The following is a 55,043-nucleotide window of genomic DNA, read 5'->3' as shown; positions in this document are numbered from 1 at the left end:
GTGCGACCCGCGTGTTGGAAGCGGGAGCCGGCACCGGAAAAGCCACCGTCGCGTTGGCCGAACGCGGCGCTTCGGTGGTTGCGGTCGAGCCGGATTCGGGTATGGCCGAGGTGATCCGACGCCGCACCGAGAACATGGACGTCGATGTTCAGGTCTCCCGGTTCGAGGACTTCGTCGGTGCGCCTTCATCGTTCGATGTCGTCGTGGCCGCTCAGGCGTGGCACTGGGTGGACCCCGATCGAGGAGCCGCGGTGGCGGCTCGTGCGTTGGTCCCCGGGGGATCACTTCGGTTGTGGTGGAACATGCCCGGTCAGCTCGACGGGCCGGTGTGGGAGTCGGTGCGGGCTGCGTACATCGCGACCGAGCCGGACGCCGCGCCGCTGTTGGCGCACTCCCTCGGCGTGCAATCCGAGACCGCGGTACCCCGCGCGGCCGGCTTCGGCCCCTGGTCCACGTCGACGTACGAGTGGGTTCAGCGTTACTCCGCGGACGAATTCTGCGCGATGGCCGCGACACATTCGAGTCACCTGATTCTCACCGACACACGTCGGCAGGAAGTGCTCCGAGCGGTTCATGCGGCTATCGACAGCCACGGCCACCTGGATTATCAGTACGTCACGCAGATGATGACGGCGACTCGAGGCTAGGCCACCGTCGTGGTGCAGACGACGAATTGCCGTGCTTCGTAGGCGAATCCGCCTTCGGGGCAGTCGTTGGGGTCCGCGGTACCGGTCTTGATCTCGGTGACCTTTTCCACGCTCGTCGCGCTGGGGTCTGCGCAATCGACGCGGGCGGGCTCGTCCATTCCGGTACTCGGCACGCTCATGCAGCCGTCGATGACCCAGTCGACGTCGAGGCACAATGCGCCCTGCTCGACACCGTTCAGAGTCTCGTAGTACGTCTGGTTGACGTCGGTGGGGCACTGCTCGTTCTCTGCGGCTTTGGCGATGACCTTGTAGTTGGACTCCATGCTGCCGCATTCGGCGTTGTCGATTTCGGCGGCCGTCATCGTGCCACCGAGCTTGACGCACTGGCCGATCTCGACGTCGATGTCGGTGGAGCCACCAGCGTCGATGCCTTCCTGGCCGGACACGTTGTCGGTGGTGGTGGGGGCTGCGGAGCTGCTGGAGGCAGTGGTGTCTGCGGCAACGGCGGTGCCGGCGTCGGACGACGAACAGCCCGCGGCGAGCATCAGCGTGAGGGCTGCACCCGCGGCGAGAAGGCCTCGAGATAGTGCGTGCATCGTGGCATGACCTTTTGGACTCGTCCAGGCGAAGGAGCATTCCTTCGTCGGCAGCCCCGCGGGCCACCGATGAAAGATTCTCGACCATCCGGGCGGTTTTGCAAAGTCACGAACGGAACACGATGCGCGCCACCCACTTGGTGTTGTGCACACCGGGAAGCGCGGGAACAATAACGCGTGCCGGGTAGCCGTGATCGAGCGAGAGATCGACGCCGTTGACTTTCAATGCCAACAGTGAATCAGGATGGAGAGCTTGATTGCCCTGCAGCACAGCACGACCGAATGGGCCACCCTGTTCTATCGAAATGACTTCCGCGGACCTGGGTGCGGGTACACCTGCCAATGCTGCGAGTTCGGCCAACGGAACGCCCGTCCAACTCTGCGTGGTCGACCACCCTTCGACACAGGCGATGGGAAGTTCGGCGGTGTGCTGAGTCATCGACAGCAGCCTGCCGCGGGAGAGCACCACCGGTTCCATGTTCTCCGAAGTACTTTCGACGGACAGTGTCCAGTCTGCGCCCGTCTGTTCTTCGGTGACTCCGGCCGCCTCGGCAGTGCGATTGATCTGAAAGTCGTTGGGCCCGTCGCCGTACGACCGCCCACGCGGAAGGAGAATTGCCGCCTTGCGTAGGACGCCGCCGACGGTCTGCCCCACCGTCAACACGGCCACGAAACCCATTCCGGCGGCGACCAATCCGATCGCACCGCGTCGGCTCATGGTCTGGTGTGGCCGGCTCGGCGCTTCGTTGCGAGCACGCAAGACGTCCATCAACGATTCCGATCGAAGGGTCCGCCACATCAGCGGCACCTTGAGGCCGAGGTGCACCAGGAATCCGGCGATGAAAACCCAGGCACCGAAGTAGTGAGCGGCGTAGAAGTCGAAGCCGAACACGTAGTCGTATTGGATGTTCAGCACGCCGGTCACGATCTCGAACAGCAGACCTCCGACGAGTGCCAGCAGCGACAGTCGTTCGAGTGCATGTGCCGGCGACCGCACCGGCGGCAGTTCGACGAGCTTGGGCATCACCGACCAGAGCTTGGCGATGACGAGCGGGACGATGATCAGGCCCAGCCCGACGTGCAGGCCCTGCGTCAGCTGGTACAGCCAGGCCGGGTTCGTCGGCCAGTCGAAGAACGGTAAGCGCAACCACCCGACGGCACCTGGTTTGGCCTGGCCGAACTGCGGCCCGTACGCGCTGTAGGACAGTAGGCCTGTCAGAATCACGATCGGCAGCGCAACGAGCAGCACCGCGCCGAACACCGACGTCAACCACGTGCTGCGCAGCGGACTGCGAAAGCGCGCGAGCGGGTTGGGTGCGTCGGCCATGTATGGCATTCGCTGCCCGACCCGTCCCGGATGTGTGGCGGCGAGTTCCCCTTCCTGTTCCATGGCTCGGTAGAAGGCCTCGGCATCCTCGGCCGTCGACACCTTGGGGCGGCTGGACGCCCATCGGCGGAACAGCATTTCGTATCGGTCGCCCAACGCCGAGGGCAGTGCCGGATAGCGTGCCGCGATCTCGGCCGCTCGTTTGTTCAGCAACGCCGCTCGGACAGTGTCCACTGTCGCAGAATCGAATTCGGCGGGCAGTGGCCCACCTGCCACGAGAGCGCGTACCAACTCTTCTTGACGGCGCGCCAGGTCGTCGTTCACCTCGCGTACCCGGACGTCCGTACCCCGGTGATGCGATCGAGTCCCGCCGCATCTGCGATCGCATCCAGTTCTGCGAGTAGCTCGGCCTCGGGTGGATAGTGACCGTCGCGTTCGAGCATCAGGGGCGTGCGATGACCGGCCATCGCAAAGGTCCGTAGTAATTCGAGGACTTCGTCGGGCACGGGCGCAGTGTGGGTGTCGTGATAGATGCCGCCACGGACCGTGCCACCGGCGATGTGGCAGTAGGCAATTCGATCCAGCGGCAGGCGTTCGAGTTCGGTCCACGGGTCGCGGCCTCGATTGAGTGCGTTCGCGTACACGTTGGCGATGTCGAGCACCAGGCTCACGCCGGTCCGCTCGACGAGTTCTGCCAGGAACTCACTCTCGGTCAATTGGTCTTCCGGCCAATCGAAGAGGGTTGCAATGTTTTCCACCGCCAGCGGAACCGGCACACCATCCTGCGTTCGTGCGATGTTTCGCGCGAGCGCCGTCAGTGCTTCGTGGGTGCGTGGTACCGGAAGCAGATGACCGGCCTCGATTCCGTCGGCGCGGACGAAGGCGATGTGCTCGCTCACCAGCGGGGATCCGAGCATGGATGACACTCGTGCCAGTCGGTCGATATGGTGCTGTTCCACCGGCTCGGCACCGCCCAAGGACAACGAGATTCCGTGCGTGACGACGGGAACTCCCAAGGTGACGAGGCGATCGGGTGCCTGCTCACCGATCGATTCGGCGATGACCTCGCAGAACGCCAGCCCCGGGAGTTCCGAGACGATGCCGGATATCTCCGAGCGCCAACCGATCCCGAGCCCGACGGGCACTGTGTCGGTGTTCAACCTCCACAACCTCCGCCGCCGCATCCCCCACCGCCACCGCCGCAACTGCTACTGCCGCCGTCGCCTCCGCTGCCTCCGCTGTCGCCGCCGAAGCCGAACGACGCGGCCCCACCGGCCTGGGCGGTGCCGTAGCTGAGTGCACCGGCCATCGCCGGATCGAGCATCAGCAGGGCCCCTGCTCCGAAAATGGCTGCAGACAATCCGGCACGAGTCGGCCCGTAGGCGGTGAAGGACGGTCGCGCGCGGGGTGAAAGGTAGTCGTTCTCGGCGCGGAGCCGGCGTAGTTCGGTATCGCCCGCAGCTGTCCGACGGCGTCGACGAAGCAGAACCGGCACCGCCGCGAACAGGACGAGCACGATCGCGACGAGAAACCAGACGGGCTTGCCGTTCGCGGTGCCGGCGACGATGCGGGCAATTCCGACTGCGATGACGAAGACAACCGGGAATACCCGTGTGACAGCGGAGCCGCGTGCGCCGTGCAGCAGACCCTCGTCGACGAGAGTGCTCCGCAGTTGCGCGCATGTGCCCGACATGTTCGCCACCAGTCGGGAGCGAACCAGGGGTGCTTTACCGCTACCGAGGCGTTCGAGAACGGTGCGGGTGAACCAGTCCAGCTGTGACCGCTCGATGGCGCTCAGCTCGCGGCGCTTTCTTCCTTGCGAGTCGATGATCTCGGCACCGCGAAGTATGGCCAACGACGCCATCACTGCCTGGGAGTCGCTGGTGAGCACACCTACTTCGGGGGGTGTGAGCACGCGGCCTGCCGACGTCACCGGGGTCGATCGGTGAGCGGCTATCCAGTTCCCCGCCATCGTCAGGAGTATCGCGAGAACGGCCGCGAGCAGGTACCAGCGGAGAAAGTCTGTGCTGGGGATGCCCCAGGTGTCCGAACCGCTCATGGCCACACCCACTTTCCGTCGGATCCAGCATCTGATGCTCAGTATCGGGCCCGTGGGCGAGAAAGCAACCCCGACGACGTCCCCGCGGGGACGGGTGCGTCGGTTTCCCGCCGTTCTTGTCGGTGCCTCGTCGTACTGTCGTCGAACGTACATTCGACGAGTGGGGGCATTCATGGTCGAGACTGCAGACATCGAGACGGAGATATGCGCGCTGGCGGGCCAGATCGCGGCTGCATCTGCGCAGTATCTGATCCTGGTCGGTGAGTTCGATGCTCGACGTGGGTGGGCCGCGTGGGAGACGAGGTCCTGCGCGCACTGGTTGTCCTGGCGCGCCGGAGTCGATCTGCACACTGCCCGTGAGCAGGTGCGGGTGGCCAAGGCGATGCGCGAGCTGCCCCTGATCACCTCTGCGTACCTGAGCGGCACGGTGTCGTACTCGAAGGTGCGCGCGATGACCCGTGTCGCAACTGCCGACAACGAAGCGTCACTGCTGCAGAAGGCGCTCGATGCACCCGCCGCGCACATCGAACGTCTCTGCCGTGGTCTGAAGAAGGCGATGCGGCCGACCAGAGGCAACGGCGTCGACCTCGATCCGTGTGTGGGACGGTGGCGCTGGGACGACGAGGACGGCTCGCTCGTGGTGACGGCGCGCTTTCGGCCCGAGGACGGCAAGCGATTTCTGGCTGCGGTGACCAGGGCCGAGTACGAGCGCACTCGCACGGAGGTGGAATCCGAGGGTGACCGGTCGGCCCCGGCGCCGCCGAACCCCGTTCCTGCGCTCGTCGCGATGGCGGAGATGGTGTGCGCCGCCATCGATTCACCGGTCGTCTCACCTGCCGCGGAGGTGTTGGTCCACCTCGGCGACAGCACCGAAGCAGGGTGCGATCATGCTCATTTCGACGACGGACCTGGTCTGGACGACGAAACTCTCGCTCAGGTGTTGTGTTCGTCGGTCATGCGAGTCGTCGGTCACGGCCGGTTGGGAAAAACTGTGCGGTGGAGTACCACGGCCAAAGCTCCGAGTCGAACCCAGTTGCGTCAGTTGATCATTCGCGATCGATGCTGCTCGGTGCCCGGGTGCAGGCGCACCCGATTTCTGCATGCTCACCACGTCACCTACCGCTCGCGGGGAGGCGCGACCTCGCTCGACAACTTGGTCCTGCTGTGCGGCGAACACCATCGAGCACTGCACGACGGCTACTTCCTCATCGAATCCCTCGGCCACCAACGATTCACGTTCCGGCACCCGTCGGGAGGAGAGATGGTTCACGCGCCGGCGCTGTCCGGAGACGCCGAGGTCCGCCGGCGGCAATATCAGCACATCGAACCCGACGCCATTGTCCCGAACTGGGGCGGGGAAGGCCTCGACCTGAGCTACGCGACCGACGTTCTGATCACCAACTGGCAGCAGGCTGCATGAAAAGGGGCCGTTCAGGGCAAGTTAGTGTGACGAAGAGACTCGGACAAGAAGCGGTGGGATATGAGCGTCGACAGATCGATGGCGGACGAACAGTCCTGGCCGGTGGAACAATGGCCGAGCTGTGAGGATGCGACCAGGCCGGAAAACGACCCGTTCTACGCCGCGCCCGAGGGCTACGAAGCGGCTCTACCGGGGACGATTCTCAAGGTGAGGCCTGTCGAGGTCGCGATGTTCGGCCACGTGCGACAGCGAGTCGACGCATGGCAGCTGCTGTACCGCACCGCCGATCTGGGCGGTGTACCGCAGGCCAGTGTGACGACGGTGCTGCGGCCGCAGAATGCCGAACCGGTGTTGCTCTCGTACCAGTGCGCCATCGACGGCGTTGCGTCCTCGTGCTTCCCGTCCTACGCGCTTCGACGGGGCTCGAAGGCCCTCGGCGCAGTTCCTCAGTTCGAGTTTCTGCTGGTTCTGCATGCCCTGCGCCGCGGATGGACCATCTCGATCCCCGACCACGAGGGACCGGACGGACATTGGGGGTCGCCGCAGGAACCAGGATTCTGCACACTCGACGCGATCCGCGCGGCGCTGTCGTTCGAGTCGTTGGAGCTGCACGAGAGCACGCCCGTGGCATTGTGGGGATATTCGGGCGGAGGGCTGGCGACGTCGTGGGCCGCGGAGATGGCCCCCGAATACGCGCCGGAGCTCGAGCTCGTCGGTGCCGCCCTCGGCTCCCCCGTCGGCGATCCGGGTTCTGCGTTCACCAGGCTCAACGCGACGCTGCACGCGGCTCTGCCGACGCTTGTTGTCGCGGGACTGCGACGCACCTACCCCGATCTCGATCGTGTGGTGCGTCAGTACGTCAGCGAGGACGGAATGCGCATTCTCGATTCCGTCGAATCGATGACGACCGTTCGCGCTGTCAGACGGCTGGCTCGGCACGATCTCGACAACCACATCGACATTCCGCTTGCCGACCTGCTCGCCCTACCCGAGATCGTGCAGGTGTTCCAGGACATCCAGCCCGGTCGCACTGCTCCGTCGGTGCCGTTGCTGGTCGTGCAGGCCGTGCACGACCAGATCATTGCCGTCGACGACGTCGACGGCCAGGTCGATCGGTATCTCGAAGCCGGCGCACACGTGACCTACCTGCGAGATCGGCTGAGCGAGCACCTGTCGCTGCATCCGCTCAGTGCGCCCCTGACCCTCGATTGGCTGGCCGATCGCTTTGCCGGCCTTCCTGTTGCCGAACCGGCGACCAGAACGGTGTGGTCGACAGCGTTCTCGTTCGCGGCTGTACGGGGCTTGATGTCTCTGACCTGGACAACCGTCCGAGCATTGACCGTCGGCGTCAGGGCGTAGCTACTCTCGGTGCGATGCAGCGAACCTGGGTACGGATTCTCACCGGAACGATCGCGACGCTGGGCATCGTCACCGGACTCGTCGCGATGGGGGCGTACTACACCGACACCCGCATCAACGTTCTGATCGCGCTGGCATCGTTCGTTCCCCTGATGCTCGTCGCTGTCGTGGTCGGTGCCGTCGTCGCGCTGATCGGTAGGCAATGGATTCTGGCGGCGGTGTCGGCCGTCGTGTTGGCATCAGCCGCAGTGGCGTACGCACCTCTGTACGTGGCCGACGCGGCATCCCAGGACGAGGCGAGCGGCGATGCCGTCCGGCTGCGGGTGATGCAGGCCAACCTGATGGTGGGCAGCGCCGATCCGTCGGTCGTCGTCGGATCGGCACGCGACAACGCCGTCGACGTCGTGACGATCCAAGAGCTGACCGATGCGTCGGTGCTCGGGCTACGGGATGCCGGCATGGAGCAACTCTTTCCGTACAGCTACCTGCGAGCGTTGCCGACGGGTGGCGGAGGTGCCGGAATCTACAGTCGCACACCGCTGTCCGACAACCGCGAACTCGCCGGCTACGGGCCCGTGAACCTGGCCACCTCCGTCGACGTTCCCGGATCGGAGCCAGTGACGCTGCTGGCCGTCCACCCCGGCCCGGCATACGTCACCCCGGCCGATATCTGGACCGCCGAATTGGACACGCTCCGTAGCGATCTCGAGGCGGTGTCGGCAAGCGGTCCCGTCATCGTCAGTGGTGATTTCAACACCACGTATTCGCACAAGAAGTTCAGGAACCTACTCGATGCCGGATATACCGACGCTGCAGCACAATTGGGGATGGGGCTGATCCCGACCTATCCCACGGACAAGGGCACTCCGGCCGTCGTCGGCATCGACCACATTCTCACCAATTCCGGGCACGCCCGATCACTGGAAAGAATCGACCTCCCGGGATCGGACCACCACGGTCTGATCGGGGAGATCGAGTTCTCCGGAGTCAGCTGACGCGCGCCGACTGCTTGCGAGACTTGCCGCACTGCAACAGAATTCGCACCTTGGCTGGAGTTCCGTCGAGTGAGGTCACGATGTCGTCACGGGTCCGTGCTGCGGCGTCGGAGACCTGCTCGAGGGACGTGACGGCTGGATCGAGCGTCGCGACGATCTCGACCACGCGCTGTCCCCTGTCCGAGACAGAGCGACCGGAGGCCGAGACGATTCCGTCGTGACCTGCCAGCGACTTGGCTGCACTACGGGCCGCGGTGCCCAGGTCGACGCTGAGCCTGCCGTCGACCTGGGCACCGTCCACGTTCGTGACCTCGGCCGACGTGGATCCGAAGGCCACGGTCCCGACCGATCGGCGCGGCAGGTGCGCGAGCAACCACCACAGACCCAGCAGGATCAGCACGACAGCGGCTACGCCGAGAGCCCAGGGCCACCAACCGGCGTCGACGGCGGTGTCGACAAACGCGGCGTCCAGCCGCTCGCGGCCGGGAAGCTCGCCGCGTTCCCACGCGATAGCTCCGCCGCCGAGAGCGATCAGAGCCAGCCCGACGACGGCTGTGCCGGTGCGGTCGAGCGATGCGGTTGCACGTTTCACAGCTGCTGTCCTTTCATGAGGCCTGTCCTGTCGTTCGCACTCGGGTGCGCACCTTGGGTGCCGACGCGAGTGGGCGGAGGGCGTCGTCCACGGACGTCACGACCGCGGACTTCAGAGCCGAGGTGTCGGTACCGGCCACGGTGGAGACGGCGACGGTCACCTTCTTGTTGCCTGCCTTGGCGGACGCGGTGTCGACGCCCACACTGTCCAGGGCGGCAGATCGCGCGACGGCAGCGACGTCGCCCTTACGAAGCCAGACGCCCTGCTCGGTGAGAGCACGGTGGGTGCGACGACGTGGGCGAATTGCCACGAACACGAGAACGAATCCGATGACGACGGCGGCGATACCTGCGGGCAGCATCCACTGCTGAGCGGTGAGCCCGTCGAGGTTCGACGCGGCCGGGCCGACCCACTCGGAGCCGTCGAGAGCGGCCAGCTTCAGCAGCGCCTCGCGGCCGAGTACGACTCCGGCGGCGATGAGAACGAGAGCGAACAGGACGGCCGGAACAGCTGCGGTGGGGTTGGCCACCGGCTTCTTGCTTGCTTGCTCTGTCACTGCACTCTCCCTTCTTCGCTGGTGGGCTCGGCCGGTATGCATTCGACGGTCACGTCGACTCGGTCGACGGTGTAGATACCGAGTTCGGACAGGTCTCTGGCCACGGCGGCGCGAACGTTCGCAGCCACTTTCGCCAACGGTGAGGGCCAGGTGACTCCGACGGAGACCTTTGCTCGCACGCGCTCGCCGGTGATCGTCACATCGGCCTTCGGCAGATCACGCCCACCGAGGAGGTGCAGTCCGGGCTGGCGGTCGGTGACGGAGTCGGTACCGCGGGCCGCCAGAACGGCCAGGCGTTCGACTGCCTTGTGCTTGATCTCCAGGGAACCGCGATCGCCGGGGTCCGCGAGTGACCCCGGGGTTGCTGCCGGTGTCCCGGGGGTCGTGGGGGCTGCTGCTGTGTCAGTCACGACCGCGACCACGCATGATCGAGTTCAGATCCAGTTCACCGTCGATGTAGCGGCCGACGAAGAAACCGAGTCCGCCGAGGACGATGGCGATGAGGAAGCCGGTGAAGCCGCCGGCTGCTGCGGCGATGGCCAGCAAAAGTCCCACGAACAAACCGATGGTTGCAGTGGTCATGGTCTTGATCTCCAGTCAGAGTGTTCGGATGTCGAGGGTTCAGATGTCGAAGTAGTTGCGTCGAGTGACGCGTTTGCGGAGCCGGGCGATGCGTTTCGGCAGTGTGCGCAGTGGCGTCGGTACCGAGGACGAACGGAACGCTGTCGGTGCGCTGGCAGTGTTGATCGGAGTCGACGGAAGTACGGCGAACCGGCGGTCGACTTCCGCGAGCTCTGCCATGTACCGGGCGGGATCACCACCGATGTCGGGGTGGTGTTCTCGGGCCACAGCGCGCCGGGCCGCCTTGTACGCGGCGGCCCGGTCGCGCGCTGAATGCTCGTTCACCTGGTCAGACTCGCACAATTCAGACCCGCACGACATCCTCGACTGTGACGTGCACGGGCCCGTCGACCATTGCCGCGACAGTGCTGCGCACTGCCTCGGCGGTCTCCCGTACGGCGTAGCCGAACTGGAGAATGACGTGTACCTCGGTGCCGTCGTCTGCGATCCGGATGCCGGCGACGCGGCGTCCGGGTAGGTAGGTCGCAGCCTCGCCGAACATGCCGCCGTGCAGCCCGACGACACCGTCGATCGCCTGCACGGCGTCGGCGATGTCCTCGGACTTGTCACGGTCCGTCGGGTTCGGGTCGGTCACTGCACTCGGGTGGAGGCGGTCTCGGTGGTCTCCTCTTCGTCCGAGCCGTCGTCCAGGTAGATGTCGTGAACGACGATGTTGACCTCGGTGACCTCGAGGCCCGTCATGCGCTCGACGGCATTGATGACGTTGCGGCGGATGCCTGCTGCGAGGTCTGCGATCGAGACGCCGTAATCGGCGACGATGTCGATGTCGACCGCTGCCTGACGCTCGCCGACCTCGACCGAGACGCCCTGCGACTGGTTGACGCGGGCACCCGGGATACGCTCGCGCAGGGCACCGATCGCGCGGCTCGCTCCGCCGCCGACGGCATGTACGCCCTGGACCTCACGGGTGGCGATGCCGGCGATCTTCGAGACGACGGTATCGGCAATGGTGGTGCGGCCCTGCGAGCTGACGAGCACGGAATCCGACTTCGTGGTGATGTCGGTCTTGCCTTCGCCTGCTGCGGATACGGTTGCCTTGGTGTCCGTCGTGGAGCTCATGACTGCCTCTCTTCGCTGAGTAGTGGTGCACAGTGTGTGTCAGGAGTTGGTCGTAGCTCGATCACCGAAACGCACGTACAAATAAAGTGACCTACGTCATAGATTACGTCTGGGGGCCCGATGGAGTGGAGAGATGCGTCGGACCGCGTACTCGTCGGCGCAGCCGCGCTCGGCGAGACGGATGCGTTCGAGGAGATCGTGGGCCGATACGGACCGGAGATGTTTCGGTACGCCCGAAACATGCTGTCCGATCAGGGTGCAGCAGAGGAGGTGGTGCAGGACGCGTTCGTCGCAGCGTGGAAGGGGCTCGACAACTTCCGGGGCGATTCGGCTCTGCGCACCTGGCTGTTCTCGTTGGTCTCGCACAAAGTGATAGATCATCGCCGGCGTCGCAGCGTTCCTCCTGCCGAAGACTGGGTATTCGAGCGCAAGAGCACGGGCGCGGGCAGTGATCCCGAGGCGGACATCGAAGCAGACAGCTTCATGGCCGAATTGGGTGTGGCACTGGCGGAGTTGCCCTATCGGCAGCGGGCCTGCTGGTTGCTTCGGGAGGTCGAGGGCCTGACCCATCCGGAGATCGGCGCGATCATGACGTTGTCCGCAGGAGCAGTACGAGGTCAATTGACCAGAGCACGAGCAACATTGAGCGAAAGGTTGGCGACATGGCGAACCCGGTAGAACCGAATGCGGTTCTCGCGCGTGCTGCCACCGAGCTTCGGGAGGCACCGCAGGAACCGAACTGGGTGGACATCAGCTCGTCCATCCTCGCGAAAGTGCGCAATACGACGCGTCGCACCTGGCCGATCGACAGCGCCTTCCCGGCGGGTTCAGCGGCCGATCCACGGGACTCACTGCGGATCAGCGATCACATCGTCAAGACGACGTTGCGCCGTGCTCTCGCGGGCGTACACGGTGCACAGCCCACCGAGATCGACCTCGACCTCGACGATCACGCCTGCACAGGTCTGTTCGTCGCGGTGATCGGCGTGTACGGCGACGATCTGCAGGCGGCAGGCGAAGAACTGGCATCGATCGCCATCGACGTGGTCGCGGACCTGCTCGGCGTCACCCTCGGCAGGGATGCGGTCGAAATCCGCGTCGACGACATCGAGGAGCGCTAGCGGATCGCGATCGGCCGAGGAGCGCTAGCGTAAAAACTCCGTCATGACCGCAGGTCGTGAGCGTAGGAAAGCGTAAGGAACGCGTTTTCGTTCGCTGGTGGGATCCAAGATCGAGCAATGACCGAATTGCTCTGTCTCACGGTGGCCGCGTTCGTCGCGGTCTACCTGTTCGTCGCTCTCCTCGATCCGGAGAGGTTCTGACGGCGCCATGAATCCTGCTCTGCTTGCCGGTCTTCAGATCGGCATCGTGATAGTCGTGTTGGCGGCGGCGTACGTGCCGCTCGGTGACTACATGGCCCGAGTGTTCGGTTCTACCCACGACACTCGCGTCGAGAGTCTGCTCTATCGGGTGGCCCGGGTGAACTCGTCGTCGGAACAGACCTGGGTCGGCTATTCCACCAGCCTGCTCGGGTTCTCGTTCGCCGGAGTCGCATTCCTGTTCGTACTGCAGCGGATTCAGGGTGTGCTCCCGCTGAACGGTGGCCTGTCGGGGGTGAGTCCGGCGATGGCGTTCAACACTGCAGCGTCGTTCGTCACCAACACCAACTGGCAGTCGTACGTTCCCGAGACCACGCTGTCGAATCTGACGCAGCCGCTGGGGCTGGCGGTGCAGAACTTCGTCTCTGCTGCAGTCGGTCTCGCGGTGGCGATCGCCGTCGTGCGCGGCTTCGTTCGGGTGTCGACGGGCGGTGAGCTCGGCAATTTCTGGGTCGACCTCACGCGCGGGACGCTCCGTATTCTGCTGCCGCTCTCCGTGCTCGTCGCGATGATCATGCTGACTCAGGGCACCGTGATGTCGTTCTCGTCCGGCTTCACCTCCACCGGTCTCGATGGGCAGACGGTCACCAATGCGCTTGCGCCCGTTGCCTCGCAGGAGGCGATCAAGGAGATCGGCACCAACGGTGGTGGCATTCTGGCGGCCAACTCGGCGCACCCGTTCGAGAACCCGACACCACTGACCAACATCGTGCAGATCATCTCGTTGCTGCTGATCCCGGTGGCCCTCACTCGTACGTTCGGCACGATGATCGGCAACCGCAAGCAGGGTCTGACGCTGCTGGCGGTGATGGCGACGCTGTGGGCGACGTTGTTGGCGGTGACGTTGTTCGCCGAATCCGGTACCCGTGGAGTGGCAGCAACGGCCGCGGGCGCGATGATGGAAGGCAAGGAAGTTCGCTTCGGCATCCCGGCGTCTGCGCTGTTCGCGGTGTCGACGACCGGAACATCGACCGGCGCAGTCAATTCGGCCCACGACAGTATGTCTGCGCTGGGCGGCGGAGCGGTGTTGCTGAACATGCTGTTCGGCGAGATCGCGCCGGGTGGCGTCGGCACCGGTCTCTACGGATTGCTGGTGCTTGCGGTCATCGCGGTCTTCGTCGGTGGTCTGCTCGTCGGCCGGACCCCGGAATTCCTCGGTAAGAAGCTGGGTCGACGGGCCATCACGATGGCCGCGCTCTCGGTTCTCGTGATGCCGATCCTCGTGCTCGTCGGAACGTCGATCACGGTGATACTCGAATCGACGACGAGCTATCAGGGCAACCCCGGCATCCACGGATTCACCGAGGTGCTCTACGCCTACGCCTCCGCTGCGAACAACAACGGCAGTGCTTTCGGCGGCTTGACGGTGACGAGCGACTGGTTCCAGATCTCCCTCGGTATCGCGATGCTGCTCGGCCGGTTTCTGCCGATCGTCTTCGTATTGGCCCTGGCCGGTTCGCTTGCGACGACCAAACGCAGCGCGCCCAACGCCGGCACCCTGCCGACCGATGGACCGTTGTTCGGCACGCTGCTGATCGGTACCTCGATCCTGGTCGCGGCCCTCACCTTCTTCCCCGCACTTGCTCTCGGACCCATAGCAGAGGCCATGCAATGAACCTGTCACTGAACACCGCTCTACCCGGCGCGTTCCGCAAACTCGATCCGCGTCACCTGGCCCGCAACCCGGTCATGTTCGTCGTCTTCCTCGGCTCGATCGTCACGACGATCCTGTCGATTGCTCAGCCGTCGGTGTTCGCCTGGTTCGTCACCGGCTGGCTGTGGTTCACGGTGCTGTTCGCGAACCTCGCCGAATCCGTCGCCGAAGGTCGCGGCAAGGCGCAGGCCGCCAGCCTGCGAAAGGTCAAGCAGGACACTGTTGCTCGCAGACGGACCGCCGCCGGTGTCGAGGAGGTCGCAGGTGCGGAATTGGCCGTCGGCGACGAGGTGATCGTCTCGGCCGGTGAGGTCATTCCCGGCGACGGCGATGTCATCGAGGGTATTGCAACCGTCGACGAATCTGCCATCACCGGTGAGTCGGCCCCGGTGGTCCGTGAATCCGGAGGTGACCGGTCGGCCGTCACCGGCGGCACGATCGTGCTGTCCGACGAGATCGTCGTGAAAATCACTGCAGCGCAGGGCGAGACGTTCGTGGATCGGATGATCGCACTCGTCGAGGGCGCGGCGCGGCAGAAGACGCCGAACGAGATCGCCCTGAACATCCTGCTCGCGTCGCTGACCATCGTGTTTCTCTTCGCTGTCGTCGCCATCGGTCCGATGTCGAATTACGCTGGACAGCAACAGGATCCAATCCAGCTGATTGCCCTGCTCGTCTGCCTGATCCCCACGACCATCGGGGCACTGCTCTCGGCCATCGGTATCGCGGGCATGGACCGGTTGGTGCAGCGCAACGTACTGGCAATGTCCGGCCGGGCAGTGGAGGCGGCAGGCGACATCGACACCCTGCTGATGGACAAGACCGGGACCATCACTTTCGGTAACCGCCGCGCCACCGGCCTGCATCCGGCGACGGGCATCGACGCCGCCGAATTGGCTCGCGCAGCTCGGCTGTCGTCGCTGGCCGACGGCACCCCCGAGGGACGCAGCATCGTCGAACTGGTCGAGCGCGACTTCGACTCCGTCACGGCAGAAGGCGAATCCGAGCGCGGGGAGTTCGTGGCGTTCACGGCGCAAACTCGGATGAGCGGGTTGGATCTACCGGGCATGGAGATCCGCAAGGGTGCAGCGGATTCGGTCTACAGTTGGATTCGCGACGGCGGCGGGACGGCCGATCTGGACGGCACCGTGCACGACATCGCGCAGAACGGCGGCACTCCGCTGGTGGTCGCGGTACGCGAAACCGGTTCTGCTGCTCGCGCTCTCGGTGTCGTCGAACTCTCGGACGTCGTCAAACCCGGCATTGCCGAACGGTTCGCTCAGCTGCGGGCCATGGGCATCCGAACCGTGATGGTCACCGGTGACAATCCGCTGACCGCCAAAGCCATTGCTGCCGAGGCAGGTGTCGACGACTACCTGGCCGAGGCCACTCCCGAGGACAAGCTCACGCTCATCCGGCAGGAGCAGGAAGGCGGCAGGCTCGTTGCGATGACCGGCGACGGCACCAACGACGCCCCGGCTCTCGCGCAGGCCGACGTCGGCGTGGCGATGAACACCGGCACCTCGGCGGCCAAGGAAGCCGGCAACATGGTGGATCTCGATTCCGATCCGACCAAACTGATCGAAATCGTCGAGATCGGTAAGCAGTTGCTCATCACTCGAGGAGCACTGACGACGTTCTCGTTGGCCAACGATTTGGCGAAGTACTTCGCGATTCTGCCGGCGATGTTCTCCACCGTCTATCCCCAGCTGGGCGGGCTCAACATCATGCACCTGGCGACGCCGGAATCGGCCATCCTGTCTGCGGTCATCTTCAACGCGCTGGTCATCGTCGCGCTGATTCCGTTGGCACTCAAAGGTGTTCGATACACCCCGGCGTCCGCAGCTGCGTTGCTGCGGCGGAACCTACTGGTCTATGGCGTCGGCGGCGTCATCAGTCCGTTCGTCGGTATCTGGCTCATCGACCTGCTCGTTCGACTCATTCCAGGGATTGGCTGACCATGCGTTTCGTACAGGGATTTCTCCGTCAGGTCGTCGCCGGCTTCGCAGTGCTGCTGGCGCTCACCGTGATCCTCGGCATCGCGTACCCGGCTGTGGTCTGGGGCATCGGCCGCATCGGCACCGACTCCGCCGAGGGGTCGCCGCTGCGTGACGCACAGGGGTGCGTCGTCGGCAGCTCGCTGATCGGCGTCGATCCGCAGGTGGCTCCGGGAGAGCCGGATCCGTTCTTCCACACCCGCGTCACGGGCTCGGTATCGGACGACGACGCGTTCGCGCCCGGCGATCCTGCTGCTGCGCTACCGACCAATCAGGGCCCGTCGAGCGAGGTACTCGCGTCGTTCGTCGAACAGCGTCGAGCCGCCATCGCCGCCCGCGAGAACGTCGATCCGTCGGCGGTTCCGGCCGACGCCGTCACCGGCTCCGGATCCGGTATCGATCCCGATATCAGTCCCGCGTACGCGGCCCTCCAGGTCGCCCGGGTGGCCCAGGTCAACGGAGCGCCGGTGAGCGAGGTGGAGGCTCTGGTCGACGGGTACACCCGCGGCCCGCAGTACGGTGTACTCGGTGCCGAAGCGGTGAATGTCCCGGAGTTGAACCTGGCACTGCGGGACGCATACCGGCCGGGTGAGGAGACAGGCTGTGGCGGACAGGGGTGAGCTGCGGATCTACCTCGGTGCCGCGCCCGGCGTCGGCAAGACCTTCGCCATGCTCGGCGAAGCTCGTCGGCTGCAGGATCGCGGACGTGACGTGGTCGCGGCCGTCGTGGAAACGCACGGTCGGGCGCGAACCATCGAGGCACTCGAGGGCATCGAAGTCCTGCCGATGGCCACCGTCCGTTATCGCGGATCCTCGGCGCAAGAACTCGATCTCGACGCGGTCCTGACGCGTCGCCCCGAGGTGGTGCTCGTCGACGAGCTGGCGCACACCAACACTCCGGGCAGCGTCCACGAAAAGCGCTGGCAGGACGTCGAAGTGCTGCTCGACGCGGGCATCGACGTCATCTCGACCCTCAACGTGCAGCACCTCGAATCTCTGAACGACGTGGTGCAGCAGATCACCGGTGTTCCGCAGCGAGAGACGGTTCCCGACAGCGTGGTTCGGGCCGCCGACGAAGTCGAGCTGGTCGACATCACACCCGAGGCGCTGCGGAGCAGGCTGCGGCACGGCAACGTCTACGCTGCCGACAAGGTGGACGCCGCGCTGAGCAACTACTTCCGCGGCGGCAACCTGACGGCTCTGCGTGAGCTCGCACTGCTGTGGATCGCCGACCAGGTCGACGCCGCATTGGTGAAGTACCGCAAGGACAATCGCATCACCGACACCTGGGAGGCGCGCGAGCGGGTGGTGGTCGCGGTGACGGGCGGCCCCGAGTCGGAAACCCTGCTGCGGCGGGCGAGTCGGATCGCCTCGAAGTCCAGTGCCGAACTGATGGTCCTGCACATCGTTCGCGGAGACGGCCTCATGGGCGTGTCCGCACCGCAGATGGGTTCCGTGCGCAAGCTCGCCGCCGGCCTCGGTGCGAGTGTGCACAGCGTCGTCGGGGACGACGTGCCCACCACTCTGCTCGATTTCGCGCGCGGAGTGAACGCCACCCAGTTGGTGATCGGTACCTCGAGACGGTCACGCGCCGCCCGCATTCTCGACGAGGGTATCGGCGCGGCCGTCGTGCAGAACTCGGGAAAGATCGACGTGCACATGGTCACTCACGCCGAGCAGGCCCGTCGGCGGAGTCTGCAGGTCGATTCGGGGCGTCGACGGGTGATCGCCTGGCTGGCCGCGGTTCTCGTGCCTTGCTTGGCCGCTGCAGTGCTGAGCACGGTCGGTCCGGACTTCGATTCCAGCGGTGAGAGCGCCCTGTTCTTCATGGTGGTGCTGTGTGTGGCTCTGTTGGGAGGTGTTGCACCGGCGGCACTCTCGGCGCTGATCGCAGGATTTCTGCTGAACTATTTCTTCACCACACCCAGATACAGCCTGACGATCGCCGAGCCGGACAACTTCGTCGTGACAGTCGTACTGCTGCTGGTCGCTGTCGCGGTCGCGGCCCTGGTGGATGCGGCTGCTCGGCGGACGCGTCAGGCACGCCGGGCGACGCAGGAGGCCGAACTGTTGACCCTGTTCGCTGGGTCCGTCCTGCGCGGTGCCGATCTGGGCGCGCTGCTCGAGCGCGCACGGGAGACGTATCGCCAGTCCGGCGTCGCATTGTGGGACAACCAGTCCCGGTCCATCGTGGGCAGCTCGGGCGAGCACCCGCCGACCGATCGCAACGGGGCCGACACCGAAATCGACGCGGGCGATTTCACGCTGCTGCTCGTCGGCGAACGCACCCGCGCCCACGATCGCCGCGTCCTCGCAGCCGTGGCCAACCAAGCCGCGGGCATGGTGCGCCAAGCCCGTTTGGCCGAGGAAGCCAGCCGCGCCAACGCACTGGCCGAGGCCGACGCGTTGCGTCGAGCATTGCTCTCGGCCGTCAGCCACGATCTGCGGACGCCGCTGTCGGCGGTCAAGGCAGCCTCGTCGTCGCTGCGCAGCACCGACGTTCAGTTCTCGCCCGAGGACACCGACGAACTGCTCGCCACCATCGACGAGTCGGCCGACCAGTTGACGGCATTGGTGACCAATCTGCTCGACTCCTCGCGGCTGCAAGCCGGTGTGGTGCAACCCAGTCTGCGTCCCGTCTTCGTCGACGACGTACTGGCAGGCGCGCTGGTGGGGGCCGACGAGCGGGTGCGGGTCGAGGTGGGCGACGTCGAAGTGCTTGCCGATCCGGGTCTGCTCGAACGAGTGCTCGCGAACCTGGTGGCGAACAGTGCCCGCTACGCGCCCACCGGCGAGATCACCGTGCGCGCCGCAGTGCACGGGGACATGGCCGCCATCTCCGTCGTCGACCACGGCCCCGGCATCACCGTCGGGGCCGAAGCGACGATGTTCGACGCGTTCCAACGCCTCGGCGACCGTGACAACTCGGTGGGGGTCGGACTCGGCCTGTCGGTGGTGCGAGGATTCGTGCGGGCCATGGGCGGTACCGTCACGGCGTCGGACACCGTCGGCGGAGGGCTGACGATGACGGTCGAGTTGAAGGCGGCGAGCAGGTGAAGGTACGGGCGCTCGTCGTCGACGACGAACCACAGATAGTGCGGGCGCTGCGGATCAATCTGAACGTCCGCGGATTCGAGGTCGTCAGCGCGGCTACGGGTGGGGAAGCACTGCGGGTGGCCGCGAACTTCCACCCGGACATCGTGATCCTGGACCTCGGTCTGCCCGACATCGACGGTATCGACGTCATAGCAGGTCTGCGCGGATGGACCGATGTGCCGATTCTGGTGCTCTCGGCGCGCACCGACTCGGCCGACACCGTCGAGGCACTCGATGCCGGGGCGGACGACTTCGTGACCAAGCCGTTCGGCATGGACGAGCTGCTGGCGCGACTGCGCGCGGCCCTGCGCCGCGGTCCGCAATCGGTGGCGGATCCCATCGTCGAGACCGCGGACTTCACGGTCGACCTCGCTGCCAAAACCGTTGTTCGACAGGGTGAGAACGTGCACCTGACGCGCACCGAATGGGGCGTCCTCGAACTGCTCGTCCGCAACGAGGGGAAACTGGTGTCGCAGAAGGAGATTTTGCGTACCGTGTGGGGACCCGGGCACGAACGCGAAACACATTATCTGCGAATCTATCTCGGCCAACTACGCCAGAAGTTGGAACGAGACCCAGCGGCACCGGTGCATCTGATCACCGAAACCGGCATGGGCTATCGATTCGTGAGCTGAGCGCTACCCGCGCCCGCACCTATCCACCCAGTACCTCACCTTCGCGGCGTGGGTCCGCTCCGCCGATCCAGCCACCGTCGGTGCGTTGCAGCGCGCTCAGCCCGCTCGACTGGTCGGCAACCGAGACCTGGTGGCCCTTCTCGCGCAGCGTCACCACGACCGGATCGTTCTCTCCGGTCACGTTGGGATGTTCGCCGCCGTAGTTGGTGGACGGGGTGTTGGCCGCTCCGAAGTCGACCATCGACACCGCCTGCTGCGGGTCCATTCCCCAATCGAGAAGTCCTACCAGTGTTTTGACGACGAACTGGATGATCACCGACCCGCCGGGTGAGCCCGCGACGAGAACGAGATCTCCGCGTGTGCCGTCGTCGCTGCGATCGAACACCAGGGTCGGGGCCATCGAACTGCGCGGGCGCTTGCCGGGCTCGACACGGTTGGCCATGGGAGTTCCGTCCTCGGCCACCGGCGCGGCGGAGAAGTCGGTGAGCTGATTGTTGAGCAGGAAGCCGTCGACCATGTGGAACGAGCCGAAGGCCGACTCGACAGTTGTCGTCATCGAGGCCGCGTTGCCCTCGCCGTCGACGATCGAGATGTGGCTGGTGCCGTGCTCGGGATCGGTGGACGAGGCGAATTGCACGGGCCCGAAGTCGCCCGGTTTCGCGGTACCCATCGACTTGCCCTCGTCGATCAGTCCTGCTCTGCTGCCGAGGTACTCGGGGTCGAGCAGGGCGTCGGGCGAGCCGCCGGGTAGGGGTACGAAATCCGGATCGGCGACGTACTTGTCGCGATCGGCGTACGCCAGACGCTCGGCCTCGGAGATCAGATGCACGGCCTCGGCGGTCGGCTTGCCGCCGTTGGCGTCCATGTCCGTCGGGGCATACTGCGCCAGATCGAAGTTCGACAGAATGCCCATCGTCGACGCCACCGCGATGCCGCCGGAGGACGGCCCCGGCATTCCGCAGATGTCGTGATCGCGGTACGGCGTGCACACTGCGGTGCGGGTCTTCGGCTCGTAGCCGGCGAGGTCGTCCACCGTGATCTGCCCCGGGGTACGGCCGGCGGTGGTATCTGCTGTCGCGTCGACGATGGCCTGGGCGATGTCGCCGGTGTAGAATGCATCGGCACCGTCGGTTGCGATGGCGGACAACGTCTTCGACATCGCCGGATTGTTCAGCACCGTGCCGGCGGGCTTACCGGTTCCGTCGGGCTGCAAGAAATAGTCCTTGGACGCCGGGTCGAGTGCGAGCTTCGGTGCCGAGTCCGCGATGGACGAGGCCATGCGCGGGCTGATCTCGATTCCGTTGTCGGCGAGCTCGATCGCGGGTCGGAACAGATCCCCCCACGGCTTGTCACCGTGATCCTCGTGCGCCTGCTCGAGCATGCGCACAACGCCCGGCACGCCGATCGATCGGCCACTGGACCGCGCATCGGGTTGCGGCACAGTGCGGTTGACGTCGTCGATGTACCGCAGGTAGTCGCCGGTGGCACTCATCGGCGCGGTCTCGCGGCCGTCGTAGCTCTGCACCTCACCCGACGCGGCGTCGTAGTACATCAGAAAAGCGCCGCCGCCGATTCCCGACGACTGGGGTTCGACGAGCCCGAGCACGGTCTGCGCCACGATGAGTGCGTCGGCCGCGGTGCCGCCGTCGCGTAGTACCTCGCACGCGGCTGCGGTGGAGACCGGGTTGGCGGTGGAGACCGAGTACGACGGCGTCTCCACCGGAGTCATGTTCGACCGATATCCGGTCGCCACTTCCGGCTTGGTGGAGATGTCACCCGAGCCGGTGCTCGGGGACTTTCCTACCGGGGTGCCGCCACTGGCGCCGAGTACGCAACTGTCCGCAGCGGCGGTGTCGGTACCGGCGTCGTCACTACTGCTGCACGCGACGAGCGGCACCAGTAGGAGAGCACAGGCGAGGGCGGTGTAGCGAACAGGGCGCATTCCGGTTGCAGACACCGCTCGACGCTAACACCGTGGTCACCGTTGCTGCGCGGATTCGAGAAGCCAATGCGCGATGGGGGCGGGCCTGCCGTACAGATAGCCCTGCGCGTAACGGCAGTCGAGTTGCTCGATGATCGCGGCCTGTTCCTCGGTCTCGACCCCCTCGGCGACGGTCGCCACGGGAAGCGCGGACGCCATGGCCGTGATGGCGCGAATCAGCTGGACGTCGGAATCGGAGACGCCGATCTCGTGGACGAAGGACTTGTCGATCTTGAGCAGCGCAATCGGCATCTTGCGCAACCGGTTCAGCGAGGAGTAGCCGATACCGAAATCGTCGAGCACGATGAGTACGCCCATGGCGGCGAGCCGATCGAGCACGGTCTTCGCTGCGCCGATGTCGTCGATCAGAACACTTTCGGTGATCTCGAGCGCCAGGTCCGCACCGGTGACGCCGAAGGTATCGAGCACCCGTTGGACGATGCCCGGCAACGAGTCGTCGCGCAACTGCATCGGCGAGACGTTGACCGACATGGTGACGTCCTGCCCGTTCGCGCGCAGTGTCACCAGATCGGAGATCGCGGTGCGCAGTACCCACTCACCGATCTCCTCGATGAGATTGGTCGATTCGGCGATCGGGATGAACTCGTTCGGCGTCCGTACTCGGCCCTGCCAGTTCCAGCGCACGAGCGCCTCGTAGACAACGGTCTTGCGGGACTTCGTCGCGACGATCGGTTGGTAGTAGACCTCGAGCTCCCCGCGCCGGATCGCGCCGCGAAGTGCGGTGGCGGTCTCGATCGCCGATGTTGCTCGCGCACGCAAGGACTCGTCGAAGAACGCGTAGCGAGACGCCCCGAGAGATTTCGCGTGATACATCGCGGTGTCGGCCTCGCGGATGGCGTCGTGCAGTCGTTCGGCGTCGGCGATGCCCACCGAGGCCGAGACGTAGGCGGTGGCAGCACTGAGCGGGAACGGCTCGCTTAGTCGCTCGATGATGCGGCGCGCCAACAGTTCCGAACCGGAACGGTCGCGGCGGGTGAGCACCACGAACTCGTCGCCGGCATACCGAACGACGGTGTCGGCGGCACCGACGGCCGCGCGGATGCGACGTGCCGCGGCGACGATCAACTCGTCTCCGACGCGGTGGCCGTACGAATCGTTGACCATCTTGAAGTTGTCGAGGTCGACGAACAGAGTGCAGGTGCGTCCGGGTCGCTGGGCGCGTTCGTGTCGGGCGTACTCCGCGTCGAGCGTCGTGCGGTTCGGCAGTCCGGTGAGCAGGTCGTGTGCCGCGAGGTAGCGGGCATGCTCCTCGCCGGTCTGCACTCGGGCCAGGGCGCGTTCGCCGCGGAGGAAAGCACCGACCAGGATCGAGGCGAGCAACAGCGAGCGGACGATCAGGTCGCCTGTGGAGACCGCCGAACCGAGCAGCGGCACGGTCGCGCAGACCACCAACAACAACACCACGAAGACAACCCGACGGCTGCTGTGGGCGGGCGCGGGGGTCTGCCGGTGCGACACCGTGCGCATCGACGGGTCGAGCGCTGCCATCGCCAGCGACAGGTACGCGAACAGGTAGATGCCGTCGAGCAACCCCGAGGACGGAGCGTCGTCGGTCGTCGCCGCGAAGGCGTAGGACACGTCGCCGACGAACGTCGCCACCAGGGCGAGCAGCGCCCAGAACAGCGCGGCGGAGCGGGGTTTCGAGGAGAAGAGCAGATATGTCGTCAACGTGATCAGCGCCGCGTCGATCGCCGGATAAATCCCGTTCACCACCGTCGACACGGACGAACGCGGCAGGTCGAGGGCCGGAGAGATCAGCAGCAACCACGACAGGAACAGCGTGCCGAGGAAGATCAGGCCTGCATCGACGAGTGGGGTGATGTCGTCGATCGATCGGCGGTCTCGGATCCACCGAGACAGGGCGTATCCCACCAGGGCGTACCCGGTGAGAGTGAACAGATCCGGAAGCAGCGAGAACGATCGATCCAGCGCGTTCGGGTCGCTGCGAAACGAGACTCCGAACATGAACAGCACCGAGGCTCCGAACAGAGCCCACCAGCATCGGGCGTCGGTCGGGCGGTAGCGACGAATTGCCGCACTGATCGCCACGACCGATCCCACGGCGACGACGGCCAGAACGCCGGCACGTACGTCGGCGCTGCCCTGGACGAACACCGTCACCGCGATGACGGCCACCGCAGCCAGGAACGCGGTCCGCACCGACGGCACGGCGAAGGGCGCAGAGGCCTTCGCATTCATCGAAGGACCCCACTTCCCCTCGCGTGCGGACTCGCACCGTCCCGACTGACGCCTTCACCGGTGAATATACGTCTTTGCCAGCAAAAACGGTGATCAGGGTCACTATTTGCCCCCAAACGAACTTCGATTCCACCGACCCTCGGCACAGAGAGTCGTCAACCGAGGGTTGACGACGGACTGGCGTCAACCTAGAGTTGACGTATGACCGAATCGACGAAGATCACCAATCCAGTCCGACTCGACGACCTGATCGCCGCCATCGAGAAGGTGCACACCGACGCGCTCGATCAACTCTCCGACGCGGTGATCGCCGCCGATGCGCTCGGCGACATCGCCGACCATCTGATCGGCCACTTCGTCGATCGTGCGCGTCGGTCCGGTGCGTCCTGGACTGCCATCGGCGCGTCCATGGGCGTCAGCAAGCAGGCGGTACAGAAGCGCTTCGTGGCCAAGGGTGGCGACGACCCGGCCGAACTCGACGCCAGTCAGGGCTTCTCACGCTTCACTCCACGCGCACGAAATGTGGTGGTGGGGGCGCAGAACGAGGCCCGGGCGACGAGCAACGATCACATCACCACCGGCCATCTGATCCTCGGCCTGCTCGGTGAGCCCGAGGGCTTCGCCGCGAAGCTGCTGGGTGCCCAGGGGCTCACCGACGAGCAGATCCGTACCGCGGTGACGGCGACGCTGCCCGAACCGGCCGATCCCCTGCCGGCGCTGATCCCCTACGACGCCGGTGCCCAGAAGGCACTGGAATTGACCTTCCGTGAGGCGCTTCGGTTGGGGCACAACTACATCGGCACCGAGCACATCCTGTTGGCGTTGCTCGAGAACGAGGATGCCACCCTAGCCGAACTCGGGGTTCGCAAAGACGCCATCGAGAGCGGACTGGCAACCGCACTGGGAAGCTGACCTCCGACGTCAGGAGGCCATTGCGTCGGCCTGCTGTACGGCGAACCGAACGTCCTCCTCGATGAGGTCACCGTTGATCGCGGCACCGGCCTTCACGCCTGCCGCCGAGGCCGCGACGACGGTGTCCATCGGTGCCGCCACGTTGCCGGCCACCCACACCCCCGGCACGGACGTCGCCCCGACCGGGTCGGCCTCGATGTAGGTGCCCAAGACGTAACCGTTCATCATCATCTCGGTCGTCTCGAGTCCCAATGACTCGAGAACGTCTGCGCGGGAAGTGAAGTTGGGGCCGACGACCACAGCGTCGAGCGCGACGGCGACGCCGTTCGCCAACGTGACGCCGACGATGGCGTCGTTCTCGACGTCGACTCGCGTGATCTCTTCTTCGACCACGACGATCCCGCGGGCGCGCATCCGCGTCAGCTCTTCGGGGCTCAATTCCGTTGCGGTGTGGGTGAATACGGTGACATTCTCGGACAGTTGACGCCACATCTGGGCCTGATGTCCGGACATGACGCTGCCGATGATGCCGATCGCCCGGTCTCGGACTTCCCATCCGTGGCAGTACGGGCAGTGCAGTACGTCGCGGCCCCAGCGCTCGGCGAGCCCGGGGATGCCGGGAAGAATGTCGGTGAGACCGGTGGTGACCAGGAGGCGACGGCCTCGAACGACGGTCCCGTCGGCGAGGGACACCTCGAACCCGGAGTCGGTCCGCGTAGCCGAGGTCGCGCTGCCGTCGACGATGCGGACGCCGTAGTGCTCGGCCTCGATGCGGCCGAGACGAACGAGCTCGAGCGGAGATTCGCCGTCGCGCGTCAGGTAGTTGTGCGAATGGGCGGCCGGAGCGTTGCGCGGATCGCCGGCGTCGACGATCGCCACGGATCGGCGGGAGCGTCCGAGGGCCACGGCTGCGCTGAGCCCCGCGACTCCGCCGCCGACGATGATCGCATCGACGCGGACATTCTCGGTGGGCGCTGGGTATGCGTTGTCTGAAGTCATGTCTGCAGTGTGCGGACAGGACTCTAGGGTTGGCAAGAAAAATTGCCAGAACGGCAACTTGTCGAAGACGAAAGTACCGCTGCCCCTCGCCGAGCGCACAAAACGAGGTAGCTGCCCTGTTTGTCCCCGCGTCGGCCGGACCGACGGTTGCCATCGGTGGCAGTAAGCGCGGATCTACCGCTTGAACAGGCCGTTCGGGTGCGGTCTACTGATCGGCAGGAACAAATTGGGGGCGCAATGGGGCATTTCGAAATCGGGGATACGGTCGTCGCAGTCAGAAATCTGGGACGCGTGCGTTGGCGAAGCGGCATTCCCAAGGGAACCGTGGGGATCGTCGTAGGCATCGACTGGCTCGGCGACGCCCGAGTGGACTTCACCGCCGACCCGTCGATGCGAGGGCGCGGAGAAGCGGTGGAGCACATCGTGGCCGACGGTGACGTCCGGACGGTGCGGTCAGCGCCTCGCCGCTTGTTCGGCTAGCTGCCGTCGGTTCGCTCGTCGTCGGTGGCTGGGCCGGTTTCGATGGCCCCACCCTCGCTGGACCAGTCGTTGGTGTCTGCGTCCGCAGCCGGGTCGGACTGCACGTCCTTGTCGGCGTCGGGGGCAGGGTTCTCGTCGTGTTTCGGATCAGTCATGTGTGCGGTGTACCCGTGCGGTGCCGGACGAACCGTCGGCACCGCACGGATGGCGAACTGCCGGTCCTACAGTCCGAAGGGCAGCGTTCCCGGTGCCAGCTCGAAGCCGCTGCTACCAGCAGAAATGGAGCCGAAGCCGGCCAGGATCGCGTTGATGAAGTTGGTGATCATGCGATGTTCCTTTCCTTCGATGTGTAGACGTACTCGTGGGACAACCCGGTCGAGGTTACCGGCCGCGGTAGCGTCGAGCCTGTGAGGAACCCTGGGATCTACGTCGGGATTGCTGTTGCCGTGAGTCTGCTTGCGGCGTGTTCTTCGCCCAGTGCACCCGACGCCGACGTCCCGGACGCCCCGGCCTCGGCCCCACTGAACTATGTGGCGCTGGGTGATTCGGCGGCGTCGGGGCCACGTATCCCGGAGCAGGTGGGCGTACCGGGTTGTGAGCAGTCCGACTCGAACTACCCGCACGTCGTCGCGGCTCAGCTCGAGGTCGCGTCGTTCGTCGACGTCACGTGCGGCGGGGCCGTGACCGAGAACCTCGTCTCGACGCCGCAGAGCACCTCCAGCGGGGATCAGCCCGTCCAACTCGACGCGGTGACGCCCGAGACCGATCTGGTGACGGTGACGATCGGTGGCAACGACATCGGGCTCGTCTCGACCGCGGTGGGCTGCCTGACGTTCGCGAATTCCTCGACAGGCAACGTCTGCAAGGACCGGCTCACCGCCGGCGGCGTCGACACCGTCGCCGCCGCCATCGCGGACAAGGCTCCGGGCTGGGGCGCGATGCTCGACGCGGTGGCCGAGCGTGCGCCCGACGCGCGGATCCTCGTCGTCGGATACGGAACGTATCTCCCCGACCGCGGCTGCTTCCCCACTCAGCCGGTTCTCCCCGAGGACGCCGACTACATCCAGAGCAGCATCACCGCCATGAACCAGGCGCTGAAGACACAGGCCGAGGAGCACGGGGCCGAGTTCGTCGACACCGAGGCACTCAGCGTCGGCCACGATGTCTGTGCGGCAGTCGATCAGCGGTATTTCGAGGGCGTCATCCCGGAGAACCCCGCTGCGCCACTGCACCCGACGGCAGCCGGCATGGCCGCCATCGGTGACGAGATTGCCTCGATCGTGCGAAGCGAATAGGTGTCCACGGGAAGGTAACTGGCTCTACCCGGGCGTTCGACTATCGGGAAGTGTCGACCGTATGGTCTCGTGGTCCGCAGTATTCGGCGTGTTCGCCGTCGCCCTCGTGTTGGTTCTGACACCGGGTCCCAACATGATCTACCTCGTCTCGCGCAGCATTTCGCAAGGCAGGCGGGCGGGGATGGTGTCCCTCGTAGGTGTGGCTGTCGGCTTTCTGGTCTACCTGACGGCCACCAATCTCGGCCTGGCAGCGGTGTTCACGGCCGTGCCCGCGTTGTACATCGCGGTCAAGCTCGCCGGCGCGGTCTACCTCGGTTGGCTTGCCGTGCAGGCGCTACGCGGAACGGCCTCCGCCTTCGAGGCGACTGCACTGCAACAGGATTCGAACCGTCGACTGTTCACGATGGGTCTGGTGACCAACCTGCTGAACCCGAAGATCGCGATCATGTACATCTCCGTGATTCCGCAATTCGTCGATCCTGCGGCCGGCCGCCTTCTGCTGCAGGGCTTCACACTCGGCGGCGTACAGATCGCCGTAGCGGTGGTGATCAATCTGGTGATCGTGGTTCTGGCGGGATCGATCGCCCGATTCCTCGCCGTCCGGCCCACCTGGCTGAAGATGCAGCGCTACCTCATGGGCACCGTGCTCGGGCTACTGGCGGTCCGTGTCGCCACCGACGGCAGCAGGCCCGTTCCCGCGTGAGCTGTACACGCGCCAACCGCCGAATTCGGTGATGTCGGTGCCCTTCTCGGCCGCATCGTGGGCGCAGCAGAACCCGGTGACCCAGCGTCCGTCCGACAACTCGACCGGACCGAGGCCCATCGGCGCGGGCAACCCGGCGAGGAAGGTGCCGAGCGCGGCAGCGGACATCCGGTACAGCTCTCCGGCAATGGGTGCGCCGTGCCCTTCCCGCCGCACCAGACCGGGCTTGGGCGGTGTGGTGTGCAGATCCACGAGTCGGTAGTCCGCAGATGTGGTCACCTCGCCGCTGAACCGTGCGCCCCGATCGGTCAGCTGGCTGTGCACCGGGAACCCGCGTAGGTGTGCCCCTACGGCCAGCACCTCGATGCCGTCGTCGATCAGCGAGGGTGACGGCGTTTCGCTCAGCCGAGCAGCGAGGTCGACGGCGATCTGATCCTCGAACGCAGGCACGACGAACATGACGCCGAACGGGTTGCCCTCGTGCGTCGGGGTGCCAGGAACGGCCACCGCAGCCATGTCGAGCAGGTTGCAGAAGTTCGTGAACGTGCCGAGGCGTCGGTTGATACCGATCGGATCCGCCTGCACTGCAGCGATGCTCGGGTGTTCGGTGGTGGTGGGCAGCAGCAGACCGTCGACGTCTCGTAGCATTTCGCGGGCAGCCGTCTTCGCCTGGGTGAGTGTGCCCAGATCGTCCACGTAACGGTGCGCGGACGGGTCGGCTGCAGAGCGGACGATGGCAGCGACCGTGGGATCTGCACCGTCCGGCGCGGTGTCGAGAAATCCTCCGACGGCCGAATAGCGCTGCGCCACAATGGCTCCGTCGTACAGCAGTGTCGCCGCATCGAGCAGCCCCGAGATATCGACCTCGATGTGGGTGAAGCCCTTCTCGGCCAGGCCTGCGACCGTCTCCTCGAATGCCCGACGGTACGCCGGGCTCAGCGACACCAGATCCGCGGCACGCGGAACGGCGACCCGGGGTTCCGGTGACGCGGCCAGTCGTACGTCGGCGGGCCAGGCCCGGCTGCGTGGATCGGTGGTGGTCGGACCGGTCATGACTTTGATTGCTGCCGTGGCACTGTCGAGATCGTGGGCGAGCACGGTGACGCAGTCGTAGTCGGCGCAGGCGGGAACGACGCCGGTGTTCGGCACGATTCCCAGTGTCGCCTTGATGCCGACGAGTCCGTGGAACGCGGCGGGGACTCGCCCGGATCCGGCTGTGTCGGTGCCGATTCCGATGTCCGCGATCCCCAGTGCCACCGCCGCCGCCGAGCCGGAACTGGATCCGCCCGAGACCAGCGTGGGGTCCCAGGCGCAGCGCACTGCTCCGTAGGGGCTTCGGGTGCCGACCAGTCCGGTAGCGAATTGGTCCAGGTTGGTCTTGCCGAGTATCAGAGCGCCCTGGCTCGTCAGTCGCTCGATGGCGACGGCGGAGATTGCTGGTGTGTAGGCGAATTCGGGGCACGCCGCAGTAGTGGGCAGACCGGCGACGTCGATATTGTCCTTGACGGCAACCAGCACGCCGGCGAGCGGCAGATCTGCACCGGCCGTGAGCGCCTCGTCCAGCGACACGGCCTCGGCCAGCACGTCGTCCTCGTCGCGCAGGGTGATCCACACCTCGGGTCGGTCGACCTCTGCGATTCGCTTGTAGGCCTGCAGAACTCGTTCTCGTACCTCAGGCAGCATCGATCTTGCCTCTCTTGTCGAATTCTCCGGCTGCCGACCACGCGTCCCGCTCGGCCCCGAAGGCCACGGCCTGAGTCGCGCGGAACTCGGCGATGGAGTCGGCGTTGGTCTCGAGGAAGTTCTCGTGCTCGGCGAGCGAGAACTCACCGTCGGTGATCTCGACTCCACCGCCTCGGCCTGCTGCCAGATCGGCGCGCAGGTCCATCAGCTCCTCGGGTTCGACCGAGTACCAGGAGATTCGGTCGAAGAATCGCAGCAGCCACGGGGTTCCTTCCTCGAACGGGCCTCCGCTGTACGTGGCACTGTGGTTCCACACCTGCGTGGTTCGGCCGACGAACTGGTATCCGCCGGGACCTTCCATCCCGTAGATGCACAGGTATGCCCCGCCGATGCCGACGGCATTCTCCGGCGTCCACGTGCGTGCCGGGTTGTACTTCGTCGTCACCAGGCGGTGGCGCGGATCCAGCGGAGTCGCCACCGGGGCACCGAGGTACACGTCACCGAGCCCGAGCACCATGTAGTCCGCCGCGAAAACGGTATCGAAAACGTCTGCGACGGAATCGAGTCCATTCATCCGCCGGATGAACTCGATGTTCCAGGGACACCACGGGGCGTCGGCACGCACGCCGTGCATGTACCGCTGGATCGCTTCCCTGGTCGACGGGTCGTCCCACGAGAGCGGGAGCCGAACCTGGCGGCTGGGGACCACGAGTTCCGAGGCCGCGGGCAGATCATCCTCGACCTCGGCGAGCAGTCCCATCAGCGAATCGATCGACAGCACATCGGGATTCACCTTGACCTGCAGTGAGCGGATGCCGGGGGTCAGATCCAGCAGGCCTCGGGGCGCGATGGCCTCGACACGCTGATGCAGCGCGTGTACCCGTGCTCGCAGGGTGAGATCGAGTTTCATGTCGCCGTATTCGACCAGGACGTTGTCGTCCCCAGATCGCCGGTAGGTGACGCACGTATCGGCGTCGCGCCGAGCGATGACGCCGTCATCCCCGTCGCCGCCGGCGGAGAAGACTGCGGGTAGTGATGCGCGCCGAGCGAGGCCGAGCGATCCCAGCGGCGCGGTGGCTGCAGCCCGGACCGGCACGAATCGGATGGTGTCACCGGGCCGAAGCTGGCCGAGCTTCCAGCGTTCGGCCGCGACAACGGTGACAGGACAGACGAATCCGCCGAGACTCGGGCCGTCGGGGCCGAGCAGGATCGGGGTGTCGCCGGTGAAGTCCAATGCCCCGACGCTGTAGGCGTTGTCGTGGATGTTCGACGGGTGCAATCCGGCCTCGCCGCCGTCGGCGCGAGCCCACTGCGGCTTGGGTCCGATCAGCCGAACTCCGGTGCGATCGGAGTTGAAGTGGACCTCGTAGCGGGTGGCGTAGAGGGTGTCGATGTCGTCGCGGGTGAAGAACTCGGGTGCTCCGTGTGGGCCTTCGGTGACGGCGATGTCCCAGTTGGACGTCAGCACCGGCAGGTGTTCCATCGGGATCGGTCCCAGGACGGCGGAGTTGTCGGAGCGGCCGGCCAGTCCGATGATGTCTCCCTCGCCCAGGATGCCGCCGCGATGTCCGCCGAACTTACCGAGCGTGAATGTCGCTGCGCTGCCGAGGTAGTCGTCGACGTCGAGGCCGCCCTGGATCAGGACATACACCCGCAGACCGTGTCCGGTGGTGGTGCCCACGTCCAGTGTTGCTCCGGCAGGTACCAGAACCGGTCGCCACTGCGGGGCCGGTCGGCCGTCGATGCGCACCGGCACTGCGGCACCGGTGACGCAGACGTAGGTGTCGGCGTCGAACGTCAATGCCGGTCCGGCCATGGTCGATTCGAGGCCGGGCGCGCCCTCGGGATTGCCGAGCGCGGTGTTGCCGAGCCGGAACGACAGATCGTCCATCGGTCCCGACGGCGGCACGCCCACCTTCCAATATCCGACGCGTCCCGGCCAGTCCTGCACGGTCGTGATCATGCCGGGCCGCTGCACGGTCATCTTGGCGGCCTTACTGTTCACAGCGGTCATGATCGCGTCACGATCATCTGCACTGCGGTGGGCTCGAACCCGTTGCAGGGGTTGTTGATCTGCGGGCAGTTCGAGACCAACACCAGGGTGTCGATCTCTGCGCGCAGCGAGAGCGTCTTGCCGGGGGCCGACAGACCGTCGACGATGCCGAGGGTGCCGTCGGCGTCGACAGGGACGTTCATGAAGAAGTTGATGTTGGGGGCCAGATCTCGCTTGCCGAGTCCCCACTTGGAACCCTCGATGAGGAAATTCTCGACGCACGCGTGCTGGTGTTGGGTGTGATGGCCGTAGCGCAGGGTGTTCGATTCCTTGGAGCACGCACCGCCGACGGTGTCGTGGTTGCCGACCTCATCGTCGATGATCGTCATCAGCGGTGTCGAATCATCGCTGCGGAGAACGGTTCCGGTGGTCAGGAACAGGTTCTGTTGCGCGGTGACGGTCGCGGCCGCGGAGTATCGCAGTGAGTGATCGTGTGCGGCATACAGCAGGGTGTCCACGGCCTGATTGCCGTAGAGGTCGACGATGGTCAGGACGTCGCCGGCCTCGACGATTGCCGACCAGGGGCCGAACGCGGGAGCGATCTCGTCTCTCACTGTCACCGTGTTCACTGTGCTGGTAGTCATTGCGCTGCCTTCCATGCGTTCTCGGTGTTCTGCACTGCTCGCTGGTATTCCGGCTCGGTGTTGTCGAGTGTGAGCAGCTCCTCCGGTGCGCGCCAGGCCAGTACGTCGAGTGTCGTCGTGTCGTACTCGGGACTGGGGTTCAGTGGGTGAGCGGTGTTGGCGAGCAACACGATCACCGGCAGGTGGATGAGCAGATCCACCGAGCGGCCCGGTCCGGCAGAGCCGGTGCTGACGAGGCTCCCGTCCGCGTCGACGGTGACGCCGTGGAAGAACGACAGCGATGGTCCGACGTCACGCGGCTCGAGTCCGTGCTTGGCCGCGGCAAGGGTGAACAGCTCGCGTCCGGCCGGAGCGGACGAATGCGGTCCGCTCACTCCGTATTTGGCGATGTTCGTCGCCGTGGACGTAGTACCGCACAGCGCGTCGTGGTGACCGGAGGTGTCGGCGACGATGGTCGCGAGCACGCGGCCCTGGTCCGAGAGCAGGGGGTGGCCCGCGCTCAGGTACGCCTGCCACGGAACCTTGACGGTGTCGGCGGTGTTGAGGCGCTCCCACGGTGCGTCGACGCGATAGAGCAGCAGGTTGGCGCAGGCGGCACCGTCGACGTCGACGAGCCGCAAGCGGGTTCCGCGAGCCAGAACCTTCGTGGTGTAGCTGCCGCCGGGCACCGATTCTGCCCACGTCAGTTGCGACACGCCCTCCGGTGCTGTGGGGGCCGGTGCGAGGGTCGCCTGGGACCGCGCGTGTTCCTTGGCCGAATGGGTGGTTGCTGTGCTCATAGTGGTTCAGGCTCCGATCGTGACGGGCTTCGGGTGGGCTTTGCCGCGGGGCAGGCAGGCGATGCCCACGACGATCACTGCGAGGACGGTCAGGGGTGCGGCCCAGCGCAGCAGCGGGAATTCGTCGGTGGGGTCGAAGATTTCGGCTCGTGGCCACGAGAGGTTGACCACCATGAGCCCGCCGTAGAGAACTGCGGCGATGTTGACCGGCAGGCCGAGGCGGCCGAGGGTGAAGAGCTTCTCGCCGTCGCTGTCCTTCTGCACTCCGCCGTGCGGCCAGCCCTTGAGTCGCTGCATCAGCAGCGGGACGGTCACCATCATGTAGGCGAGGTAGATGAGCACGATGCAGACGCTCGACAGGGTCGTGAAGATCGCGGAGTTGCCGACGTTCACGGCGAGGATGGCTACGCAGGCCAGGCCGATCAGCACCGAGGGTGCGATGGGAGTTCCGGTGCGCGAGTTGACCTTGGCCAGTGCAGCGGATGCGGGCAGTCGTCCGTCACGGGCCATGGAGAACATCAACCGGGAGGCTGCGGTCTGGATGGCGAGGGTGCAGATGAACACGGCGATGGCGACGTCGACGAGCAGGACCTTGCCCCATGGGGACGTCAGGATCGAGTCGATGACGTACGGAAGGCCCTGCGTCGCAAGCTCACCGTCGGTGAGGCTCGGTGCGGCCATCAGTGCGCCGACGATCATCAGGCCACCGCCGAGAGCCGAAGCGGACAGGGCGAGGCGGATGGTGCGCGGTGCGACGCGTCGGGGATTGCGAGTTTCCTCGGCGAGCTCGCCCGCCGACCCGAAGCCGACCATGACGTAGGCGGCCATCAGGCCCGAGACGATCCAGGCACCGATGTAGCCGGGATCTGCTCCGGCGCTGCCGGTATCGAACACCACCTGCGGGCCGCGCTCGGCGTGAGTGAAGAAGACCAGCACGAGGGCGATGACACCGACGATCTCGCAGGTGACTCCGATGCTGTTGATGCGCGACATCCAGTTCACGCCGATGCAGTTGATGGTGGTCGTGAGTACCAGCAGAATCGAGCCCAGCACAACGGCATTGGCGGCACCGCTCGGCGAGGTGAGCGCCGTGTCCTCGCCGATCAGTTGGAATCCGCCCCAGATACTGGGGAGCACCACCTGCAACGCGATCGCGGCGGCGGAGGCGGTGACGATCTGCGCGATGATCATGAACCACCCGGCGAACCAGCCGACCAGTTCACCGCCCATGCGCCGGGACCAGTGGTAGATGGCCCCCGAGATGGGATAGCGCGCGGCGAGTTCGGCGAAGTTCAAGGCGACCATGAACTGGCCGAGGAACACAAGCGGCCAGGTCAGGAAGAAGGCCGGGCCACCGAAGCTGAAGCCGAGGCCGAAGAGCTGGAAGATGGTGGTCAGGATCGAGACGAACGAGAAGCCGGCGGCGAACGACGCGTACTTGCCGAGGCTACGGTGCAGCTGCTGGTCGTACCCGAGGGCAGCAAGATCCGAATGGTCCGTCGTACGAACCGGTTCCGATCCCGCGCCGGGGGCCGGCAATGTTGTCGAGCTCATGTTCACTCCTACGGGCGAGGTGGGTGGTGAGTGACCGCCCGCTGCATCGCCGAGGCGGGTTTCTGTCAGTTGATAGTTTTCGGCACCGCCGTTCCCGGGCGGTGTCCGTCGTGAAACAAGCTCGTTTCGTCTATTTCGATCAGATGACAGAAATCTCACCGTCACGTGGACCTGACAAGATGCAGTCATGACCGGCGCAGGCAGACCACGGCTGAGCACAAAGAAGCGGGCAGGGGACACCGCTCGCGAGGAAATACTCGACGCCTCGGCTGAGCTGTTCACCACTCGCGGATTCACCAACACCTCGACCCGCGTCATCGCCGACGCTGTCGGACTGCGTCAGGCCTCGCTCTATCACCACTTCGCCACCAAGGACGACATCCTCGACGCACTTCTCAGCGGCACCGTCGACGCGCCGTTGGCCGTTGCGCAGCGAATCCGCGATTCCGGAGCCGAGGCCCCGACCCAGATGTACGCCCTCGCCTACTTCGACGCCGGGCAGCTGGCCGCGTCCACCTGGAATCTGGGTGCGCTCTATCTGCTGCCCGAGTTGCGCAGTGAGCGTTTCGAGGCCTTTCGCGATCACCGCTACACACTGATGAGCCTGTATGCGGCCATCGCGTCGGACACGCTGGTTGAACTCGGCTCCGAGCGCCGACCGGGCACGGAAGACCTGCCGTTTCGTCTGGTGGAGACCGTGGTGAACGCGCGTGCTGACCGCGAGAACGGACGGCGCGACCCGACGGTGGATGCGGCGGGGATTGCCGAGGCCGCCCTGCGGGTGCTCGGCTGGACCGCGGATGTCAGCGCGTTGCACGAGAGTGCGGAAGCCCTGCTCGAGGCGGTCGTCGGAATAGTCGAGGATTCTCGCTCCTTGCATTCGACATGACATCGATAGCAATAGTCGGAGCAGGTGCAGGTCTCGGAGCAGCAGTGGCGCGTAAGTTCGGCGCGGAGGGCTTCTCGGTCGGCCTGATATCCCGCAACCGGTCCCGTGTCGACGCACTCGCTGATCAGCTCGCTGCCGACGGTGTATCCGCCAAGGGATTCGTCGCCGATGTGCGCGATCCGGCCTCCATCGCCGCAGCGCTCGAGCAGGTCACAGAAACCCTCGGCCCCATCGAGGTGCTGCAGTACAGCCCGCTTCCGCAGAAGGACTTCATGCGGCCCGTGCTCGAGACCACCCCGGCCGACATGGTCGGTCCGGTCGAGTTCTCCATCTACGGACCCATCGCCGCCGTTCATCAGGTGCTGCCGGGAATGCGCTTCCTCGGCGAGAACAAAGGCACCATCCTGTTCGTCAACGGCGGTTCCGCAGTCAAGCCCGGTCGTACGGTCACCGGCACGTCCATCGCGTTCGCCGGCCAGGCCGCGTACGCGCAGCTGCTCAACGAGGAGTTGGCCGACGAAGGAATTCAGGTGTCGCAGTTAATCATCGGCGGTGCCATCGACGGCAAGGATCCGAAGAAGAGCCCCGAGGCTCTCGCCGAGCAGCTGTGGAGCCTGCACACCGAGCGCGACAGGTTCCGGGTTCAGGTCGCCACGGACTGACTAGGCTTGCCGGCATGACATTGTTGCCCGACTGGGCTCAGAGCCTGGACCTTGCACCCCACCCGGAGGGTGGATGGTTCAAGGAGACCTGGCGCAGCGAGGTCACGATTCCACAGGCAGCTCTGCCCGACGGTTATCCCGGTCCCCGCGCGGCAGGGACGGCAATTCTGTTCCTGCTCATGCCCGGTCAGCAGTCGGCCTGGCACACCGTCCGCGGCACCGAGATGTGGCTCTATCACCGGGGCAGTCCGGTGCAACTCGACCTGGGCAGTGATGGAACCCAGCCGGGTGAGGTGACCTCGCTGCTGGTTGCACCCGAATCTCCGCAGCAGATCGTGCCACCGTCGGTGTGGCAGCGGGCGCGTCCGATGGGCGACGAGCCGAGCTTGGTCAGCTGCACCGTCACCCCGGGATTCGATTTCGAGGACTTCCGGCTCGAGGACTCCCATGGGTAGGAAGCGTGAGTCCGCTGGAGGGCTGAAGCCCGGCCTGTTCGAAATCGACTCGGGCACCTGCGAACTGGTCCGCGACACCTTCTCGGACGACGGGTGGGTCGTCAACGTCAACGATGTTCCCAGTTCGCACATCGACATGAACGACCCCACCGTGCTCGAATTCGAGTACATGCGGTGGATTTCGGGACTGGTACGTGCACAGTGGGATTCGAGCTTCGCGCTGCGGGCGCTGCATCTCGGGGGTGGAGCCTGCACGCTGGCCCGCTCCTTCACCGCCGAATTTCCCGGTGCGCGTCAGGTGGTCGTGGAGCTCGACGGCAAGCTCTCGGAATTGGTCCGCGAGTGGTTCGACCTGCCTCGGGCACCGCTGCTGCGTATCCGCGTCGGCGAGGCACGGGCCGTCACCGAGACGCTGAGCGAGAACAGCCGAGACCTGATCGTGCGAGATGTGTTCTCCGGAGCCACAACTCCGACCCCGCTGCTCACCGCCGAGTTCACCGAGCATGTTCGACGCGTTCTCTCGCCCGGCGGCATGTATGTCGTCAACTGCGGTGATCGACGCGATCTCTCGCTCGCGAAGCAGGAGGCGTCGACCATCGGAAGTATATTTCCGCACACGGCGATCGTCGCCGATCCGGCGATGCTCAAGGGCAGGCGCTACGGCAACATCATCATCGCCGGCAGTGACGTCCCGATCGGAGACTCCCCGGCTCTGGCGCGGGAGCTTCTCGGCGGAGCAGTTCCGGCGCATGTGTGGTTGACCGACGAGGTCACGACTTTCGCGCGTGATGCAAAGATGTTGCGGGATTGAAGTACTGGGTTCCAAGACCCGCTCACAGCACGTCCTGCGCGAGTGTCATCAGGCGACGGTGCGCATCGGCTCCGGCGCGGCCTATTTCGTCCTGCGGTGCGCTGATCAGGACGTCGTTCTCGACGATCGTTCGACCGCCCACCATCAAGCGAGCAAGCGGTGGCGTCTGCCCGTAGGCGAACGCGACCACAGGGTCGTCCACGGCCGAGTAGAAACCATCGGTGCGCCAGATGGCGATGTCGGCCAGCTTGCCGACCTCGAGCGAACCGATCTCGCTCTGCCGTCCCAGTACCTTTGCACCGCCCAGGGTTCCGATCTCGAGTGCCTGACGCGCGGTCAGTGCTGTCGGACCGTACTTGGCTCGCTGCATGTACATCGCCTGGCGGACCTCGCCGGCAAGCGGCACCATCTCGGCCGAAGCGGAACCGTCCACACCGAGGCCGACGGGTGCGCCGGCCGCGAGCAGGTCCGAGATTCGCGCGATGCCTGCGCCCAGACGTGCATTGGAACTCGGGCAGTGCGCAATGCCGGTGCCGGTGGCCGCCATCTTCGCGATGTCGGAGTCGTGCAGGTGTACCGCATGGGCGAACCACACGTCGTCGCCGAGCCAGCCGACCTGCTCCATGTATTCGACCGGGGTGCAGTTCATCTGAGCGATGCAATGCTCCTCCTCGTCCAGAGTCTCGGCCAGATGGGTGTGCAGCCGAACACCTTTTGCGCGGGCGAGTTGTACGGACTCGACGAGCAGTTGCTTGCTGATCGAGAACGGGGAGCACGGCGCGACGGCGATGCGGAGCATAGAGCCGAAGGAGGCGTCGTGATAGGTGTCGATGGCCTCGGCGGTAGCGGTGAGGATGTCGTCGAGCGTTTCGACCACCTCGTCGGGCGGCAGACCGCCGTCGGAGACACCCCGGTCCATCGAGCCGCGGCACGGCTGAAATCGGACGCCGATGCGCTGAGCCGCGTCGATCTCGGCGGCGAACAGGTCGCCCCGGCCCTTGGGGAAGATGTAGTGATGATCGGTGCTCGTCGTGCATCCCGATTTCGCCAGCCAACCGAGGCCGGCAGCAGCTGCGCCACCGACGACCTCGGCATCCATCTTCGACCATGGCTTGTACAGCGCCACAAGCCATTCGAAGAGCGTGTTGTCCTTGGCGAGACCTTGAGAGGCCCACTGATAGAGGTGGTGATGGGTATTCACCAGTCCAGGCGTGACGAGGCAGCCGGACGCGTCGATGTTCTCTGCCCCGGCGAGGACCGGTGCCGAGCCGGATCCCACGGCGGTGATCTTCGTTCCTTCGATCACGAGATAGCCGGAGGGAATCTCGTCGCCGACAATGGGGGCGATATACGCATTGGAGATCACGGTGGTCACGTGTCGTCGGCCTTTCGAGTTGCTGCGACATCGTAAGCCCGCCGGAGCGTCGGCGCAGCGGAGCGGGTCTAGGGTGACGGTATGGCTCTCATTGCACAGTTGGATCTGACGTTCAAGCCCGAATCCCTCGCCGAAGCACGGGCGCTGCTGCGGACCGTTCTCGCGGACACCCGCGCGTTCGAGGGGTGCCTCGGCGTCGAGGTGTGGGTCGACGAAGAGAACGAAGCGCACGTCGTCGCGCACGAGACCTGGGAATCGGCGGAGGCCGACGCGAAGTACCGCGAGTTCCGCGCCGGACCGGGCAAGATCGTCGAATTGCCGCCGCTGCTCGCCGCAGCACCGTCGTTGACGAAATTCACTGTCGATTCCTCGGTGTAGCGGATTCGTCGATCCGGCCACCGGCCACGGTGGCCGGTTGCGGTCGACCGGTGAGGAACCCTTGCACCATGTCGGCACCGAGATCGGCCGCCACCCGCAATTCCGCGTCGGTCTCGACACCCTCCATGATCACGCCGGCACCGATCTGTCGGGCGAAGTCGATGATCGCCGTGGCCGCGGCGCGACGGAACGAGTCCCGGTCGATTCCGTGCACGAGTGCGTAGTCGATCTTGAGGGTGTCGGGCCTGAGTTCGACGATGTGGCGCATACCGGCGAATCCGGCTCCGACGTCGTCGATGGAGATTTGGACCCCCGCGTCGCGCAGACTCTCGATGGCGCGGGTCACCGCACGGTAGTCGTCGACGCGTTCGTGCTCGGTGATCTCGAGGTGGAAGGTTCGGGTTGCCAGATGCGGACGCAACCGGTCGAGTAGGTCGGTGGTGCGGATGATGTCGGCCGACGCGTTGAGTGACACGAACGGCCCCGGTGGCAGCAGGTGAACATCCGCCAGTGCCTGTTCCAGCGCTGCGCGTTCGAGCCGTGGACCGACGCCGGCCTCGGCTGCGTCGCGGTACCACGACAGGGGCGATCCGTGGCCGAACGGGAACCGCGACAGTGCCTCGTAGCTGACGGTCGAACCGGTGACCGTGTCGCAGATGGGCTGAAAAAAGATGTCGGGACCGCCGGATTCGATGAGCGCATCGATTCTGTGCCTGGCCTGTTCGCGGGCATCCGCTGCGGACAGTCCCGTCTCCGGAAACTTTCCCGAGGTCCGTGCTTTGAAGCGATACATCTCGATGTCGGCGAGAGCGATCAACCGTCGGACCAGTACATGTAGGCCGGTGTCGGCGGGTGGCGTCTCCACGGCCGAGCCCACACTGGTGGTGAACGGCGGGCCGTCGAACGATTCCTCCAGCGATGCGCGAATCCTGTTGTCCGATTCGGCAATGGACTCTCTGGTTCCGACGCTGACGACCACGAACTCGTCGCCGCCGAGTCGTGCGACCGCGGACTTGTCCCCCACCGCATAGGACAGGCGACGGGCGACCTCGACGAGCACTGCGTCACCGGAGGGATGGCCGAACCTGTCGTTGATGTGCTTGAACCGATCGATGTCGAGGACGGTCACTCCGACCGCTTGCTGTGCACGATCCTCGGCTGGGGACAGGCGCAACGAGTCGACGGTATCGAGTAGCCCACGTCGGTTCCACAGGCCGGTCAACGGATCTCGCAATGCCCTCGCCGCGCTCGTTCGCAGCTGACCGATGTACGACTTGATCATGAAGGGGGCGGCGTAGAGGGATCCGATGGTGACCATCCGAGAAGTGGTGGACCATGGATCGGCGCCCTCCGAGACAGCCAGAGCGGCGAGGCCCGCGAGGGTCAGTGCGCCGATTGCCAAGTGAATCAACATGACACGGTGCGAGCTCGCGACGACGATGAACGCTGCGACGATCGAGAACATCGCGCAGCCCGGCATCGCATCGAAGTGCGTTTGGAAGGCGAACAGAACGGTCACGATACCGACGTCGGCGTAGAGGATGTAGACGATCGCCATTCTCGGGGACGCCCACGGCCGGAGGTACCAGGCAATCGCCACCGGCACCGTGGTGACGGACGCCAGGAGCACGGCGATCGACATGGGGTCGGAGAACTGACCGGCGGGGACCATCAGGGCCCCGGCGAGGCCGAATGTGAGCGTCATTCCGCTGATGAACAGCCGCACCCATCGTTCCTCCGCGGTGGGTGCGAAGTCTCCCGGTTCGGAAATGGTGACGCCCTCCGTAGAACCAGCCACTAACCTGCGTGAACGCTAGCACCCACACCTGGTGCCGTAGTGGGGATGCAGCCGTTCAGACCATGTCGTGCTTGGTGAGCCAGCGCAACGTCGGCCAGCCGAGAAACACCGGTAACCAGCAGGTCAGTACGCGATAGAGCAGCACGGACGGGACTGCGATGGAGGCGGGGAGACCGAACGCGGCAAGCCCACCGATGAGGGCTGCTTCCACGGCCCCCACACCGCCCGGCGTCGGGGCGGCCGAGGCCAATGTTCCACCGATCATCGTCACCACTGTCACCGTCACGAACGTCGTTCCGCCGCCGAACGCCTCGACACTCGCCCACAGGGCGAGCGCAGCACCCAAAGTGGTTGCGGCGCAACCCAAGATGATGATCGAGAACCGTTTCGGGTCGCGGGCGAGTTCGCCGAGCTCGGTGAGCACTTCGGCAACCTGGGGCCGGACGGCCACTTTCAGCCACAGTCGCAGCTTGGGCACGAACATGAAGGTCCCGACGACTCCGAATGCGACGCCGGCGATGAGGTACAGCACGGTGTTGCCCGGCACCATGTTGGACAGCCCCGACGACGTTCCGGCGACGACGCTGAAGAAGATCAACAGGCTGACATGGGTGATCACCTGAACCGACTGTTGCAGTGCCACAGCGGCCGTCGCGCGGACGGTACCCAATCCACCCTTCTGCAGAAAGCGAACGCTCAGGGCCAGGCCACCGACGCCCGCAGGTGTCGTGGTCGCGGCAAAAGTATTCGCTACCTGCATGATCGTCAGATTCCTGAAGCTGACCTTGCCGAATGCGCAGGCCCACAAGGCGGCGCCCGCACCGATGTAGGTCAGTGCGGAAACGGCTAGACCGAGCAGTGCCCACCACCAGTCGACCGAGCCCAATTCGACGACGAACGCGGGAACTGCACTGATGAACGGGTATGCGACGTAGACCAATCCGATCAGCAACACGAGCGAGATGATCTGGTTGCGGCTGAATCGAGTCACCTGCTCGGCCTCGATCCTCGCGGCACCGGTCTGATCGAGGACTTCGAGCCGGACGGACTTCATCGTCTTTCCTGCATCGGCAACCGACTGACGCACCCGAAGGGGGATGGCGGACTTGGTCAATCGACCGGACGCCGCGATCACGACGTCGATTCCCAGTACCTCGACGGCCGTAGCCACGGCGCGATGGGAGCCGAAAAGGTCTGCGGTGGTGAGTAAAAGCTGTGCGACGTCGGATTGCATCTGGGCGTCCGACGCGCCGAGTTCTGCGTGCCCGAACCCGCAGAACAGTGCCGCGCCGTTGTGGAGCCGCAGTTCACCCCGATGCAGGTCACCGTGCGAGATCTGGTTCTCGTGCAACGTGTTCAGAGCCGACCAGAGAGCTCTGAGCGCGGCATCGTCGAGCTCGGCCTCGATGGGGTCGCCGATGGGCTGGCTGTGCGCGTACAACGTCCAGCCGCGGTCGAGTGCTGCTACCGCCAACGGGTCGCTGCCTGCGGCGTTCATACTCTTGATGGCCAGGCCCATCAACGCGCGATGCTCGACGGCGCGGCGCATGGACGCGTGCAACGGCGCTGTCTCGCTGCCGCGGCGGGTGATCCATCGCCAGAACTGGCGCAGCGCACCGCCACTGCGTTGGTTCTGTCCGTAGAGCTCGACCACCACATCGGCGTCCGGGGTGTGTGCGTTCAACACCAACGGGCCCGGGCCCGCAGGGCGCACGACGGTGAAGCTGCGGACGTCGACGCCCCGGCTGCGGAACAGGCGCACGGCCGCGTCGAGTGGAACCTCCAGTGCCGGGGTGCCGACCAGCAGCACGATGATCGCACCGACGAGCCAACCGACGGCCAGCCCGAGCAGCGAACGGGCCGGGACCACCGTGGACACCACCAGGTGTATCGGTACGAAGGCGAGCAGCAGTGCCCACCATGCTCGACGCCACCGCGCGGGCAGGCCCGGGCCCGACACCGTGAGTGCCGCGGCGAGCATGGCGATCCAGCGCGAATCGTCGAGGAATTGTGACAGGAAGGTGTCGAGTCGCTCGGGCACGTCCAGGTCCCACGTCGGAGTCGAGATTCCGGTACCGGTGATGGACAGAGCCAGCGCGGCGATCAGAGCTGCTGCCGCGTACCCGGCCAACAGTTTCCATTTGCGTCCGGCGATCAGCCCGATCAACACTCCGAACGGGAGGGCGAGGATCGCGACGCCGTAGACGATGTAGACAGCGTTGGACTGATCGGGGCTGAGCACGCCGACGATGTTGGACACCGATTGTTCGAGTGCGTCCCACTGATTTCGGGTGATGAGCGAGCCGGCGATGACCAAGCTCAAGAACACCGAGGCGGCAACGACCCGAATGATGTCACTGGTTCTTCTCACCAGCGGCTGCAGCAGGTTTCCCGCTACGGGAACGTCCCGCCCATCCACGCGCATGGGCTCAACTTACCGTGCGGTACGTCGGCGGAGTTCGTTGCGCACGGCGGGCCATTCGGATTCGATGATCGAGAACACGACGGTGTCGCGCAGTGAACCGTCGGCCATGCGTTGGTGATTGCGCAGAATGCCGTCCTGCTTGGCTCCGAGTTTCGCGATGGCCGTCCGCGATTGGAGGTTCATCCAGTGGGTGCGGAATTCCACCGCGATACAACCGAGCTCCTCGAAAGCGTGCGTCAGCAACAGGAGTTTGCTCGACGCGTTGGTACCGGTTCCGTGGGCGGAGCGCGCATTCCAGGTGTACCCGATCTCGACGCGACGGTTGTTCGCATCGACGTTGCAGAAGGTCGTCGCGCCGAGAATCTGCCCGGTATCGTTGCGCCGCAAAGTGAATGGAAGCATGGTTCCCGCGTCGAGCAGTCCGAGCCGGCGATCGATCTCTGCGGCCATGTCTTCCGGTTTCGGAACGCTCGTGTACCAGAGATTCCAGAGCTCGCCGTCGCGGGCGGCATCGCACAGCCCCTCGAGGTGATCGCGGCTCAGCGGCTCGAGGGTCACGAGGTCGTCAGTGAGGGTCACCGGTTGCAGAAAGGACATTGGCCGACGATACGTCCCGGCGTGGTGTTCGCAACAGCGAGAAGATCACCGCCGCGGTCACGACGAGAGCTACGACGACGATCGACACGACCTCGGTGTAGGCGTGCGCGTAGGCGTCGGCAAACCCGGGGCGTCCGGCTGCCGCGGCATCGGCGTCCGCTCGGTCGGGTAGCTCGCCGCGGACCAGGACGGTCAACAACCAGGCATATCCGGCCACCATCAGGGCCTCGCTGCCGATGCGAAACAGGTTCAGCACGCCCGCCGCGGTACCGCTGCTGTGCGGCGGCACCGCAGCCAGTGCCTCGCCGTCCACCAAGCCGATCGGGAGTCCGAATCCGAGCCCCAACGCGATCATCGGGACCACGACGGCACCGAGCGGGACACCTGGTTGCAGCGCCAACATGCCCAGATTGCCGAGGACGAGGCAGCCGAGGCTGACCAGCACGACCCGAGTGGGGGTGATGGCGTCGAACATGCGGCTCAGGCGGGCAACGGTCAGCGGAGCGAGTAGAACGGGGACGGTCATGGCCAGCATGAACACTCCGGCAAGCCCCGGCGTCAGCGACGCGACAGCGCTCAGCGCAGCGGGCAGATACGTGAGCAGCGTGACGAATCCAATGGCCCCGGCCACCGGAACGAGGCACAGGGCCAGGAATCTCCGGTTGCGCAGTAGCGAGAAATCGAGCAGGCGGTGCGCCGTCGATTCGGTTCGCAGCGCCGGCAGAGCGACAGTTCCGATGGCCGCCGCAGCCAGGACGACCGCCTGGGCGGCGAACACGCCCCGCCACTCGAACGCCGCGACGAGCAGCCCGGAGATGGTGGGCCCGAGTGCCAGACCGAGACCGTTCACGGTGCCGAACAGTGCGAACGCGGTTGCTCTGGCCGCGCCGTGGAAGTGAAGCGAGAGAATGGAAGTGGAGCCCACCAGAACCGCTGCGGCTCCGATGCCCGCGAACACCCGCGCGACATCGAGTAGGTACAACGACGGCGCGACGGCGCTGACCGCACTCGCGACGGCCGTCAACACCACCCCGATGCGGAACGACGTGCGGTGACCGATTCGATCCGACACCGCGCCCCAGACGACGGTGAACAGCGCGAACGCGATGTTGAAGCCGTTGACGACCCACTGCAGAGGCGTCGGATCGGTGCCGAGGTCGCCGGCGATGACCGGAAGGGCGAGTGCAGTACCCGAGATGGACATGGGTACGACGAATTGAGCCGCGAGTACGACCGGTAGCACTGCCTTCATGTGTCCCCCTGAACCGTAGGTACGATGGTTCTCGTACTAGACCAGGTTTCAAGGTACGGCGCAAGTCGTACCTTGTAGGAGGAGCGCATGGCGGACAAGGACGGGCATCCCGAGCCCGAGGAAATGCAGCTGGGTGCGGTGATGTCCGCGTTGGCCGATCCGTTGCGTCGCCAGGTGGTCACCGAACTCGTCGGCGACGACGACGGAGCCGAGCGGACGTGTATGTCGTTCGAGCTCGGTGTCACCAAATCGACTCTGACGCACCATTTTCGAGTGCTACGCGAGGCAGGCCTGGTGTTCCAGGTCGATCGCGGAAACAGTCGCAAAGTGACGCTGCGTCGCCACGAGCTCGAAGAGCGATTCCCCGGTCTGCTCGATCTGATCGCCAACGAAAACCGGTAGCCCCGCACCCTCTCCGCGTCCTACGGTGGGCGGCATGCACTTCGCGATGATCGGCACGACGGCGCCGAGTCACATCTACCCCTCGCTCGCCGTCGTCGCCGAGTTGGTCCGACGCGGGCATCGCGTCACCTATGCCGTCGGCGAGTCGTTGCGGCACCTGGTCGAACCCGCTGGAGTGGAGGTGGTGGCGTTCCCCTCGATACTTCCCGACGGGGAGGGCTCCTGGCCGGACGACCCGGCGTCGGCGATGCAGGTGTTCCTCGACGAAGCGATCGCGTCCTTTCCCGTGCTCACCGCGTTCTACGACGACGATCAGCCGGATGTGATCCTCTACGACATCGGCGGCCTGACCGCCCCGATTCTCGGCGTCCGGTACGGCGTGACGGCCGTGCAGCTCTCCCCCACGTACGTCGCCTGGGACGGCTACGTCGAGGATCTCGGTGACGGGATGACCTCAATCCGCGAGTCGACAACCGGCGTTGCGTATTGCGATACCTATGCGACCTGGTTGCGAGAGAACGACATCGACGCAGACCCGTGGGATTGGATCACGTACCCGGAACACTGCCTGTCGTTGATCCCGAAAGTGATGCAGCCGAACGCCGATCGAGTCCCCAGCTCGGTGCAGTTCGTCGGCCCATGTCTCGATCCGGTGCGACTGCACGACCGATCGTGGTCCGCGTCCGAGGGGCCCGTTCTCTACGTATCGTTCGGCACCGGGTACAACGAACGCCCCGACTTCTACCGGCTGTGCATCGAGACGTTCGCGAACACGGACTGGCACGTGGTGATCTCCATCGGCCGTCGCGTCGACCCCGCCGTACTTGGGGATCTATCCGCGAATGTCGAGGTCCACGAACATGTTCCGCAGCTCGCGGTGCTCGACGCCGCCACCGTGTTCGTCACCCACGCCGGAATGGGCGGGTGCACCGAAGCCCTGTGGTTCGGCGTACCGACAGTTGCCCTACCGCAGGCAGTCGACCAATTCGGCAACGCGGCGATGCTCGCCGAACTCGGCGCAGGAGTGCACATCGACTTCGACGGGATGACGGCGACAGGACTACGCGACGCCGTCGAACAAGCCCGGGGACTCGCGCCGCGCGCACGTGAGATCAGCGCAGAGGTGCGCGCGCACGGCGGCGTCGACCAGGCCGCGAATGCGATCGAGGCATTCGGTGTCGATGCCGGCGGCGCGGCTACGTAGCCAGCGTCGCCAACTCCTCGAACGTCTCGGCATACGTGTCTCGGACCTGATCCCAGGAAGCCGTCATGTCCACACTCTCCGGACCGGCGATCGGCAGCGCATAGCCGTACTGCGAGCGCGGCACCGGGCTACCGGGCAGAACGAGTACCTGCGTGAACGCTGCAGAGTCAGGATTGAACGTCAGAGTGTGCGAGGCGACGTTGCGGCCCCAATCCTCCGACGGCCACGACAGGAAGATCACGTGTCGAGGGTTCTCGGCGGGGTCGGTGTACGAGACGTAGCTGCCGTAATGATCTTCTCCCGGAGACATGATCTTGTACGCGCCGTTGTCGGTGTAGATCAACAACGCCTCGGCGAACGGCTTCTGATCGAACAGTGCGGTGTACCTCAGCGCCTGAACGAACACGGGTCGGCCCAACGGAATCGAGATTGCATCCTGCTGTGTAGTCACGAGAATCAAAGGTACCGATTCAGTCCTCCAGAACGCTGACGCTCACGCCGTAGGGCAGGAAACGAACCCGTCGACGCGGGTCGGTGTTGTCCTTGTGTGCACGGAGAGCATCGAGTTCGGTGGCGTAGAGCTGATCGACCTGCGCCGAGCCGGCATCGTCGACGCTGTAGATCGCCCAGACGCCATCACCCTTCTGCCCTGTGGTTTCCGGCTCCGGCGGGGCTTTGGGTGCTCCCGTGTTGGCGAACAGTGAGCCGACGACCTCGCGCAGGCCCTCGGTTGCTTCACGCGCGAACTTGTCGAAGTCGTCGGATCCGAATCCGAAGGGTCCCTGGTTGGCCATGGCGCTACCTCCTGAGTGAAACTCCAGTATGCGCGCTTTCTCCGAACGGACGAGAAGCTACTGCTGCAGTCGGGCCCCGATGGTGTTGTGCAGAGCCCGCAGTGAGTTCTGGCCGAGCGAGACCGTCTGCGATTCGATGTGCCGCAACAGATGGGTGTCGTTCAGAACCTTCTCGCTCGACTGGATCAGCACGGTGCCGGCGCCGGTGAAATCGAACTGACGCTCTTCGCCGCTGTTGGCCCCGAGGAATCCGCGCGCGGCGCCGAGGAAGTTCTGCATCCAGGCGGCGTCGAAATGGTGCGACGGCGACGGGCAATCCGCCCAACCGACAAGCGCTTCCGGATCAATGCGTAGTGGCGGCTCGGCGAACATGACCGTGCCGTTGGACGAGGCGAGGAACTTGCCGGTACCGAGCAGGGTCAGGAAGCCGGGCACGATGGACTGCTTGAGGTCCAGAGTCGGCTCGAACGCCAGCAGATTCGCGGCTCGGATCGTCAGGTTGCCGTCGTCGAGGTCGTAGCTGTTGATGTTGAAGCCGCGATCGCCGAGGATCAGCTTGCCCTGGCCCTGCGCCAGCACCCAGTCGTTCGAGTACAGCGGAGACGAGAACCGCGCCGCCACGATGGCGGGCATCGACGTCTGCCCGAGCGGTTCGAAGCGAACATTGCCGTAGTACGCGATCATCGCGCCTTTGGAGGTGAACCACGGCTGACCTGCGAGTTCGACGCAGAACGCGTAATCGTTGCCGGGCACGTTGTCGTTGACCGGCAGGGTGTACGGGGTGTGAATCTCCAAACTCATTGCCGCTCCCTAGAACTTCTGCTCGGACGCCTGCACCCACACGGTGCCCATACCGGTCATCTTCAACTGAATCGCCTCGCCGCTGCCCTTGCCGACGGCGTCACGCCAACCGACGTTGGCGGAGATGTCGACATTGATGTTGCCGATGTGACACACGTACGCCTGCGGATCGACCACGACCATGGGGTTGTTGGGCCCGACCTGCAGCGGAGTCGCGCCGCCGTGCGAGAGAACCGCGACGCTGCCCTGGCCGGTGAGTTGCGTCGTGAACAAACCCTGCCCGGTCATGGCGCCGCGTACTGCTCCGCGAACCCCGCCCTGAGAGGTGAGGGCAACGATGGAACTCTGCAGGTAGCCGTCGTGCACCAGGAGCCGGTCGGCCTCCACGGTGAGCATGGACGAGCCGTCGAGATGGATCACTTCGACGTACAGCCCGGCGTGGCCGTAGAAGACCTCGCCTTGACCCTCGGCGGCCATCATCGCCACGTGCTCGCCTGCCATCATGCGGCCGGCCATCCCCGCGACGCCGCTCATGCCGGGCATGGCACCCGCGCCGCCGCCCATGGAATGCGGGACGAACCGGACGTCGCCGGTGTAATAGAGCATCGATCCGCGTCGAGCGAGCACGCTCTGATTCGGTGCCAGAAGGGATTTCACGACTTTGCTGTTGACGAGTTCGAGCGGCACGTCAGCGCTCCTCGGGTTGAATGTAGACGACGCCCTGGCCGTCGAAGCGGAGGGAGAACGCCTCGCCGCTGCCGCCGCCGATGGCGGAGCGCCACGTGACGTCGGTGACGAAGCTCTGGTTGAGCTGTCCGCGATGGGCGACGAAGGCGTCGGGGTCGACGACGAGCGGATACTGCGGATCGACGGCGAGCGCGATGATCGGCCCACCCTTCGACAGCAGCGCCACCGTCCCGGAGCCGCTGACGACTGTGGTGAACAGTCCCTGCCCCGATGTCGCACCACGAAGGCCGGAGAACTTCACGTCCGTCTTCAATTGACCTGTGAGAGCAAGCAATTGAGACGATTCGACGTGCAGGTTGTCGCCTTGCACCTCGACCAGAGTGATGTCCTGGGCGTCGACCGCGAAGTACACGGTGCCTTTGCCGGACACGTCCATCAGCGACAACGACTCGCCGGTCACTTTCTGTTTGAGCGCGGCGCGAAAACCGCCGCCACCGCCCATGCCTGCGCTCTTGAAGGCGACATCGCCTTCGTAGGCAACCATCGAACCCGACATCGCGCGCAGAGAGTCACCGGTCAGGTCTGCGACCAAGACACGGTGCCCGTTCATCCTCAGCTGAGCCACGGGGGAACTATGCCACCGCTCGCACCCCCGCGGCTACTGCTGGAGAAAATCTAGACGAGCGGCTTCAGAGCCTTGCCCGCCAATTCGACGGCACCGGGCTGGTGTCCGTTGGTGATCAGGTTGATGATGACGCCGTCGATGCCTTGATCGAGGACGCGCTTCTGCACCTGCTCGGCGACATCGTCGGGCGTTCCGCAGAAGTGGCGGTCGGTGGCCTTCGCTGCGTCCTCCTCGGAGAGATTCGTCAGATCGAGGCCCTGCTTCAGCACGAACTCCCGCTGCAACTCCTTGGCCTTGTCACCGTCCTCGTCGATGATGACGAAGGCGAGGAAGCTCGTCTCGAGATCCTTCGGATCGCGGTCGACTTCCTCGCAACGGGCCTGAACGGCTGCCATCTTGCGGGGCAGTTCGTTTGCGTCGCAGATGATGTTGAGGTGATCGGCGAACTGTGCGGCCAGGCCGAAGGTCTTCTTCTCGCCGCCACCGCCCAACATGATCGGCAGATCATCGCGGATGCGGGGCTCGTTCATCGCGTTCTCGACCTGGTACCACAGGCCGTCGAACGTGGGACGCTGGCCGCGGAGCATAGGTTCGATGATCTGCAGGGCCTCGTCGAGGCGCTCGAATCGGTCGGTGAACGTACCGAATTCGAGTCCGAAGCTCTGGTGCTCGAGTTCGTACCAGCCGGCACCGATACCGAGAATGGCCCGGCCGCCGCTGACGACGTCGAGGGTGGTGACGGTCTTGGCCAGGATCGCCGGGTTGCGATACGTGTTGCCGGTGACCAAGGCGGAGAGCTGGATGGTGTCGGTGGCCGTCGCGAGCGCCGACAGGGCGGAGTAGGCCTCGAGCATCGGCTCGTCGGGCTTTCCGATTCCGGGGAGTTGGTAGAAGTGATCCATCACGAACGCAGTGTCGAACCCGGCCGCTTCGGCCTCGCGCGCCTGCGCGATGACCTGGGGAAAGAGTTCCGCGACCGAACCGTCGTAGCTGAAGTTGGGCATCTGGTAACCGAGGCGAATAGTCACGGCTGCCACGCTACTCGGATATCGGCCCACAGCACGTGGGAGAGCGCGATAATTCGTCCATGACCACCATCGATCTGGCCCGAGCGCCGTTCTCCGGATTTGCCGTCGACGACCTGCCGGCAGCTCGCGCGTTCTACGCGGACACCCTCGGTCTCGAGGTGACCGAGAACGAGATGGGGATGCTCGAACTTCACCTGGGAGCGGCGACGGTACTCATCTATCCTCGTCCCGGTCACGTGCCGGCGCAGTACACCATCCTCAATTTCCCGGTGACCGACATCGAGGCCGCAGTCGATGCATTGATCGCCAAAGGGGTGGTGTTCCAACAGTATCCGGACATGGGCACCGACGAGAAGGGGATCTTCCGGCACGGCGGACCGCTCATCGCCTGGTTCACCGATCCGGCGGGCAACGTGTTGTCGGTGCTGCAGGACTGAACTCGACCGCTCAGGCAGCCGGGGTCCCCTCCGCCAAGGCCGTTGTCGCGGAACGTCGTACGCCCTGAGGGTCGACCCACTCGACGACGGCGACATCACCGGGGTGACGTCCGATGAGGGCCTGGGCCAGATCCGACGACGAACCGACACCGGCACCGTCGAAGGCGACGATCACATCGTCGCCGGACAGTCCGATTGCCGAGGCCGGAGAATCGGTAGCCACCGTCACCACCTCGGCACCCATCGCCGGCTTGTTGTCGAACACGGACACATCTCGCACCGACACCCCGAAGTACGGGGTCGGGCCCACATGAACCGTCCCGCCGGACTGCCCCGCGACGACCTGGTCGAGCACGGCAGCGGCCTCCGTGATGGGAACCGCATACGCCTCGGGTGCCTGCGGGGGCCTGCTCTCGGAGCCGGTGCGCGCCTCGTCCGAGAGCCCCGCTGTATTGACGCCCACCACACGACCCCAGGCATCGAACAGTGGGCCACCCGAATCACCCGCTCGCACATCGGCATCGACTCGAATCATCCGATCCAGAGTGTTCCGCGAACCGTCCACCGAACTACGGGTACGCACCTGCTGATCCAGAGCCGTCACCGCACCCGGGGCAGGCACCAGAACGCCTGCGCCAGCAGCATTCCCGACGGCAGTGACCGCATCCCCCACCTCGGGAGGTGAGTCCGGAGCGAACTCGACCACCGGCAGGTCGGCCGCGGAAAGCAACTGCATGACCGCCAGGTCACGAGATTTGTCGTAACCGAGCACGGTGGCGTCGTAGATCAGTCCGTTGCCCATGTGCACCGCGCTGATCTCGGTCGCGTTTTCGACGACGTGGAAGTTGGTGAGCACCAGGCCGTCCGGGGCAACGACGAAGCCGGTACCTGCGACGCCGGAGTAGCCGGCGGTGGCGGAGATCGTGACGACGGTGGGGTTCACTCGCGCCGAGAGGTCCTCGAGAGTGAGCGGGGGCGGCTCGACGACGGGGACAGGCGTGACCTCGGGGGCCTGCAGCTGGACGTCGGTGCCGACAATTCCGGGACTCAGCGGCGTGGCGAGGAACCAGACACCGGCGGCGACCAGCGTCAGTACCCACGCTCGCCCACCCGACTGCATGAAAATCGATTATGGTCCGATGCCGAGCGCCGTGCCAGTCAGTCTGCGATCACGGCTCGGGGAACGTCGGCGCGCAGTGTGAAGTCGGTGACGAATTCGCCGTCCTCGGGGCCGTATCGATTCTTGATGTCGTAGCTCTCGACGTCGAACGCGTCGAGGGACGGCGAATGGGTGGTGACGGCCATCGAGCCGCCGTCGATATCGAACTGGAGCAGACGTTGGAAGCCGGTGCTGCGTTCGCCGTCGACCTCGAAGTACTGATAATCGGCCAGCAGTTGCACGACGGTGCGGTCGGTCTCTCCCACGTGCTCGTCGACGACCGCGACCTGGCCGTCGACGTGCCCGGACAGGACGAGGAAGACGGTCTCGTATGGGACGACCAGTCGATTCCAGATCTGCTGGCCGGAGCTGGACCCGATGTCGCCGAACCCCATCAGTTTCTTCTCGCCGAGTTCGTCGAGGTAGTAGTGCGTGCCGATGACGACATTGCGATCGGGGTTCTCGTCGAGAACTCGTTCGGCCCACTGCATGACCTTCTCCGGCGGGTTGTAGCCGATGTACAGCATCAAGAACTTGGCTCCGGCAATGTCGACCAGGTCGTAGTGCGCCGAATTGTCCTCGTCGGTGAACGAACCGCCCCAATAGGGTTGATCCCGATAACGCTGAGGGCCGAAGTACTCGTTGTAGAGCGCGTGGTTCTTCTCGTGCTCTCCGGGAACCAATTTGCCCGCGACGTTCCAGATGTTGTCGTGGTTACCGGGCAGAACGCCGTGGGCGATGCCGGCATCCTCGAGGATCTGCATCGATTCGCTGGCGGCCTCGAACTCCGTGCGCGCCTGAGTATCCGGACGCCCCGGGCTGATCCAGCTCTGAATCAGGTCGCCGGTGTGCATGCTGTAGTCGATCTTCAGCTCGTCGGCGTTGTCGGCGGTCCACTGCGTCATCTCCGAGTACACGCCGGGATCGTCACGGGCGATGTACTGCGTGTCGGTGATGTGCTGGAGCGCGAAATCGTACGTGCTCGGATCGGCGAAGCTGCTGTCGGGGCGCGCGTTGGTTTCGGCGAAAGAACGATCTGCACGCGGGTTGTCGATGACCAGTACTTCGACAGTGCCTCTCTCGGTGGAGATCTCGGCACTCAATTCCACCTGACCGCCGGGCGCAACCGGGTCGGCCGTGGCAATGGCCGGGCCCCACGTGTTGCCCGACTGGTCCCATACATGCAACGCCAGATCGTTGGTGTTCACCGATCTGCCGGACCACGTCAGCGTCGCCGTGTCCGTACCCGGCGCGAACGTCGCGGTGTAGCGGAGATAGGGATATTCGTCCCACCCCGAGGTTCGCATCTCCGTCGTCGACGACTCGACACCGACCTCGTGAGTCGGCGGATTCGGCGCGTCTGCGACACCCGCGACCATGGACGTGGTGATCGCCGCGGGCACCGTCGTCAAACCGATCCCCGGTACCGCAGCCGCTTGGCGAGGCGTCGGCTGGTCGCGGCGCTCGGCAGCCGCATCGGCACCGGTGAGGGCGAGCAGCACACAGGTCAGCGCCAAGGAGCCGAATGCCGATGGGCGCTTCATGCCATCGAGGTTACCGATACCAGCGCCGGAGCCGCGGAAACCGCAGGGCTGCCCGGCTACAGTCGGCTCATGTCCGCGCAGCATCGCCCTCGGGTTCTGATCGGTATCTCCGGCTGGACGTACGCGCCGTGGCGAGGGGATTTCTACCCGAGCGGTCTCGCGCATCGCAAGGAACTCGGGTACGCGTCCGAGCACCTGACGTCGATCGAGATCAACGGCACGTTCTATGCGATGCAGAAGCCGTCGAGCTTCACCAAGTGGCACGACGAGACTCCGGATGACTTCGTGTTCTCCATCAAGGGTGGGCGGTACGTCACGCACATCAAGCGGCTCGTCGGCGTCGAGTCGGCATTGGCGAACTTCTTCGCCACCGGGGTCCTCACCCTCGGTGACAAGCTGGGGCCATTCTTGTGGCAGCTCCCACCCAATCTCGAGTTCGACGCGCAGAAGATGACGGACTTCTG

At 65.4% G+C, this 55,043-nt stretch carries 58 protein-coding genes (2 of these 58 cut by a window edge); 25 read left to right on the top strand and 33 right to left on the bottom strand.

All coding sequences use genetic code 11. The features are described from left to right. Positions 1 to 647 carry the 3' portion of a class I SAM-dependent methyltransferase gene (locus tag J2X62_RS08185; RefSeq protein ID WP_310179634.1) on the top strand. It extends 115 nt beyond the left edge of the window, so the window shows 647 of its 762 coding nt (coding positions 116–762); the start codon falls outside the window, past its left edge; its stop codon occupies positions 645 to 647. On the opposite strand, the gene J2X62_RS08180 is transcribed toward J2X62_RS08185, so the two are convergent. The 4 genes from J2X62_RS08180 to J2X62_RS08165 all read right to left on the bottom strand — a co-directional run bounded on the left by J2X62_RS08180 (position 644) and on the right by J2X62_RS08165 (position 4,629). After that, a complete protein-coding gene (locus J2X62_RS08180; protein WP_032367706.1) occupies positions 644 to 1,243 on the bottom strand; it encodes a hypothetical protein in 600 nt (199 codons plus the stop codon). The two genes, J2X62_RS08185 and J2X62_RS08180, sit on opposite strands and share 4 nt — an antisense overlap. A gap of 106 nt (positions 1,244 to 1,349) precedes the next feature. Next, entirely contained in the window at positions 1,350 to 2,579 is a 1,230-nt protein-coding gene (locus tag J2X62_RS08175; protein WP_052056662.1) for a molybdopterin-dependent oxidoreductase, read from the bottom strand. A 311-nt stretch (positions 2,580 to 2,890) separates the two neighbouring features. Then, entirely contained in the window at positions 2,891 to 3,754 is an 864-nt protein-coding gene (locus tag J2X62_RS08170) for a DUF692 domain-containing protein (protein ID WP_310179630.1), read from the bottom strand. Next, entirely contained in the window at positions 3,727 to 4,629 is a 903-nt protein-coding gene (locus J2X62_RS08165) for a TIGR04222 domain-containing membrane protein (RefSeq protein ID WP_057474542.1), read from the bottom strand. Before J2X62_RS08165 ends, J2X62_RS08170 begins: the two co-directional genes overlap by 28 nt. A 172-nt stretch (positions 4,630 to 4,801) precedes the next feature. Between J2X62_RS08165 and J2X62_RS08160 the strand changes: the two genes are divergently transcribed. Genes J2X62_RS08160 through J2X62_RS08150 form a run of 3 tightly spaced genes read left to right on the top strand, consistent with a single transcriptional unit; the run spans position 4,802 to position 8,403 of the window. Then, entirely contained in the window at positions 4,802 to 6,049 is a 1,248-nt protein-coding gene (locus tag J2X62_RS08160; protein ID WP_310179628.1) for an HNH endonuclease signature motif containing protein, read from the top strand. 60 nt (positions 6,050 to 6,109) lie between these two features. Further along, entirely contained in the window at positions 6,110 to 7,408 is a 1,299-nt protein-coding gene (locus J2X62_RS08155; RefSeq protein ID WP_310179626.1) for a lipase family protein, read from the top strand. 14 nt (positions 7,409 to 7,422) lie between these two features. Then, positions 7,423 to 8,403: an endonuclease/exonuclease/phosphatase family protein gene (locus J2X62_RS08150; protein WP_051364960.1), complete on the top strand. Its 981-nt coding sequence runs from the start codon at positions 7,423 to 7,425 to the stop codon at positions 8,401 to 8,403. Here J2X62_RS08150 and J2X62_RS08145 read toward each other — a convergent pair. The 7 genes from J2X62_RS08145 to J2X62_RS08115 are packed head-to-tail and all read right to left on the bottom strand — an operon-like array spanning position 8,396 to position 11,252. Next, entirely contained in the window at positions 8,396 to 8,995 is a 600-nt protein-coding gene (locus J2X62_RS08145) for a hypothetical protein (RefSeq protein ID WP_310179624.1), read from the bottom strand. The genes J2X62_RS08150 and J2X62_RS08145 overlap by 8 nt on opposite strands. Positions 8,996 to 9,008: 13 nt before the next feature. Further along, positions 9,009 to 9,551, bottom strand: coding sequence for a DUF6286 domain-containing protein (locus J2X62_RS08140; RefSeq protein ID WP_310179622.1), 543 nt, complete (start codon positions 9,549 to 9,551; stop codon positions 9,009 to 9,011). After that, on the bottom strand, positions 9,548 to 9,961 hold the full coding sequence (locus tag J2X62_RS08135) for an Asp23/Gls24 family envelope stress response protein (RefSeq protein WP_032370065.1): 414 nt from the start codon (positions 9,959 to 9,961) through the stop codon (positions 9,548 to 9,550). Before J2X62_RS08135 ends, J2X62_RS08140 begins: the two co-directional genes overlap by 4 nt. Next, a complete protein-coding gene (locus J2X62_RS08130; RefSeq protein ID WP_027495126.1) occupies positions 9,954 to 10,133 on the bottom strand; it encodes a hypothetical protein in 180 nt (59 codons plus the stop codon). Before J2X62_RS08130 ends, J2X62_RS08135 begins: the two co-directional genes overlap by 8 nt. A 39-nt stretch (positions 10,134 to 10,172) precedes the next feature. Next, complete coding sequence (locus tag J2X62_RS08125) at positions 10,173 to 10,457, bottom strand: hypothetical protein (protein WP_162182897.1); 285 nt, start codon at positions 10,455 to 10,457, stop codon at positions 10,173 to 10,175. 19 nt (positions 10,458 to 10,476) lie between these two features. Further along, positions 10,477 to 10,767 carry an Asp23/Gls24 family envelope stress response protein gene (locus J2X62_RS08120; protein ID WP_032369996.1) on the bottom strand — a complete coding sequence of 97 codons (291 nt, stop codon included), beginning with the start codon at positions 10,765 to 10,767 and terminating at the stop codon, positions 10,477 to 10,479. Next, positions 10,764 to 11,252: an Asp23/Gls24 family envelope stress response protein gene (locus tag J2X62_RS08115; protein WP_027495128.1), complete on the bottom strand. Its 489-nt coding sequence runs from the start codon at positions 11,250 to 11,252 to the stop codon at positions 10,764 to 10,766. The genes J2X62_RS08120 and J2X62_RS08115 overlap by 4 nt, the downstream gene beginning before the upstream one ends. Before the next feature lie 120 nt (positions 11,253 to 11,372). Between J2X62_RS08115 and J2X62_RS08110 the strand changes: the two genes are divergently transcribed. The 8 genes from J2X62_RS08110 to J2X62_RS08080 all read left to right on the top strand — a co-directional run bounded on the left by J2X62_RS08110 (position 11,373) and on the right by J2X62_RS08080 (position 20,013). Next, positions 11,373 to 11,930 carry a sigma-70 family RNA polymerase sigma factor gene (locus tag J2X62_RS08110; RefSeq protein WP_310179607.1) on the top strand — a complete coding sequence of 186 codons (558 nt, stop codon included), beginning with the start codon at positions 11,373 to 11,375 and terminating at the stop codon, positions 11,928 to 11,930. Then, positions 11,915 to 12,373, top strand: a complete 459-nt coding sequence (locus J2X62_RS08105; protein ID WP_045841590.1) for a hypothetical protein — start codon at positions 11,915 to 11,917, stop codon at positions 12,371 to 12,373. Before J2X62_RS08110 ends, J2X62_RS08105 begins: the two co-directional genes overlap by 16 nt. Before the next feature lie 117 nt (positions 12,374 to 12,490). Then, a complete protein-coding gene (locus J2X62_RS25435) occupies positions 12,491 to 12,574 on the top strand; it encodes a potassium-transporting ATPase subunit F (protein ID WP_072691966.1) in 84 nt (27 codons plus the stop codon). 7 nt (positions 12,575 to 12,581) lie between these two features. Further along, complete coding sequence (gene kdpA / locus J2X62_RS08100) at positions 12,582 to 14,246, top strand: potassium-transporting ATPase subunit KdpA (protein WP_310179603.1); 1,665 nt, start codon at positions 12,582 to 12,584, stop codon at positions 14,244 to 14,246. Beyond that, on the top strand, positions 14,243 to 16,243 hold the full coding sequence (kdpB, locus tag J2X62_RS08095; protein ID WP_310179601.1) for a potassium-transporting ATPase subunit KdpB: 2,001 nt from the start codon (positions 14,243 to 14,245) through the stop codon (positions 16,241 to 16,243). Before kdpA ends, kdpB begins: the two co-directional genes overlap by 4 nt. A 2-nt stretch (positions 16,244 to 16,245) precedes the next feature. After that, complete coding sequence (locus J2X62_RS08090) at positions 16,246 to 16,902, top strand: potassium-transporting ATPase subunit C (protein WP_310179599.1); 657 nt, start codon at positions 16,246 to 16,248, stop codon at positions 16,900 to 16,902. After that, entirely contained in the window at positions 16,886 to 19,339 is a 2,454-nt protein-coding gene (locus J2X62_RS08085; RefSeq protein WP_310179597.1) for a sensor histidine kinase KdpD, read from the top strand. The genes J2X62_RS08090 and J2X62_RS08085 overlap by 17 nt, the downstream gene beginning before the upstream one ends. After that, a complete protein-coding gene (locus J2X62_RS08080; protein WP_032367717.1) occupies positions 19,336 to 20,013 on the top strand; it encodes a response regulator in 678 nt (225 codons plus the stop codon). The genes J2X62_RS08085 and J2X62_RS08080 overlap by 4 nt, the downstream gene beginning before the upstream one ends. 19 nt (positions 20,014 to 20,032) lie before the next feature. Here the strand turns inward: J2X62_RS08080 and J2X62_RS08075 are convergent, their stop codons facing one another. Both J2X62_RS08075 and J2X62_RS08070 read right to left on the bottom strand, forming a co-directional pair. After that, positions 20,033 to 21,955 carry a gamma-glutamyltransferase family protein gene (locus tag J2X62_RS08075; protein ID WP_310180361.1) on the bottom strand — a complete coding sequence of 641 codons (1,923 nt, stop codon included), beginning with the start codon at positions 21,953 to 21,955 and terminating at the stop codon, positions 20,033 to 20,035. A 36-nt stretch (positions 21,956 to 21,991) separates the two neighbouring features. Further along, positions 21,992 to 24,214, bottom strand: a complete 2,223-nt coding sequence (locus tag J2X62_RS08070; RefSeq protein ID WP_310179595.1) for a bifunctional diguanylate cyclase/phosphodiesterase — start codon at positions 24,212 to 24,214, stop codon at positions 21,992 to 21,994. A gap of 201 nt (positions 24,215 to 24,415) precedes the next feature. Here J2X62_RS08070 and J2X62_RS08065 point away from each other — a divergent pair, with 201 nt between their 5' ends. Continuing rightward, complete coding sequence (locus J2X62_RS08065; protein WP_310179592.1) at positions 24,416 to 25,126, top strand: Clp protease N-terminal domain-containing protein; 711 nt, start codon at positions 24,416 to 24,418, stop codon at positions 25,124 to 25,126. A 9-nt stretch (positions 25,127 to 25,135) separates the two neighbouring features. On the opposite strand, the gene J2X62_RS08060 is transcribed toward J2X62_RS08065, so the two are convergent. Next, positions 25,136 to 26,125, bottom strand: coding sequence for an NAD(P)/FAD-dependent oxidoreductase (locus tag J2X62_RS08060; RefSeq protein WP_310179590.1), 990 nt, complete (start codon positions 26,123 to 26,125; stop codon positions 25,136 to 25,138). 237 nt (positions 26,126 to 26,362) lie between these two features. Between J2X62_RS08060 and J2X62_RS08055 the strand changes: the two genes are divergently transcribed. Beyond that, positions 26,363 to 26,605, top strand: a complete 243-nt coding sequence (locus tag J2X62_RS08055) for a hypothetical protein (protein WP_032407893.1) — start codon at positions 26,363 to 26,365, stop codon at positions 26,603 to 26,605. On the opposite strand, the gene J2X62_RS08050 is transcribed toward J2X62_RS08055, so the two are convergent. Then, positions 26,602 to 26,760 carry a hypothetical protein gene (locus tag J2X62_RS08050; protein WP_169879401.1) on the bottom strand — a complete coding sequence of 53 codons (159 nt, stop codon included), beginning with the start codon at positions 26,758 to 26,760 and terminating at the stop codon, positions 26,602 to 26,604. The two genes, J2X62_RS08055 and J2X62_RS08050, sit on opposite strands and share 4 nt — an antisense overlap. Positions 26,761 to 27,012: 252 nt before the next feature. Here J2X62_RS08050 and J2X62_RS08045 point away from each other — a divergent pair, with 252 nt between their 5' ends. Next, complete coding sequence (locus J2X62_RS08045) at positions 27,013 to 27,900, top strand: SGNH/GDSL hydrolase family protein (RefSeq protein WP_310179588.1); 888 nt, start codon at positions 27,013 to 27,015, stop codon at positions 27,898 to 27,900. A 61-nt stretch (positions 27,901 to 27,961) separates the two neighbouring features. Continuing rightward, the gene (locus J2X62_RS08040; RefSeq protein WP_048318865.1) at positions 27,962 to 28,603 is read left to right on the top strand and encodes a LysE family translocator; all 642 of its coding nucleotides are present in this window, start codon (positions 27,962 to 27,964) and stop codon (positions 28,601 to 28,603) included. Here J2X62_RS08040 and atzF read toward each other — a convergent pair. Genes atzF through J2X62_RS08015 form a run of 5 tightly spaced genes read right to left on the bottom strand, consistent with a single transcriptional unit; the run spans position 28,553 to position 35,256 of the window. Beyond that, entirely contained in the window at positions 28,553 to 30,286 is a 1,734-nt protein-coding gene (atzF, locus tag J2X62_RS08035; protein ID WP_310179584.1) for an allophanate hydrolase, read from the bottom strand. The genes J2X62_RS08040 and atzF overlap by 51 nt on opposite strands. Further along, complete coding sequence (locus J2X62_RS08030) at positions 30,276 to 32,300, bottom strand: 5-oxoprolinase/urea amidolyase family protein (protein ID WP_310179582.1); 2,025 nt, start codon at positions 32,298 to 32,300, stop codon at positions 30,276 to 30,278. The genes atzF and J2X62_RS08030 overlap by 11 nt, the downstream gene beginning before the upstream one ends. Further along, positions 32,297 to 32,923 (bottom strand): urea amidolyase associated protein UAAP2, encoded by a 627-nt coding sequence (locus J2X62_RS08025; RefSeq protein ID WP_032392566.1) that lies wholly within the window; start codon positions 32,921 to 32,923, stop codon positions 32,297 to 32,299. The genes J2X62_RS08030 and J2X62_RS08025 overlap by 4 nt, the downstream gene beginning before the upstream one ends. Continuing rightward, positions 32,920 to 33,702, bottom strand: a complete 783-nt coding sequence (locus J2X62_RS08020) for an urea amidolyase associated protein UAAP1 (protein WP_027495146.1) — start codon at positions 33,700 to 33,702, stop codon at positions 32,920 to 32,922. The genes J2X62_RS08025 and J2X62_RS08020 overlap by 4 nt, the downstream gene beginning before the upstream one ends. 6 nt (positions 33,703 to 33,708) lie before the next feature. Continuing rightward, a complete protein-coding gene (locus J2X62_RS08015; protein WP_310179580.1) occupies positions 33,709 to 35,256 on the bottom strand; it encodes an amino acid permease in 1,548 nt (515 codons plus the stop codon). A gap of 187 nt (positions 35,257 to 35,443) precedes the next feature. On the opposite strand from J2X62_RS08015, the gene J2X62_RS08010 reads away from it, so the two are divergent. Genes J2X62_RS08010 through J2X62_RS07995 form a run of 4 tightly spaced genes read left to right on the top strand, consistent with a single transcriptional unit; the run spans position 35,444 to position 38,073 of the window. Then, entirely contained in the window at positions 35,444 to 36,145 is a 702-nt protein-coding gene (locus J2X62_RS08010) for a TetR/AcrR family transcriptional regulator (RefSeq protein WP_032369984.1), read from the top strand. Next, the gene (locus J2X62_RS08005) at positions 36,142 to 36,807 is read left to right on the top strand and encodes an SDR family NAD(P)-dependent oxidoreductase (protein ID WP_032369983.1); all 666 of its coding nucleotides are present in this window, start codon (positions 36,142 to 36,144) and stop codon (positions 36,805 to 36,807) included. Before J2X62_RS08010 ends, J2X62_RS08005 begins: the two co-directional genes overlap by 4 nt. 14 nt (positions 36,808 to 36,821) lie before the next feature. Beyond that, positions 36,822 to 37,262 carry a cupin domain-containing protein gene (locus J2X62_RS08000; RefSeq protein WP_032369982.1) on the top strand — a complete coding sequence of 147 codons (441 nt, stop codon included), beginning with the start codon at positions 36,822 to 36,824 and terminating at the stop codon, positions 37,260 to 37,262. Then, the gene (locus J2X62_RS07995; RefSeq protein ID WP_310179575.1) at positions 37,255 to 38,073 is read left to right on the top strand and encodes a fused MFS/spermidine synthase; all 819 of its coding nucleotides are present in this window, start codon (positions 37,255 to 37,257) and stop codon (positions 38,071 to 38,073) included. Before J2X62_RS08000 ends, J2X62_RS07995 begins: the two co-directional genes overlap by 8 nt. Positions 38,074 to 38,095: 22 nt before the next feature. Here the strand turns inward: J2X62_RS07995 and J2X62_RS07990 are convergent, their stop codons facing one another. After that, on the bottom strand, positions 38,096 to 39,439 hold the full coding sequence (locus tag J2X62_RS07990; RefSeq protein ID WP_310180360.1) for an 8-oxoguanine deaminase: 1,344 nt from the start codon (positions 39,437 to 39,439) through the stop codon (positions 38,096 to 38,098). A gap of 90 nt (positions 39,440 to 39,529) precedes the next feature. Here J2X62_RS07990 and J2X62_RS07985 point away from each other — a divergent pair, with 90 nt between their 5' ends. Then, complete coding sequence (locus J2X62_RS07985) at positions 39,530 to 39,826, top strand: putative quinol monooxygenase (RefSeq protein WP_027495153.1); 297 nt, start codon at positions 39,530 to 39,532, stop codon at positions 39,824 to 39,826. Here the strand turns inward: J2X62_RS07985 and J2X62_RS07980 are convergent. The 4 genes from J2X62_RS07980 to J2X62_RS07965 are packed head-to-tail and all read right to left on the bottom strand — an operon-like array spanning position 39,804 to position 45,898. Beyond that, positions 39,804 to 41,624, bottom strand: a complete 1,821-nt coding sequence (locus tag J2X62_RS07980) for a bifunctional diguanylate cyclase/phosphodiesterase (RefSeq protein ID WP_310179573.1) — start codon at positions 41,622 to 41,624, stop codon at positions 39,804 to 39,806. The genes J2X62_RS07985 and J2X62_RS07980 overlap by 23 nt on opposite strands. Before the next feature lie 55 nt (positions 41,625 to 41,679). Further along, entirely contained in the window at positions 41,680 to 44,049 is a 2,370-nt protein-coding gene (locus tag J2X62_RS07975) for a lysylphosphatidylglycerol synthase transmembrane domain-containing protein (RefSeq protein WP_032367732.1), read from the bottom strand. A gap of 9 nt (positions 44,050 to 44,058) precedes the next feature. Beyond that, positions 44,059 to 44,646 carry a GNAT family N-acetyltransferase gene (locus J2X62_RS07970; RefSeq protein ID WP_032367733.1) on the bottom strand — a complete coding sequence of 196 codons (588 nt, stop codon included), beginning with the start codon at positions 44,644 to 44,646 and terminating at the stop codon, positions 44,059 to 44,061. Further along, positions 44,615 to 45,898, bottom strand: coding sequence for an MFS transporter (locus J2X62_RS07965; protein WP_310179570.1), 1,284 nt, complete (start codon positions 45,896 to 45,898; stop codon positions 44,615 to 44,617). The genes J2X62_RS07970 and J2X62_RS07965 overlap by 32 nt, the downstream gene beginning before the upstream one ends. 87 nt (positions 45,899 to 45,985) lie before the next feature. On the opposite strand from J2X62_RS07965, the gene J2X62_RS07960 reads away from it, so the two are divergent. Both J2X62_RS07960 and J2X62_RS07955 read left to right on the top strand, forming a co-directional pair. Further along, positions 45,986 to 46,300 carry a helix-turn-helix transcriptional regulator gene (locus tag J2X62_RS07960; protein ID WP_027495157.1) on the top strand — a complete coding sequence of 105 codons (315 nt, stop codon included), beginning with the start codon at positions 45,986 to 45,988 and terminating at the stop codon, positions 46,298 to 46,300. A 34-nt stretch (positions 46,301 to 46,334) separates the two neighbouring features. Next, positions 46,335 to 47,504, top strand: coding sequence for a macrolide family glycosyltransferase (locus J2X62_RS07955; RefSeq protein ID WP_310179568.1), 1,170 nt, complete (start codon positions 46,335 to 46,337; stop codon positions 47,502 to 47,504). Here the strand turns inward: J2X62_RS07955 and J2X62_RS07950 are convergent. From J2X62_RS07950 to J2X62_RS07925, 6 genes are all read right to left on the bottom strand, one after another. After that, positions 47,497 to 47,955 (bottom strand): hypothetical protein, encoded by a 459-nt coding sequence (locus J2X62_RS07950; protein WP_027495159.1) that lies wholly within the window; start codon positions 47,953 to 47,955, stop codon positions 47,497 to 47,499. The genes J2X62_RS07955 and J2X62_RS07950 overlap by 8 nt on opposite strands. A 19-nt stretch (positions 47,956 to 47,974) precedes the next feature. Beyond that, positions 47,975 to 48,298 carry a hypothetical protein gene (locus J2X62_RS07945; RefSeq protein WP_027495160.1) on the bottom strand — a complete coding sequence of 108 codons (324 nt, stop codon included), beginning with the start codon at positions 48,296 to 48,298 and terminating at the stop codon, positions 47,975 to 47,977. A 57-nt stretch (positions 48,299 to 48,355) separates the two neighbouring features. Next, positions 48,356 to 49,099 carry an AIM24 family protein gene (locus tag J2X62_RS07940; protein WP_032367735.1) on the bottom strand — a complete coding sequence of 248 codons (744 nt, stop codon included), beginning with the start codon at positions 49,097 to 49,099 and terminating at the stop codon, positions 48,356 to 48,358. Between the two features lie 9 nt (positions 49,100 to 49,108). Continuing rightward, positions 49,109 to 49,786 (bottom strand): AIM24 family protein, encoded by a 678-nt coding sequence (locus J2X62_RS07935; RefSeq protein ID WP_204856758.1) that lies wholly within the window; start codon positions 49,784 to 49,786, stop codon positions 49,109 to 49,111. A 1-nt stretch (position 49,787) separates the two neighbouring features. Continuing rightward, on the bottom strand, positions 49,788 to 50,396 hold the full coding sequence (locus J2X62_RS07930; protein WP_027495163.1) for an AIM24 family protein: 609 nt from the start codon (positions 50,394 to 50,396) through the stop codon (positions 49,788 to 49,790). A 65-nt stretch (positions 50,397 to 50,461) separates the two neighbouring features. Beyond that, complete coding sequence (locus J2X62_RS07925) at positions 50,462 to 51,439, bottom strand: LLM class F420-dependent oxidoreductase (RefSeq protein WP_032368006.1); 978 nt, start codon at positions 51,437 to 51,439, stop codon at positions 50,462 to 50,464. A gap of 59 nt (positions 51,440 to 51,498) precedes the next feature. Between J2X62_RS07925 and J2X62_RS07920 the strand changes: the two genes are divergently transcribed. Beyond that, positions 51,499 to 51,876: a VOC family protein gene (locus tag J2X62_RS07920; protein ID WP_032367736.1), complete on the top strand. Its 378-nt coding sequence runs from the start codon at positions 51,499 to 51,501 to the stop codon at positions 51,874 to 51,876. Positions 51,877 to 51,886: 10 nt separating this feature from the next. Here the strand turns inward: J2X62_RS07920 and J2X62_RS07915 are convergent, their stop codons facing one another. Next, positions 51,887 to 52,996: a S1C family serine protease gene (locus J2X62_RS07915; protein ID WP_094662264.1), complete on the bottom strand. Its 1,110-nt coding sequence runs from the start codon at positions 52,994 to 52,996 to the stop codon at positions 51,887 to 51,889. 38 nt (positions 52,997 to 53,034) lie between these two features. Then, complete coding sequence (locus J2X62_RS07910) at positions 53,035 to 54,579, bottom strand: metallophosphoesterase (RefSeq protein WP_167325671.1); 1,545 nt, start codon at positions 54,577 to 54,579, stop codon at positions 53,035 to 53,037. 69 nt (positions 54,580 to 54,648) lie between these two features. Between J2X62_RS07910 and J2X62_RS07905 the strand changes: the two genes are divergently transcribed. Continuing rightward, a protein-coding gene (locus J2X62_RS07905; RefSeq protein WP_310179558.1) for a DUF72 domain-containing protein crosses the window boundary here: on the top strand, positions 54,649 to 55,043 show its 5' portion. The gene runs 439 nt beyond the window's last position; 395 of the gene's 834 nt are visible here — the first part of the coding sequence; it begins with the start codon at positions 54,649 to 54,651; its stop codon lies off the right edge, out of view.

The organism is Rhodococcus sp. 3258, from assembly GCF_031456475.1.
Taxonomy (GTDB): domain Bacteria; phylum Actinomycetota; class Actinomycetes; order Mycobacteriales; family Mycobacteriaceae; genus Rhodococcoides; species Rhodococcoides fascians.
This window is presented reverse-complemented; position numbering and strand designations above follow the sequence as displayed.

Excerpts from the sequence above, each read along its gene's own strand:
- J2X62_RS07960 (WP_027495157.1), top strand. The coding sequence starts at position 45,986 with ATGGCGGACAAGGACGGGCATCCCGAGCCCGAGGAAATGCAGCTGGGT.
- kdpB (WP_310179601.1), top strand. The coding sequence starts at position 14,243 with ATGAACCTGTCACTGAACACCGCTCTACCCGGCGCGTTCCGCAAACTC.
- J2X62_RS08055 (WP_032407893.1), top strand. The coding sequence starts at position 26,363 with ATGGGGCATTTCGAAATCGGGGATACGGTCGTCGCAGTCAGAAATCTG.
- J2X62_RS08110 (WP_310179607.1), top strand. The coding sequence starts at position 11,373 with ATGGAGTGGAGAGATGCGTCGGACCGCGTACTCGTCGGCGCAGCCGCG.
- J2X62_RS08105 (WP_045841590.1), top strand. The coding sequence starts at position 11,915 with ATGGCGAACCCGGTAGAACCGAATGCGGTTCTCGCGCGTGCTGCCACC.
- J2X62_RS08050 (WP_169879401.1), bottom strand. The coding sequence starts at position 26,760 with ATGACTGATCCGAAACACGACGAGAACCCTGCCCCCGACGCCGACAAG.
- J2X62_RS08170 (WP_310179630.1), bottom strand. The coding sequence starts at position 3,754 with ATGCGGCGGCGGAGGTTGTGGAGGTTGAACACCGACACAGTGCCCGTC.
- J2X62_RS08070 (WP_310179595.1), bottom strand. The coding sequence starts at position 24,214 with ATGAATGCGAAGGCCTCTGCGCCCTTCGCCGTGCCGTCGGTGCGGACC.
- J2X62_RS08065 (WP_310179592.1), top strand. The coding sequence starts at position 24,416 with ATGACCGAATCGACGAAGATCACCAATCCAGTCCGACTCGACGACCTG.
- J2X62_RS08130 (WP_027495126.1), bottom strand. The coding sequence starts at position 10,133 with ATGACCACTGCAACCATCGGTTTGTTCGTGGGACTTTTGCTGGCCATC.
- J2X62_RS08030 (WP_310179582.1), bottom strand. The coding sequence starts at position 32,300 with ATGACCGCTGTGAACAGTAAGGCCGCCAAGATGACCGTGCAGCGGCCC.
- J2X62_RS08180 (WP_032367706.1), bottom strand. The coding sequence starts at position 1,243 with ATGCACGCACTATCTCGAGGCCTTCTCGCCGCGGGTGCAGCCCTCACG.
- J2X62_RS07945 (WP_027495160.1), bottom strand. The coding sequence starts at position 48,298 with ATGGCCAACCAGGGACCCTTCGGATTCGGATCCGACGACTTCGACAAG.
- J2X62_RS08090 (WP_310179599.1), top strand. The coding sequence starts at position 16,246 with ATGCGTTTCGTACAGGGATTTCTCCGTCAGGTCGTCGCCGGCTTCGCA.
- J2X62_RS07930 (WP_027495163.1), bottom strand. The coding sequence starts at position 50,396 with ATGAACGGGCACCGTGTCTTGGTCGCAGACCTGACCGGTGACTCTCTG.
- J2X62_RS07915 (WP_094662264.1), bottom strand. The coding sequence starts at position 52,996 with ATGCAGTCGGGTGGGCGAGCGTGGGTACTGACGCTGGTCGCCGCCGGT.
- J2X62_RS08060 (WP_310179590.1), bottom strand. The coding sequence starts at position 26,125 with ATGACTTCAGACAACGCATACCCAGCGCCCACCGAGAATGTCCGCGTC.
- J2X62_RS25435 (WP_072691966.1), top strand. The coding sequence starts at position 12,491 with ATGACCGAATTGCTCTGTCTCACGGTGGCCGCGTTCGTCGCGGTCTAC.
- J2X62_RS08175 (WP_052056662.1), bottom strand. The coding sequence starts at position 2,579 with ATGCCATACATGGCCGACGCACCCAACCCGCTCGCGCGCTTTCGCAGT.
- J2X62_RS07940 (WP_032367735.1), bottom strand. The coding sequence starts at position 49,099 with ATGAGTTTGGAGATTCACACCCCGTACACCCTGCCGGTCAACGACAAC.
- kdpA (WP_310179603.1), top strand. The coding sequence starts at position 12,582 with ATGAATCCTGCTCTGCTTGCCGGTCTTCAGATCGGCATCGTGATAGTC.
- J2X62_RS08160 (WP_310179628.1), top strand. The coding sequence starts at position 4,802 with ATGGTCGAGACTGCAGACATCGAGACGGAGATATGCGCGCTGGCGGGC.
- J2X62_RS07985 (WP_027495153.1), top strand. The coding sequence starts at position 39,530 with ATGGCTCTCATTGCACAGTTGGATCTGACGTTCAAGCCCGAATCCCTC.
- J2X62_RS08040 (WP_048318865.1), top strand. The coding sequence starts at position 27,962 with ATGGTCTCGTGGTCCGCAGTATTCGGCGTGTTCGCCGTCGCCCTCGTG.
- J2X62_RS08010 (WP_032369984.1), top strand. The coding sequence starts at position 35,444 with ATGACCGGCGCAGGCAGACCACGGCTGAGCACAAAGAAGCGGGCAGGG.
- J2X62_RS08025 (WP_032392566.1), bottom strand. The coding sequence starts at position 32,923 with ATGACTACCAGCACAGTGAACACGGTGACAGTGAGAGACGAGATCGCT.
- J2X62_RS07955 (WP_310179568.1), top strand. The coding sequence starts at position 46,335 with ATGCACTTCGCGATGATCGGCACGACGGCGCCGAGTCACATCTACCCC.
- J2X62_RS07910 (WP_167325671.1), bottom strand. The coding sequence starts at position 54,579 with ATGAAGCGCCCATCGGCATTCGGCTCCTTGGCGCTGACCTGTGTGCTG.
- J2X62_RS08000 (WP_032369982.1), top strand. The coding sequence starts at position 36,822 with ATGACATTGTTGCCCGACTGGGCTCAGAGCCTGGACCTTGCACCCCAC.
- J2X62_RS08155 (WP_310179626.1), top strand. The coding sequence starts at position 6,110 with ATGAGCGTCGACAGATCGATGGCGGACGAACAGTCCTGGCCGGTGGAA.
- J2X62_RS07965 (WP_310179570.1), bottom strand. The coding sequence starts at position 45,898 with ATGAAGGCAGTGCTACCGGTCGTACTCGCGGCTCAATTCGTCGTACCC.
- J2X62_RS07995 (WP_310179575.1), top strand. The coding sequence starts at position 37,255 with ATGGGTAGGAAGCGTGAGTCCGCTGGAGGGCTGAAGCCCGGCCTGTTC.
- atzF (WP_310179584.1), bottom strand. The coding sequence starts at position 30,286 with ATGCTGCCTGAGGTACGAGAACGAGTTCTGCAGGCCTACAAGCGAATC.
- J2X62_RS08150 (WP_051364960.1), top strand. The coding sequence starts at position 7,423 with ATGCAGCGAACCTGGGTACGGATTCTCACCGGAACGATCGCGACGCTG.
- J2X62_RS08005 (WP_032369983.1), top strand. The coding sequence starts at position 36,142 with ATGACATCGATAGCAATAGTCGGAGCAGGTGCAGGTCTCGGAGCAGCA.
- J2X62_RS08115 (WP_027495128.1), bottom strand. The coding sequence starts at position 11,252 with ATGAGCTCCACGACGGACACCAAGGCAACCGTATCCGCAGCAGGCGAA.
- J2X62_RS07975 (WP_032367732.1), bottom strand. The coding sequence starts at position 44,049 with ATGCGCGTGGATGGGCGGGACGTTCCCGTAGCGGGAAACCTGCTGCAG.
- J2X62_RS08075 (WP_310180361.1), bottom strand. The coding sequence starts at position 21,955 with ATGCGCCCTGTTCGCTACACCGCCCTCGCCTGTGCTCTCCTACTGGTG.
- J2X62_RS08165 (WP_057474542.1), bottom strand. The coding sequence starts at position 4,629 with ATGAGCGGTTCGGACACCTGGGGCATCCCCAGCACAGACTTTCTCCGC.
- J2X62_RS08020 (WP_027495146.1), bottom strand. The coding sequence starts at position 33,702 with ATGAGCACAGCAACCACCCATTCGGCCAAGGAACACGCGCGGTCCCAG.
- J2X62_RS08015 (WP_310179580.1), bottom strand. The coding sequence starts at position 35,256 with ATGAGCTCGACAACATTGCCGGCCCCCGGCGCGGGATCGGAACCGGTT.
- J2X62_RS07920 (WP_032367736.1), top strand. The coding sequence starts at position 51,499 with ATGACCACCATCGATCTGGCCCGAGCGCCGTTCTCCGGATTTGCCGTC.
- J2X62_RS07970 (WP_032367733.1), bottom strand. The coding sequence starts at position 44,646 with ATGTCCTTTCTGCAACCGGTGACCCTCACTGACGACCTCGTGACCCTC.